Here is a 57671-nt window from a genome sequence, read left to right as displayed (position 1 = left end):
GAGAACCTCCAGATAATGGAGAACGGTTGTCTCTCCTTCATAGGGAGCTTCCAACTGCATATAATTGTTGGCTCTGGTCCGGATATCTTCCACATTTTTCATATCATCATTGACACGCTTGATCACATGATGACAGGCTGAACAGATCGTCACCAGATCCTGGCCTTTTTCTTTTGCCTGGTTTAACGCACGGACGGAAGAAAGCTTTGTGGCGATCTCGTCTGTGCCAAGCGGATAAACACCACCACAACACTGCCAGTCCTCGATCTCCTCAAGCTCAAACCCAAGGGCTGTGGCACTGGCTCTGGCATACTCATCCAGATCTTTGGCCTTTGTTCTCAGGGTGCAACCCGGATAATAACTGTACTTCATACCTTTCATTATCCTTTCTTAGTCTAAAATCTGACGTTTATAGTAGATATTCTTGTTCATATATTGTCTTTTTTTTAACGATACATGAATAAAAAAATGAAATCTCAACTAACACTTATTTGAGTTTTTTTATCAATTTGCACCCAAATAAAAGAGAAAAACACTCTTCCTCCGCAATTAAGAAGTGTATTAGCTCGATTTCCGAAATCATCATATCACGTTATTTCTGTTTCGACAAGACTTTTTCAATATTTTTTGTGTTTTTTTTAACGTACTTTTGAAAAACCTTATCATTTACTATCCTGCTTCCATAATAATTTTCATTTTCAGACATAAAAAAAGCTCCGGATCTCTCCGAGGCTTTTTTGCTCATATCAGTAAATAATAATCGGATAACCTGCATCAATAGTGTTATAAATCAGTGCTGCCTGATCCTTAGGCAGATTGATGCAGCCGTGGCTTCCGTTAGTTTTATAACGGTTCCCGCCAAAGGATGACTGCCAGGACGCATCATGAAGTCCCTGTCCGTAGACAAAAGGCATCCAGTAATTAACCTTTACATCGTAACCATATTCATTGCTGGTAAGGTTAAAGGGACTCGCCTTGTAGGCGATCGGCCATGCACCACGATATGTTTCACGCCCCTTCACCGGCTTACCGCTGACAATATCTGTTTCCGTCACAAGGCATCCGTCCTTATACAGCCACAAATGCTGTGCATCCAGACTGACCTCTATGTAACTGCCTGCCAGATCGTCTGTTCCGTTTCTCTGGTATCCTTTTTTGCTGTAAACAGGCTCTCTTGTTACAGCAGTACCACTTTTCAGGTCTTCCAGAAGCTGAGCATACTCTCCGTCCTGATCGATCCGGTATCCGTACTCATTTCCCTCAATAGTCACATCCGTTCCCGCAGATGTATGAAAGATGCGGGGAACATAAATGGTATTGTATTTGTTGGCGAGCTCACTGATGTAGGCTTTAATGGCTTCTTCATCTAAAGTCAGCGTCTCCCCCTCAGCCTTCAGCCAGGATGTGATCGTATCGGAATCCAGAACAGCCATTTCACTTCCGAATGTATAAGTTACTGTACTGCTGCGGTATTTCTTCAGCTGGCTGTTCAGATCTGTAATCTTATTTTTCATATCCTCTGTTACAGTGACCGTCGGGCTTACATACACATGCTTGTTGATCGGTACTGTGATGGTATCCCCAAGCATAGCCGTATCAAATGCTGCGTTCAGATTTGTGTCCACGGTAGTCTCCAGCTTATCCGGATCGATCTCCGTCCCCTGTACCTGTTTCACAAGGGTGAATTCTTTTTTCTCCTTATCGTACTGAATGGCTGCATCAACAGAAGCTTTTCTTTCTTCCGTACCGAAATTTGAAAGATCAAGAGCCTGCTTTTCCTGCTCCTCATCTTCCTCGATCTGACATTCCGGTTCTATATTTTCTTCCTTTGGAAAAAGCTTCCGGCTCTCTTCCCGCTGTTTCTGAATTTCTGTAAGCTTACTCAGAAGGGCTTCTTCATTGAGACTGTAGCCCAGCTCTTTCAAAGTTGTACTGTAAACTTCCTGATCATTTTCCTGAAAGGATACCGGACGATCTGCAAATTCCGCAGTGATCTTTTCTTCTGCCTGCTTTGCATCCAGTCCGGAAACATCCACTCCCCATATGGAAATCTTCCGTCCCAGCGTATTGTGATCTGCCAAGTATGTATAGACAAATAACCCTGCCACTGCCAGGATCGTTACGCCAATGCAGATTCCAAGTATGATCTTCAGTGTCTTTTTACTGATGGTTGATCTTTTCTCCATACCCTTATCCCTCGAGTCTTATGTAATATATGTTATGTTGTCACACTGGCTGTTATTATAATACAATAAATCCCATTTTCTGTAAAAATGACTTATCCCGGATCCTTCTGATCCGGTAAAAAAAGACAGACTGACGCCTCTGCGAAAATCTGTCTTTCTCATACGTTTCTTTATCTGTTTCTGGCAACAGTATTTCTCTCAGGATCTTCTGCTTCTTATTCCGGCATTACGATCTTGCCTGCAACGGCACAGGCTGCTGCTGTTTTCGGAGATGCCAGATAGATCTGAACCTTGGAAGTTCCCATACGTCCCAGGAAATTACGATTGTTGGTTGCCACGACCTTTTCACCGTCTGTCAGGATTCCGCCGGTCCTTCCGCAGCAAAGTCCGCAGCCCGGATGTGTAATGATAGCCCCTGCTTCCGCAAGAGTATCCAGAATGCCAAGCTCAATAGCCTGACGGTAAATTTTGCGGCTGGCAGGAGTCACGACCAGCTTTACAAAGTCTGCAACCTTTTTGCCCTTCAGCACCTCTGCTGCCGCCATAAGATCCTCCAGACGTCCGTTGGTACAGGAACCGATGAATACCTGGTCGATGGTCTCACCCTGAAGCTCACTGACATCACGGATCTTGTCCACCTGAGACGGACATGCCATTACCGGCACAAAATCCTCTGCTTTATAACTTATGGTCTTCATGTAGACAGCATCCTCATCTCCCACAAGACTCTTCTGATAATCATCAAGCTCTACGTTGCAGTAAGCAGCTGTCTTCTCATCCGGTGTGAAAAGTGCACATTTCGCACCGGCCTCAATTGCCATATTCGCCATAGTCATACGGCTTGCCACAGACATATTTTCAATGGTGCTTCCGCAAAATTCCAGAGCACGGTAAGTAGCTCCATCTGCACGAAGGTCACCGATCAGGCGGAGGATGATATCCTTGGACATGACATTCTCCGGAAGTTCTCCATCGATCACAACCTTTATGGTTTCCGGAACCTTGATCCACATGGTTCCTGTTCCCAGGATGCTGGCCATCTCTGTGTAACCGATGCCGGAAGAAAACGCACCGACACATCCATAAGTCGTGGTATGGCTGTCTGTGCCAAATACAATATTACCGGGTTTAACATAACCTGCCTCAGTCATAAGCTGATGACAGATACCGTCACTTCTGTGTACGTTTTTCATGCCATATTTAGCTGCAAAAGCATCTCCCACATGGAAATGTCTGGTATCATCCTGCTGACTTGCCGGTACAAGATGGTCATAGATCAGAACAACCTTGTCCGGATCCCACAGCTTCTGAAAGCCCATCTCCTCAAATTTTTCCGCTACAAACGGAATAAAGATATCATGGATCATCACTCTGTCCACATTGACCGTCACGATATCGCCAGGCTTTACTGCTTTGCCTGTGTTATGTCTGATAATTTTCTCAATGATCGTCTCACCCATTATTTCTCTCCTTTCCGTCTTAGTCCAGACCGTTCAGTTTGCGCATGGCTTTTACAAGTCCGCCAGCCTGAATAATATCCATCAGATTCTCCGGAAGAGAAGCAATCGGGTACTGTTTTCCGTTATGGTCTACATGCTCGTTCATCACAACTGTAACTTCATCTCCCTCTTTCACATTGTCGTGAAGATCCGGCTGTTCGATAAGAAGAAGGCCGTTGTTGATGGAGTTGCGGAAAAAGATCCGTGCAAAAGATTTCGCAATAACACACTGTACGCCCAGTGCTTTAATGATCTCCGGTGCCTGCTCTCTGGAGGAACCGCAGCCGAAGTTCTTTCCTGCTACAATAATGTCACCTTTCTGGATCTGTCCTGCCAGCTCCGGGCGAAGGGGACTGAATCCGTACTGTTTCATATCGTCAATGGTTTTCAGCGCCAGATACTCGGTCGGAATGATGATATCGGTGTCAATATCATCGCCCAGTACCCACACTTTTCCTGTAAATGCTTCCATATGTATATTCTCCTGTTTATTCCTGAATATCTTTTCTGAGGTTTTTATACTCTGTCTGCAGTTGCGATCTCACCTGCAATGGCAGATGCGGTAACCGTTGCCGCAGATCCCAGATAAACCTTGGAGCTCGGATGTCCGGCACGTCCCTTGAAGTTACGTGTTCCGGTGCTGATAAGAACCTCGTTCTCACCGATCACACCCTGGCAGCTTCCCCAGCATACACTGCAGTTCGGGTTCATCACAATAGCGCCTGCTTCCATGAAGATATCAATCAGGCCTTCTTTTAATGCCTGGCGGTAGATGGTCTGGCTTGCAGGAACGACCAGGAAACGAACGCCTTCTGCAACTTTTTTGCCTTTGATCACCTCTGCGCCTACACGGAGGTCTTCAATACGGCCGTTATTGCAGGAGCCAAGGAACGCTTCGTTGATCTTGATGCCGCAGGTTTCCTCAGCCGGAACCACATTGTCAACAAAGTCTGGCTTCGCTACAACCGGACGGACTTTTGAAAGATCAAAGGTATACTCTCTTGCGTAAACGGCATCCGGATCGCTGTGATATACCGCTTTTGGCTCACGTCCATGCTCTTTCAGATATTCCAAAGCTTTATCATCAGCCTCAAAGATACCTGTCTTCGCACCAGCCTCAACAGCCATGTTGCAAAGTGCCATACGGTCGCTGATGCTTAATGTTCTGGCGCCCTCACCGGTAAACTCCATTGCCTGATAGTTGCAGCCGTTTGCCCCGATCTCGCCGATAATGGTAAGGATCAGATCTCTTGCGTAAACGCCCTCAGGAAGCTTCCCTGTCAGGTTAAATTTTACGGTTTCCGGAACCATGACCCAGGAAGTTCCGGTTACCATTCCGTAAAGGAAATCTGTACATCCTACACCGGTACCGAAAGCACCAAGTGCTCCGTAGGAACAGGTATGGCTGTCAGCACCGAAGATCAACTGTCCCGGACGGACATAATTTTCGATCATGATCTGGTGGCAGACACCCTTTCCTTCCCAGAAATCAATATTATTTTCTCTTGCAAAATCTCTCATCTTTTTCTGGGATGCCGCTGTTTTCGGGCTGTCAGACGGTACGTTATGGTCTACGATAAATACCAGCTTCTTTGTATCTGCAATATGAGGATTTTTTAATTTATTGTTGTACATATCAACAGTCAGATGTGTGGTTCCGTCATTACTCATCAGATGATCCAGTGAAACTGTATAGATATCTCCGGGTTTTACACTGTCCACTCCAGCCGCTGCCGCGATGATTTTTTCTGCGATCGTCATTCCCATCTCTTATTCCTCCTCACGGTTCAGAGAAGCGATAAGGCCGCCCTGATTCAGTATATTCTGCATGTATTCCGGCAGTTTTGTGCAGGAATAAGTCTTACCATTGGCAACAGCAGTTCCCTCGGACATATGAAGCTCCAGGGTATCTCCTGTCTTCACAGCATCCGGAAGATCCTTACAGACAATTGCCGGAAGTCCGATATTAATGGCATTGCGGAAAAAAATACGGGCAAAAGATTTCGCAATAACTGCCTTTACTCCAAGTGCCTTAAGAACACCCGGTGCCTGCTCTCTGGAGGATCCGCATCCGAAGTTCTCTCCTCCAACTACAAAATCTCCCGGTTTAACCTTTTTGGAAAAATCCGGATCCAGTGATTCAAATGTGTGGCCCTTCATTTCATCCAGATTCGGCAGAAGCAGATACTGGGATGCAATGATCTGATCGGTATCAAGGTCATTATGAAATTTAAAAATTGTTCCCTTATCCATAAAACAAGTTCCTTTCTGATTGTTATCCATTTCCGGGTTAACATTCCTCTGTTACCCTTTTCGTCCTATATTCTAACACAAAACGTCATATAATTAAAATGTATATTTTTAATACTTAATATAACTTCAAGTTATAAAGTCATTTTCCTGTGATCAGCGCAAAATATCCCCACTCCCACAGAAGTTCTTCAAAACTGTTCTCAAGATATTCCCGGATATCTTCTTCCTCATATCCGGTCATTCTGGAGATCACCACCATATAATCCCGGAGTGTTTCGTAGGGAAGTGCTCCCCGTCCCTCTTTCTGCCACCGGAGAAAAACAGCCTGGCGAATGGTGGCATATTCCATACCGATCCACTGCATATGAACCAGGGCATCTTCCAGATCTCCTTCTGATGTCAGAAGATCCGAATATACTTCGTTGGTAAGAAAGCTTCGGAGAAGATTTTCATATGCACGAAGTTCCCGGTAAAAATCCTCCCAGGCTTCCGTCATTTCCTCTTCCTCATACTCTTCCGATAATTCCTCCGCCAACTCCGTCACCGGCTCCAGATACTTCCGGTAAAGTCCTTCTTTCCAGTAATTTACAGCCAGATCCTGCAAAAGTTCATTGCATTCGTCCATAGTATCCAGAACAGGCAGGTCTATCTCGCTGATAGCTCTTTCTAGCTGGTGAATTGTCTTCTCTGAAAAATAATCTTCCACAAGCTCTGTGGTAAGCGGCATGTTCCGGTGAAGTTCCTTCAGAACATAAAAACTTTCAAGAAGGATTTCCTCCGGTGTTTTTTCAGGATCCATTATAAGATCCATAACCTTCCGGCGCACAAGAAAAAGCGGCTGTTCCTTTTCTTTTGGAGTTTCCGGAAAAGCGATTCTTTTCTTCTCCTTCCAGATGTCCAGGACAGCCGGGCAACAGGGCATCATGGTCGCTTCCTTATGATCCTGAAATTCATGGATCTCCCTTGGAAAAATCTGGCAGGTCTCTGAAAGCATCGAATCCCCATAAGCACTTACCAGATAGCACAGTCTGTTCTTTGCAAGAAAAGGACAGTCGTGCTCTTCCGTCATCTTCATGATCCGGCTGCCGTCCTTTTTCATGGTATAGGCCTGCAGGCAGCTTCTGTGTCCGGGCACCTCTGACGGCGGCTGGATGGTTTTCCAGTTTCTGTAGGTTTCATCATCTATGTTGATCTTCCATTCCCTGCAGCAGCTGATGGTACATTTGTCTGCAATACAGGTAAATTCGTCGTAATAATCAGGTTTTAATAATTCCATGTTTCCTCCATATTCTTTATTTTCCAGCTCCAATGTCTCCTGTTTGCAAAATGGACATGAGTTGACCTGTTTTATTTTCCCCGTAAACACAGAAAAGCGGAATTCTATCCGCTTTTTCTGATATTCTGTGTATTCGTTTTTATTCTGCAGTCTCTCCCAGAAGCTGCCTGTGAACTTTCCGCCTTACAAACCAGAAACAGGTCACCTGCATGATGATCGTAAGGATCCAGGATGCCGGATAAGAAATAAACAGTACTTTCAGTGATCTGTGAGCCGGGAAAATTCCGAAAATCCACACAATTCGAAGGCCGACCGTTCCGATAATAGACAGGATCATGGGGACACCGGAGCGTCCCATTCCGCGCAGTGCTCCCGGAAACAGATCCATCTGTCCGCAGAGGAAATAGGTAACTGTGGTATAGGCAAGAATCTCCATTCCGCATTGGATAACCTTAGGGTCTTCCGTATAGATCTTCAGAAGCTGCGGACCGAAAAAGTATGCACCACAGCCCATGGCAAAGGATACGACAAAGGACAGGATCATACAGTCAACAAGCACCCGGTCCATACGTTTCGGTTTTCGCACACCATAATTCTGACTGGTAAAGCTCATGCAGGCCTGGGTAACCGAATTCACGGACACATACAGAAATCCAAAAATATTATTGGCTGCTGTATATCCTGCCATAGCAATGGAACCAAAGGAGTTTACAGAAGACTGAAGAAGTACATTGGAAAAATTGATCACTGTACTCTGGATCCCGGCAGGCAGTCCCACCTGGAAGATCTGCTTCAGGTACTCTCCCTTTATGGACAGTTTTGAAAAACGCAGCTGATAGCTTCCCTCTGTCTGATACAGACACCGAAGGACAAGAATGCAGGAGATCAGCTGAGAGATCACCGTTCCGATTCCCACACCGGCCACGCTTAAATGACACACGATCACGAAAAACAGATTCAAAAGCGCATTGGCACAGCCGGAAATGATCAGAAAGACCAGCGGCCGCTTGGTATCTCCCACAGCACGCAGGATCGCCGCACCATAGTTATACAGCATAAAAAACGGCATTCCCAGGAAATAAATACGCATATAAAGAGTAGAAAGATCGATCACATCGTCCGGTGTATCCATCAGTTCCAGGCAGATTCTGGCAAAGATCACTCCCAGAACTGCCATGATGATCCCGCTGATCAGAGCCAGCAGGATCGATGTATGTACTGTTTCTGACATTTCTTCATCCTTACCGGCAGCATAAAATCTGGCTGCCAGCACATTGGCACCAAGAGAAATCCCGATAAAAAGGTTGGTAAACACATTGATCAGTGCGGTAGTGGAGCCTACTGCCGCCAGCGCCTCACTTCCGCTGAAACGTCCCACTACCACGATATCCACTGCATTGAACATCAGCTGCAGGATACCGGACAGCATCAGCGGCAGTGAAAACGAAATCAGCTTGTCCATGATCGACCCATTACACATATCGATCTCATACTTGTTTTTTTTCACGATTTCATCCCCCATGTTCATACTTACATAAGAATATTATAGCACCTTTCATCGGAAAGCTACAATGAAATATTTTTATGGAGAATATGCAGCGGCTGCATAAAATACGCAGCCGCACAGTAACGTGTGTTTATCATTTCACTATCTTTCCAGGAGTCCTGCATCACGAAGGTTTGCAAGAAGTGCATTAAAATCCTCCACAATATCATCTACCGTTGTTGCATTTCCAACAGCAGCTGCCGGGGTTACTGTTCCGGCAGGGCCGGTGGCTCCTGTTGCTCCTGTTGGACCTGCTGGACCCGTGGCTCCGATCGCACCAGCCGGACCTGTTACCCCCGTCGTTCCCGCTGGACCCGTGGCTCCTGTTGCTCCTGTCGCTCCCGTTGCTCCCGTCGGACCTGTTACTCCTGCAGGACCGGTGGCTCCTGTTGCTCCCGTCGGACCGATGACTCCCGCTGGACCCGTTGCTCCAGCCGGGCCCGTGGCTCCCGTATATCCCTGTATTCCCGGTTCCCCCTGCGGTCCCTGAGGACCCATAGGACCCGGAACTCCCGGACAGCCTCTGGGACCGGTTGGTCCTGTAGGTCCCACAGGGCCTGGGCAGCCTCTTGCTCCACATCTGTCACATCCACAGGAACTATGATTTCCATAACAGGACATACAGGACAAATCCTCATGACTGTCCTGCTGCATTTCCATTTCCTTACGTTTTCGATGCCTGAACAGCATTCTTCGATCACCTCATAGGAAAATAACTTTCCCTACAGTATATGACAACAGCTTTTACCTGTGCATAGGATCCCCGCAAGCTTGTACCCTGCCAGGAAAAATATAATAAAGATATCTTTTCTTTTATACCAGACCATATTTTTCCCAGAAATATTTCTGGTCATACAATACTCCCGGATCTTCCGGCTTCAGTCCCTTCGCTTTCTTATGAAAAAAGAATGCCTGCTCCGGACATCCCATCTTATCATAACAAACGCAAAGCTGCATATATGGCACAAATCCATGACACTCAGCCATAAAAAATCCACATTTTTTCTTATCTGACGGCACAGTAAGCGCCTGCCCATACCAATAGCCAGCCTGTCTGGGAAGCTCTCTTTCCAGAAAAATCTTTCCGACCTCACAACAGATTTCCGCCCTCGGCACATCCATAGTCAGACTGTACAGAAAAGCTTCCAGTGCGTACTTTTTTTCTCCCATTTTCCGGTAGCACTGTCCAAGTACAAAACAGGCATCGATCTTATTTTCCAGCCATCCGGATGGATTTTTCAGGAACTCCACCAACACAGCCTCTGTCTCCGGATAACGCTGATGATAATACAGTTCTCTCCCATAATAAAGCTGATGTCTGGGTTCCAGCGTTTCTCCTCCTGCCAGCATTTTTTCATAAATGCGAAGATTACGGTCCGGATCACCTTTTCCACATTTCCGGTGCCGGATCACCACATCTGAATAAATGATATTTCCCTCCGGAATCACAGTTTCATGAACTGCCCCATTCCATCTGAAATTTCTGGATGTTTTCATTATCCGCTCCCGAAAATATGAAAATGTTGTTCTCCCGCTCTGGTCAAACCCTGCCGCATATTCCATCATTACAACATCTGTTCCGGGATCCAGAGTTTCTTTAAGACTCTTCAGTTTTTCCAGATTTTCTTCATCCAGGACATCATCCGCATCCAGCCACATCCAGTAATCGGTGCGGACTTTTTCCAGAAGAAAATTACGCGGAGCAGAAAAATCATCACACCAAGGAAAATCAAACACCTGCGACGTATACTGCTCCGCGATCTCTTTTGTTCTGTCTGAAGAACCGGTATCTGCGATCAGGATCGCATCCATCACCTGAGAAACCGGCTTCAAGATCCTATCAAGAACTGCTTCTTCATTTTTTACGATCATACATAGACTGAGGGAAATCATATTTCAGGATCCTTCGGATTTTTATAATATTTATGCCGTTCCCGTCAGTCCTATGCCTTCTGTCAGTGTACAGCTTCTACTTTCGGATAAAGCTGAACTCATCCTCATATCACCAACTGTGGTATATCCTCTATATGTTCTGCAAGACGATCTGCTCCGTTCAGCTCCCCGCTCTCACCATATCCATACAGGCATCCTATAAATGGGCTTTTGCAGGCTCTGGCACATTCCAGATCCTGCCTCCTGTCTCCGACCACCAGATAAGGGCCTGTATATTCCCGGATGATTTCCTGCACAATTTCTGTCTTTGGACGGAATCCATACGATTCGCAGTCATAAAAATGATCGAACCATCGTTCCATCCCAAATTCCTTCCAGTGCGCCTCACGATAGGAAGCTTTACAGTTACTTAAGATCACAAGATGATATCCCCGGTTCTTCAAGGCTGTAAGCATCTCCTCTGCTCCCGGATACCACACTGCCTTATGCTTCCTGATCTGTCTGACCATCAGTTCTCCTACCATCCTGCTCGCCTGCTCTTTATAGCTCTGATCCAGCTCCGGCAAAAATGTATTCCACATCTCCTTACTGTTAAATCCCAGCCAGCCGGCAATTTCCGCCGAGCCTATCTCCCGTTCTTCTGCAGCCTTCTGTTCTGTCAGCCACTGATAGGTTTCACGAAATGCCGGTTCATAGATTCCAATGGTATGATGGATCGTTCCATCATAATCGAATATGATTGTTTTTGTCATCATTTATTTCCCTATCTATTAGAGCTGCTTCATCAGATTGACCATCTCGATCGCAGATAACGCACAGTCATAGCCTTTATTTCCCGCTTTGCTTCCTGCCCGCGCAATAGCCTGCTCGATATTCTCAGTCGTGATCACTCCGAATAAGACCGGGATCCCTGTTGCAAGTTCAACCTGTGCGATCCCCTTGGCAGATTCATTGCACACCAGATCATAATGTGAAGTATCTCCACGAATGACAGCTCCCACGCAGATAACTGCATCATATTTTCCTGACTGTGCCATTTTCTGTGCTGTAAGCGGAATCTCAAATGCTCCCGGCACCCATGCTGCAGTAATATTCTCTTCTTCTACTCCATGTCTTACCAGTCCGTCGACTGCCCCTCCCAATAATTTATTCACAATGATCTCATTGAATCTCGCTGCCACGATACCAACCTTCATTCCCTCCGGTGCTACTACTTTTCCTTCTACTAAATTGATCTGTCTCATTTTTTCTTCCTCCTGCTATTTGCTGTTTTTTATAAATTTATTTCCTTAAAAATATGACCCATCTTTTCCTGCTTCGTTTTCATATACTTCCGGTCATATTTTTGTACCGGAATCTCCAATGGTACTCTCTCATTGATCTTCAGCCCGAATTCGCCAAGCCCATAGACTTTATCCGGGTTATTGGTCAGTAATCTTAATGATTTCACACCAAGGTCTGACAGTATCTGTGCCCCAACCCAGTACTCTCTGAGATCCGGTGCAAACCCTAACTTCACATTAGCCTCCACGGTATCATATCCCTGTTCCTGAAGCGCATAGGCTTTGATCTTATTGATCAGTCCGATTCCTCTGCCTTCCTGTCTCATATACAGAATGATCCCTCTGCCTTCCGCCTCTACCTGGCGCATCGCTGTCTGCAGCTGCAGGCCGCAGTCACATCTGAGCGATCCGAATGCATCTCCTGTCAGGCACTCCGAATGTACACGGCAAAGCACATCCTCACCATCTCCTAGATCACCTTTTACCAGTGCCAGATGATGCTCTCCTGTAATGTCATTGATATAGCCATACATTTTAAAATCACCGTACTGCGTTGGGAGGTTTGCAGCTGCTTCCTCCTTTACATGCTTTTCATGTATTCTTATATAATCCTGCAGATCACGAATCGTAATAAATGTAAGGTTATGCTCTTTTGCCATTTCCCATAGCTGTGATGTACGCATCATAGTGCCATCTTCTTTCATAACTTCACAGCACACGCCGCATTCTTTCAGTCCGGCAAGTCTCATAAGATCTGTTGTTGCCTCCGTATGGCCATTTCGTACCAGAACCCCGCCTTTTCTGGAAATAAGCGGAAATACATGTCCCGGTCTTCTGAAATCCTCCGGTTTTGACTGATCATCCACACACTTCATAATGGTATAGGAGCGTTCTGCCGCAGAGATACCGGTGGTTGTATCTGCGTGATCCACTGCCACGGTAAATGCTGTGCTGTGATTGTCCGTGTTCTCAGCAACCATCGGCGGAAAATTCAATCTCGCCGCAATTTCTGCACTCATCGGTGTACAGATAAGACCCTTTGCATAAGTCGCCATGAAATTAATATTTTCCCGGGTCGCAAACTCTGCCGCACATATCAGATCTCCCTCATTTTCTCTGTCCGGATCATCTGTGACCAGAATTATTTTTCCTTCCTTAAGATCCCTAAGTGCCTCTTCAATTGTGTTGTACTGATAATTTTGTGACATACTGTATATCCTCCTGTTCTAAAACCCGAATTCTTCAAGAAACTCCATCGTAATTCCGGATTCTTTTTTCTCTTCTTCGTTTTTTCTGATGCCAAGCAATTTTTCTACATATTTTCCGATCACATCATTTTCCAGATTAACCAGATCCCCCGGCACCTTTTCCAAAAGGGTGGTTTCTTCTCCTGTATGTGGAATGACCGACACCTGAAAACCAGTTTCATCAACCCTTGCAACTGTCAGGCTGATCCCATCAATACAAACGGATCCTTTTTCCACGATCAGATGCAAGATCTGTGGCGATGTCTCAATTGATACCCAGATGGCATTTTCTTCCCGGAGCATGGAACGTATCACTCCAGTCCCATCAATATGACCGCTTACTATGTGTCCCCCGAACCTGCCATCTGCAGCCATTGCACGTTCCAGGTTTACCTGGCTTCCAGCTTTACAACTGCCAAGACTGCTTCTTCTGATCGTCTCTGCCATCACATCGGCAGTAAATCCGTCCGGCTGGATCGACGTAACTGTCAGACACACACCATTCACAGCAATACTGTCACCGATCCTTGTCCCTTCCAGGACTTTCCGGGCTTTCACTGCCAGGATCCCTGATTCTCCTGTCAGCTGTATATAACGGACTTTTCCTTTCTCTTCTACGATTCCTGTAAACATGATTCCTCCTGTTTTTTCTCACACACCTGACATCTTATCCGGATGTCCTCACCGATCTGGCAGATATCTGTATATTTCAGTTCTACTGCTTCAGACGGGAATTCAACTCCGATACCTTCTACCGGTGTCTTCCCGGCCACACCACCAAACAGCTTTGGTGCCACAAAAGCCTGTACTTCCTTTACAATTCCGGCTCGCAGGGCACTGTCATTTAACGTACCGCCTCCCTCCAGGAGGATGCTGTCAATACCCCTGTTTCCAAGATCTGTCATCAACTTTTTAAGGTCTATCTGATCCTTTTCATCCGGACAGTAAATGGTCTCAACTCCCATGGTATGTAATATTTTTATTTTTTCTTCTGTATTTTTCTGATCTGCATAAGCCACGATCGTCCGGTACTTTTCCGCACTTTTTACGATCTGACTGTCCGGCGGGATCCTGAGCTTACTGTCGCACACAATCCTGACAGGACTTTTCCAGCCTTCTACCCGGACGTTCAACATCGGATCATCTGCAAGCACAGTTCCAATACCTGCCATGATCCCCATGTACTGATGCCGCATATGCTGTACTTCTTTTCTTGCCGCTTCTCCGGTGATCCATTTTGATGCTCCTGTCTTCGTTGCGATCTTCCCATCCAGTGTCATGGCATACTTCATCACCACGTATGGGGTTTTCGTAGTAATATAATGGAAAAAAACCGGATTCAGCTGATCACATTCTTCTCTCATAAAATCTTCAACTACTGTTACACCGGCTTCCCTTAACATCTGTACACCTTTTCCTGCCACTTTCGGATTCGGATCTCGGGAACCGATCACCACTTTTCTGATCTTCTGTTCAATGATCGCTTCCGTACATGGAGGTGTTTTTCCATGATGACAGCAAGGCTCCAGCGTAACATAAATCACCGCACCTTCTGCTGATTCTGTGAGGGAAGCAATTGCATTACGTTCCGCATGAAGTTCTCCATACTTTTTATGATAGCCTTCCCCGATGATCCTTCCGTCTTTTACGATCACTGCCCCTACCATCGGATTGGGATTCGTCCAGCCTTCTCCTTTTTTGGCCAGCTGAATCGCCCGAAGCATATATTCCTGATCCGTCATTTTTATTCCTTCTTTCTTATTCCTGTTCTTTGCCTGGTGCGCCGAGGCTTTTAGACCTGTGCAATCGGATTCACAGGCAAGTGAGTGGTATATTTATTTCGAAAACGATGTGCCAAATACAAAAAAAGCCTGCAGAAATATCTGCAGGGTGGAATTGATCTGTTACATATGATCAATAAATGAATGTCTGATTATTTCCTACATAAAAAGCTCTGAAATGGATCACCATCTCAGAGCTCTGATACTACATTCATTCATACAAAAATCAACTGTACTATCATCTTCTTCCATCCAGACTATACTGTCGGCCCCGGAATCTCACCGGATCATACCTTTCGGCTCGCGGGCTCTACCGCCGGTAGGGAATCACACCCTGCCCTGAAGATATCTTTTTGTTTATTTTAATACTTTATCTGTCATTTGTAAAGCGGAATTTTTATTTTACTCATTCCATGCGGAATATTATCATTGAACGGTAACGAAACTAATCACTAATCCGCATACTATACTCATCTTTTTTTGTATATAACCAATTCAGGATTTTCACCGTCTTTCTCATATGTACATATCATAATAAAATCCATATTTGCCAGAATACCGAAGTATCTGTCCCCTCCGAATTCAGATTCCATTTGATTTCCCAGATAAGTTTTCTGGTCATCCAGAAATTTCACTTTTTGTCCATTTGGCAGTGCATATTCCAGATTTACATATTTACCTACAAGTGCATTCAGTCTGTCTACCCTTGGAAGTCCATCTATATGTAAATCATTTATTTCATTTATCAATTGCATTTTAAACTCTTCAAACTGCCCATTGTCACTAAGTTCATCATACCTTTTCCAGTAATCTAACTTTGGAAGCATTTCTTTCAGATAAGTGCGTGCCTGTTCTTCGGTAAAGCTTTCATTTACCATATTCTTTACACAAACATCAATCAATTCATCCATATCATTATATGTGTATGTTCCATCTGCATAGCACCACTTACAATACTCCTCATTTAATGTGCCATCCTTATCACGTCCCAATATGGAATCATCATCAATTGGCATCCCGCAGCACTGACAGATCAGCTTTCTGGGTTCTCCCAAAAGCGTATTGATCGATACATCAAATTCTTTCGATAAGAGCTTAAGTGTATCAGTATTCGGAACGGTATCTCCATTTTCCCAGCGTGATACAGCCTGTCTCGTTACCATGATTTTATCTGCCAGCTCGTCCTGTGACATTCCTCTTTCCGTTCTAAGTTTTAAGATTACATTTTTTGTTTCCATAGCCGTCACCTCCATTATCCTATTATAAAGATAGATCCATGTTCTGAAAAGCAACTTCCTGTTACTATAGTCTATCCATATTTTATAATGTAGTATATGAAGTGGATAATATAAGAAAAACCCTTGAAAATACTGGATTTTCAAGGGTTTTATGGATCTTATTAAAGATCTGCAGATATCAGATTATTTACCCATCTGCTTTGCAACTTCCTCAGCGAAGTTCTCTTCTTTTTTCTCAAGACCATCGCCTGTCTCGTAGCGAACGAAGCCTTTGATCTGGATCTTAGCGCCGTTCTCTTTTGCTACCTGCTCTACGTATTTAGCAACGGACTGTTTTCCGTCCTCTGCTTTTACGTATGTCTGGTCAAGAAGACAGATCTCTTTGAGCTCTTTCTTAATACGTCCTGTGATCATTCCCTCGATAACCTTAGCCGGTTTCTGGGACTCCTTCGGGTCGTTCTGAATCTGAGCCATAAGGATCTCTTTCTCATGCTCGATATAGTCAGCGCTTACTTCCTTGTCGCTTGTGTACTGCGGTTTCAGAGCTGCGATCTGCATAGCTACGTTCTTAGCCATCTCTTTAACAGCATCGTTAACAACATCTGTCTCAACGTCTACAAGAACGCCGATCTTTCCACCCATATGAGTGTAGGAAGCGATGAATCCGTTCTGCTCCTCAACCTGAGCAAATCTACGGATGTTCATGTTCTCGCCGATTACTGCGATCTGAGCTGCAAGAGCCTCTTTTACAGTCTTAGTTGTATCAAGTGCCCATGCCTCAGCAAGGAAAGCATCGATATCAGCTGCTGTTGTGTTAAGTGCCTGTGCTGCAACATCTGCAACATAGCTCTGGAATTTTTCGTTCTTTGCAACGAAGTCTGTCTCAGCATTAACCTCAACAACGACTGCTTTCTTTCCATCCTCTGTTACTAGAGTTTTGCAAAGACCCTCTGCTGCAATACGGCTTGCTTTCTTCTGTGCTGTAGCAAGACCCTTCTCACGCAGGAACTCAACTGCTTTATCCATATCACCATCTGTAGATGTAAGAGCTTTCTTACAATCCATCATTCCGGCGCCGGTCATCTCTCTTAACTCTTTTACCTGTGCTGCTGTAATAGCCATTGTTCGTTTCCTCCTGAAATATTCTGTTTATACGAATTATTCCTCTGTAGCTGCAAACTCCTCAGACTCAGCCTCGATCTCGCCATCTGCCTCAGCAGTTCCCTGCTTAGCCTCGATAACAGCGTCAGCCATCTTGGAAACGATGAGTTTTACTGCACGGATAGCATCGTCATTTCCCGGGATCACATAGTCAAGCTCTTCCGGATCACAGTTAGTATCGCAGATACCGATAAGCGGGATTCCAAGTGTATGAGCCTCCTGTACGCAGATTCTCTCTTTCTTAGGATCTACGATAAAGATAGCATCCGGGATTCTCTTCATCTCTTTGATTCCGCCAAGGTTCTTCTGAAGCTTAACAAGCTCTTTGCGAAGCTCGATAACTTCTTTCTTAGGAAGTACGTCGAATGTTCCGTCAGCTTCCATTGTCTCGATCTCTTTCAGTCTTGCGATACGGCTCTGGATTGTCTTGAAGTTTGTAAGCATACCACCAAGCCATCTCTCATTTACGAAGAACTCTCCACAACGCTCTGCCTCTGTACGGATAGCATCCTGAGCCTGTTTCTTAGTTCCTACGAAAAGGATGTGTCCACCGTTGGCAACGATATCTGCTACTGCATTGTAAGCATCGTCAACCATTCCTACAGACTGCTGAAGATCGATGATATAGATACCATTTCTCTCTGTGTAGATGTACGGAGCCATTTTAGGGTTCCATCTTCTTGTCTGATGTCCGAAATGAACACCTGCCTCTAAAAGCTGCTTCATTGAAATAACGCTCATGTCTTTTCTCCTTTTTGGTTAAATTCTTCCGCACAGGTCGCCTTCTCTCTGGACCCATCCTCACACCGTAGGGCACCATCCTTATAGAATCGCCGTGCGTGCTTATTTTTGCAACTTCTGAATTATAGCATAGAAAATCCCCTTATGTAAAGGGGATTTTTCCAATTTTTTTCTGTTTTTCAGCGGTTTCCGGCAGACTTCAGAAGCTCCAGCTCTTTTTCGGTGAGCGAACGATATTTTCCTGTCGGAAGATCTGAAGGAAGCGCCAGCGGCCCCATGGATAGTCTTTTCAAATAAGTTACTTTTTTTCCCAGTGCCTCCATCATCCGTTTTACCTGATGGAATTTTCCCTCGTGGATGGTAAGTCGGATCTCAGATTCCCAGTTCTTACCGGCTTCTGCAGATTCTGTGCCGGACTCCCAGGTAGAAAGGATCTCCAGCCTTGCCGGTCGTGTGAGATCTTTTTCCCCGATATCCACGCCTTCTGCCAGCTTCACGACATCTTCTTCTGTCACTTTCCCGGATACTTTTGCATAGTAGGTCTTATCCACATGCTTTTTCGGAGAAAGAAGCTCGTGTGCCAGAGGACCGTCATCTGTGATCAGAAGAAAGCCTTCTGTATCTTTATCCAAGCGTCCCACCGGAAAAAGACCCTTTCTTCTGTCTTTCTCTTCAATGTAGTCGAGAACCGTTTTATCTCTGAAGTCCTCCGTTGCGCTGACACAGCCTGCCGGCTTGTTAAAAAGATAGTATACATATTCCGGTGCAGCATGGAGCTCCTGCCCGTTCATAACCACCTGATCTTCTTCTGTTACCTTCAGCTCCGGTTTCTTCACAGATTTCCCGTTAACCTGCACCTGACCCTTCTGTATGTATTTTTTTACCTCGCTTCTTGTACCTGCGCCGGCATCTGCCAGAAATTTATCCAGCCGGACTGGTTTTTCCATTAATCATTTACCTCCCATTCTGTTACATGGGCTGCCTTTGCATCTGCTCTGATAAAATCCGGGATCTCACCGACAAATGTCATATAAAGTCCGGAATCCCCGCCGGTGCTCTCTTGTCCTTCCAGAACCACTTCCATTGTGGCATCTGCATTCCAGATAGTCCATCCGTTTACCAGCTGTGATGGACGGATACATTTTTTCAGGGCTTCCAGCTGTTCCTTTTTATCGTAACGGACTTTATAACCGTTCTCTGTTTCTTCAAGATCCGAAATGGGCTCAGTGTCGGAAAAAGCTTCATCATCTTCGCCGGCAGCTTCGGAGCTGAAGTAATAAACATCAATATACTCAACAGACAGCTCATCCATAGAAAGAGGATATCCTGTTTCTTCCAAAATTGCAAGTGTTCTCTTATATGACGGATACACCAGAACGGAGGTGGACACATTCTCTCCTTCCTGCACAGCCGGTACATTCATTCCCCATTCATCCATGTAGCCTTCTGACGGAATTCCCGTATAATCGAACATCAGCATTGCACATGGCTGGTCTTTTACTGTCTGACCGCCGTTTTCCAGAATGTCCTTTCTCAGTGCCTCTGCCAGTGCCTGACGCTTCTCTGCATTTTTTTCAAATAAAGAATGAATATCTCCGTCACAGAAAATACCGGTAACCTCTTTCAGATACTGTTTGTCCAGCTGGAAAAATGAATATCTGTCTTCTTTCCATGTCTGCTCATCATACAGGGCTTCCATAAGATTCTGTGCCTGTGCAGAGGATACAATATAGCCTCTGCATACACTGAATCCCTGTTTATTTATGTAGCGCACATACATGCGCCTTCCTGATTTTTTTCCTTTTTCATTCTGAAGCCTGATATCCTTCAGACTGTTATATAATGCTTTACTTTTCATCACCGGCTGATCCAGCAGACCGGAACTATTGTCTGAGGTGGCAGTATACCGGATCTTATAGATTCCGTTTTCTTTTTTTTCCACATTGCAAAGCTGCTCTGTATATGAAAGATTGCTTACATTTATCACAACTCCCTGAAGATTGTCATAAGCCGGAAAATAACTGTCATATCCCAGAAGATCCATTTTCATGGTCAGCGCACAGATTGCCACAACACCTCCAAGGATCATAAGCTGCACTTTTCTGCGGAAAAATCTGCGAAAATCCATTTCATAGATCACTTCCAGAATTCCATGGACCAGGATCGTTCCCAGTATCATTCCGAAGATCCACCATGCTGTTTTGGATGAATCTTCCGGAATCATATAAAAGATCAGACCGATCCCCAGTCCGGATGGTATTGTGAGCAGGGCACTTAAGACCGGCTCCATCCAGGTATATACCAGAGCTTTTCCGGTATTCTCTGACCTTCGTCTGCAAAATGCCATCCAGGAAAGTGCTGCCATGATAAACAGCGTGAGGATCAGTATCAGCAACTGCTTTCCAAAGCTTCCGCTGCTGTATCTATCTATAAAGCTTACGATCACCATAAGAGGAGATCCCAGATTCCGCACTGCTGCCAGAATTCCGTAACTGCCCTCGTACCAGGTATCAAAAAATAAATGTCCGCTTAACTGCAGCATCACTGCCAGAACGATACTGTAGGTAAACAGCCCTACCCATGCAAGTGCTCCCATCAACATGGTACCGGTGCAGGCGATCACCAGCACTGTGGAAAAATACACCAGAAGATACATCAGGAGATGGAGCACCAGCAGGATCAGTGCCTTTTTCATAATGGAAAGGCTGTAATATCCTCTGGCTGCCCCGATGCATACCGCAGCAAATTCCATGATCACATATGGCACCAGATAATAAAGAACAGCCAACAATACTCTGTGCAGAAACAGTGCACTTCGCTTTACCGGAAGGCTGTGATAGAAATCCACTTTTCTCGGGGAATACAGATACCAGAAGCCGCTTACTGCTGCCAAAAATGCGGTTACCGCAGCCACAGCTGCTCCCATTGTGAGAAAGTCACTGCTCCACAGGCTGGAATACAGATAGGAAAGCTGACTCTGAGTATAACTGCGCTCATTCCATTTTCCCATCAGAATAAGTTCCGCTACCGGAAATGCAAGGAGAAATGCGATCATGGCAAATGCCGGGATCCATCTTTGTCCTTTAGAAGAGGATTTCATATACTCACTGGAATAAATTTTTGACTTCATAGCCTGCCACCTCCGTTTCGCTGATAAATATTTCTTCCAGAGTCAGTGGGAGCACTTCGCAGAAAAGAGGATTTTTTGCCTGTATCTTCTCCATGATCTCTCTTCTTGTTCCCCTTGCAGTAATAAGCAACAGGGAGCCCTGATGCTCTGTTTTCAAAACCTCCAGCTCTTTCTTTAATTCTTCTTCTTTCTTTTTGTCAGTAAGTACACACTGGATCTTATGGATGTGGAATTTCATATCCTCCAGATCTCTGGAAAGGAGAATTCCTCCCTGATGAAGAAGCCCGATGTGATCGCAGATATCTTCCAGCTCACGGAGATTATGGGAAGCGATCACCGGCGTAAATTCACGACTCATGATCTCCGATGCAAAAATACTTTTTACTGCCTGGCGCATTACCGGGTCCAGGCCATCAAAGGTTTCATCACAAAACAGATATTTCGTTCCTGTACTGATTCCCAGGATCACCAGAAGCTGTTTCTTCATTCCCTTGGAAAAAGTGCTGATTTTTCGTTTTCCATCCAGATGAAACTGCTTCATCATTGTCTCAAAACGCGCCTGCTGAAATCCCGGATAAATACAACGGTAAAATTCTGCCATGTCCAGAGCATTGTAATTTGCCGGAATATATGCATCGTCCGGGATGTAGAAAAAATGCTCTTTGATCCTTTCATTTTCAAAAACCGGTTCTTCATCCATCAGCACCTCTCCTCTGTCCTGACGGATGATCCCGGCCATGATACGGAGCAGAGTACTTTTTCCCGCACCGTTGGAGCCAATCAGTCCAAAAACCTCCCGTTCCCCGATATCCATGGTGACCTTATTTACTGCCTGTATCTTACCAAAAGCTTTGCTGCAGTTTTTTATCTCAATCATTGTTTCCCTCCTTATAGCATAAGCGGATCACACCGATCATTTCTTCCTCCCCTACTCCCAGAGCCATTCCCTTTTCTGTGATCTTTTTCAGCTCACTTAAGGTTTCTTCCATACCGATCTGCCTGATCCTGCCGCTGTCTGTGACAAAACTGCCTTTTCCCTTCACCGGACAGATCAGCCCCTGCTGCTCCAGTTCCATATATGCCCGCTGGATGGTATTGGGATTGATGGATAATTCCACGGCCAGCTGCCGCACAGACGGCATCTTGGAAGATGGCTCCACAGCTCCTGACAGGATCAGCATCCGGAATTTCTCTACGATCTGCTCGTAAATGGGACGTCTGTCCTGATAGTCCAAGAATAACATACGACGCTCCTTTCTCTGTAATCTGTGTATTAAGTGTATTAATTCTTTTAATACACTTATGATAGCACACGATACAAAGGTACGCAAGAAATGGTCTCTTAAATAAATATAAAATCTATATAAATTTACCGGCAGCAAAAGATTCCGGCATATTTTTATAAAAAAAATCTGTAATGGCATCCTTATACTATGATTCCACTACAGATTCTCTGTAAAGCAAATATTCATCTATCACTCTGCCTGATCCAGTAGCAGGCAGATATTCGTGATCCACATTGGATCAAACAGCCCGGTAGCCACGTTTTTCTCCCCGGCGCGCAAAATACTGATATCCTCCGATCATCGCTGCCGCAAAAACACCATAGATCATCAGAAGGCTTCCTGCTCCGGCTTTTTCCACCAGAGTCTGGGCGTATTCACTGAAAATAAGTATCCAGGTATTGGCTCCGATGTGCATCAGCACACTGGTCCACTTATTACCGCCCATCTCCAGAAACCACGCAGAAATCCCTCCCAGAACAAACGCATACACAGCCTGCAGGACATTTCCGTGATAAATTCCGAAAAACGCCGCAGAGATCACAGCGGAAACCAGCACTGAAAAGTGATCCCGAAGTCGCAGATAGATCAGCCAGCGAAAGATCATTTCTTCTGCAACGGGCGCTATGATCCCCATCCAAAAGATCATCATAAACAAACTCTTTCCTGAGGTGATCTTCGTCATCGTCTCTCCATAGCTGGATGAGATCCAGTTCTGCAGAATCGCCACCAGCACATTGGCATACTGGGCAAATCCGGCTCCAGCAGCAAGAAGAAGCAGCATTTCAGGAATAGATAGCCTTTGTTCCTCAACGGAAGTCAAACCGCCGATCAGCCTTCCTATACGATCCTTCCGGTAAAAATATACTGCCGGAAACATAACCAGCACTCCGGTAAGTCCGGTGATCACCAGCGTATAACTATAGTACCTTTCCTGTGCGTTGCCGACATGCCCTGCCAGCCAGAGAAGCACGGCGCTTCCGAGGATCTGTCCGATAAGATAATGGATTCCTGCCGGATAAAGCTCCCTCCACACTATTTGAAAAATATTCTGTTTGTGCAGAGGGGTCAGACGAAAAAATTCAGAAGTTCATCTGCGGAAGCTACGATCTGAAGAGGCTGTGCCTTTTCCAGTTCTTCTATGCTTCCATATCCGTAAGATACAGCCACACACTGGATCCCGCATCGTCTGGCTCCAAGAATGTCATGTTCTCTGTCACCCACCATGATCACCTGGTCACGGTGGTCAGAAAGGCTCATTCTTTCCAGAGCTTCCTCGATCACCTGAGATTTGGTTACTTTCGGTCCATTGAGGTCCGTCCCGGCGATCACCTCAAAATACCGGCTCAGATTAAAATGGTCCATGATCTGTGTTACGTAAAAGGTCGGTTTCGCAGACGCCACAGCCATTCTGTAGCCACGACGTTTCAGTTCTGCCAGAGTGTTTTCCACGCCCGGATAAACGGTATTCTCATACATTCCTTTTTCTGAATACCGCTCTCTGTAATATTCGATTCCCTTCTGCGCTGTCTCTTTATCAAATCCCGCATATTTCATAAACTGTTCCAGAAGCGGCGGACCCACAAAAACCTTCAATGGCTCCAGCTCCGGTGCCGAAACTCCAAGCTTCTCCAGTGCATACTGTACAGATTTCGTAATCCCCTCTCCGGATTCTGTCAGTGTTCCGTCCAGATCAAAAAAGATTGCCTTATACATAAATTCCTCCTGTTGTATAAAATAATCAGTAAGTATGCCTATTGTATCACTGTTTTTCTGGTAAGTCCATGGTTTCATAGTACAGCTTCCCGGATTTCACAAAACCCATGAGTTCTGCTTTCCAGGGATTTCTGCTTTTTTTCGGTAATTCCGCCAGAAGCTTTTTTCCCTGCCAGTAAAAATCACATTCTTTTCCATTGATCCGAAATGAAAGGATCTGGAACGGAATATCCGGACTGATCTCTATCCGGATCCTGTTACCGTCTGTTTTCATTCGGATCACCGGTTTTTGCTCTTTTTCTTTTTTCCTATCCGACGTTCCTGTTGGTTCTGTCCGATAGTAAGATAATGCCGGATTTTGCTTCTTCTCCCTCTTTGATGCATCTGTCACTGACTTTCGAACTGGTTTTTGAGTCAACGTTACAGATGGACTTGCTGTCACTGTCTGTATGGGGATTGGTTGTTCAGTCAGTATTGGCAGTTTTGTTGGTATCGGCGTTTCCGTCAGTTTTTCCGCAAGCGTATCAGCTATCTCTGCTTCTTTCGGAATAGTTATCCCCGGATTTTCATCTTGTCTGATATCCGGTTCCTGAACTTCATAGCCTTCTCCCCCGACCCCCGGATCTTCTCCATTTTCCATAAAGCTTTCTTCCTGAGAACGTACCTCATCTGTCTGAAAATCTAAATTCCATTGTGCAGACTCCTCCTGATCATTCTCTGATTCTGCCCAGGCAGCGGAATACTCCTCAGTATTTCCTTCTTCTCTGTTCCAATTACTATCATCACTTCCTTCTCCTGCATAGCTTTCTTCCCAGTCTTCCGGTAGCTGTCCGGTTCCTTCTCCCACATTCATATCAAATCCGCCGGTATCAAAACTATCCATTCCTGACACATCAAATCCATAGACAGCAATGGAAGGGATCATCCATCTGCATAAGACCAGCAGAAACAAAACAATAAAACAGGTTTTCCTACTAGTAATTTTCATTTCTTTTGGTTTTTTCTGATCACTTTCTCTTCTTTTTCTCATTAATCTCCTCCCAAAGCTGCAGATTTCTGCTTTCACTGTCATCCAGTAATTCCGCTTTTTCTTTCTTTTTATAATCTTCCCACAGCTTTCTGCTGGCCTCTTTCTGCCCGGTCCGAATAAGAAACATCCCATATTCTCCGTAAGCCACAGGATATTCTGCATCATACAGAAGAAGATTTTCATAATATAAAGCCGCTTTTTCCGGTTCACACAAAAGCTCCGCATTCCATGCCAGCAATAGCTCAATACGACGCTGCTGTTCTTTTTCCCCATAATTTCTACTTAACCTCTGGAGTCTCTTTTCCGCTGCCATACAGCACTTTTCCCGATCTTTTGAGTCTTCCGGATACTGTCTGGCTTCGTAATACAAATCTGTTACTTCTGAGATCGCCACAGAAAATTCTTCCGTTTTCAGCAATCCTGCTATCAAGATCAGTGTTCCTATCAGAATCCCTGCAGCTGCCGCTTCCAGAAATCGTTTTCTCCAAGTGATCATCCGATATCTGTTTTCCAGCTTTTGGATTTTCTTCTGAACCACTGACATATCCGAATATCTGTATTTTTCCTGTTTTCTGGTACATCGGAACAGAAGCCAGAAAAAATCCGGATATAAAATCCACTGCCATTTCTTTTTTCCGCAAAGCTTTTCCAGGGTCTTCCCCAGAGCATAAATATCACTTCCCGGTCTTAAGTAGCCCTGATACTGCTCCGGCGCCGCATAGCCTTTCGTTCCTTCACAGATCTGTTTTCTTTTTCCATGATCGAACATGGCACTTCCAAGATCTATCAGATACAGATGCCCGGTTTCAGAAAACATAAGATTATCCGGTTTCAGGTCCCCGTAACAGACCGGTGGCTTCCGACTGTGAAGATATTCCAATACTCTGGCAATCTCCTTTCCCAGAGCAAGGATTTCCCGTAAAGAAAACCGTTTTCCTGAACGGAGAAGTTCTCCCAGCGACTGACCCTTGATATATTCCATGATCAGATAACAGTACTCCCCTGTTTCCACATAATCGATAATCTTCGGTATTGCAGGATATTCCAGATGCTGCATGAGTCTGGCTTCTTTTTTCTTTGCGATCGGTATCTCTTTCACTGCACGGCAGATACCAAGTTCCATATCTTTTGCCAGATAAAGGCTTCCACCTCCGCCATGTCCAATTTGTTCTACAATACAATAACGTTCTTTCAGAACATTTCCGATCAGACAGATCACCTTCCTCTCATTTCTGTCAGACAATATTTATGCTTACATTTCTTATTGATTTGGGATAATCCGGTGAATTCCGGTTTGAAAAAACAGATAACTTATAGTCAGGCAGATATTCGTGATCTGCCCTCGTTTAGGATAAGTCCTATTATAGCACGTCCTGTTCTTTTTGCAAAGAACTTTCTATATAAAAAAGTCCGCCGGATATAGCAGACAAAAATATCTCTTTATCCGGCGGTCTGTCATTATTCATAGTGTTTGTATCTGCAAAGCTATACCTTACATACGATCCGGTGCAGAGAATCCAAGAAGATCGATGCTTGTCTCAAGCACTCTTCTTGTAAGCTGGAGCAGCTGAAGGAAGGATTCCTTCTGTGCCTGATCCTCTTCGCTTAAGATCTTGGTCTCATGGTAAAAGCTGTTAAATGCATTGGATACCTCATAGATATATGCACAGATCTTATGTGGTGCTTTTTCTTCAAAAGCGTTCTCAACCATTGCCGCAAAGCCGGAAAGCTGAAGCATCAGGTTCTTCTCACTGACATTGACTGCCGGAAGGATCTTACCTGTACTTAAATCTCCTCCCTCCTGTACATAACGGTTCAGGATTGACTTAATACGAACGATAGTATAAAGGATATACGGACCTGTATTTCCCTCAAAGGATGTAAAGCGGTCAACATCAAAGATGTAATCCTTGGTCGCCTGGTTGGAAAGATCTCCGTATTTGATTGCGGAAAGTCCTACGATCTTGGCAGTATCCTTTGCATCTTTATCTTTTACACTGCGATTCTCCACGATCTTACGATACATTTCCTCATCAATATCTGCGATCAGGTTCTCCAGACGCATAACACCGCCTTCTCTTGTCTTAAACGGTTTACCGTCTTTTCCATTCATGGTACCGAAACCAAGGAAGGAAAGCTTGGTCTCCGGATTTACAAGACCGGTTTTTCTTGCGCAGCGGAATACCTGGATAAAATGCAGCTCCTGACGCTTGTCAACAACATAAAGGATCTCATCCGGCTGAAAGAGTTTCATACGCTCTACGATAGTAGCAAGGTCTGTGGTCGTATAGAGAGAAGCTCCGTCTGATTTCAGAAGCATACATGGAGGGATCTCCTTGGTATCACTCTCTTCTTTTACATCTACAACAAGAGCACCCTGGTCCTCATAGGCAAATCCTCGCTTCTTCATATCCTCTACCATATCCGGAATATATGGCTGTGCATCGGATTCTTTTTTCCAGAGGTCAAAATCTACGTTCAGATTCGCGTAGTTTCTCTTAAGGTCTGTTACAGATACATTCATGATGTGGTTCCAGAGAGCCATGTATCCGGGTTTACCCTGCTGAAGAAGGTGGGTTGCCTCCAGTGCCTCATTACGGTAAGCCTCATCCTCTTTGGACTTCCCACTGGCACATGGATAGATCTCTTCCAGCTCGCTGATGGTAAACGGTGCTTCTGCCGGATATTCACCGGTAAAGCTGTCATCAAAATATACCAGCTCCGGTTTCCGGTGTTTCAGCTCGGTGATGATCAGTCCCATCTGAAGGCCCCAGTCTCCAAGATGTACATCACCGATCACCTTATGTCCTACAAAACGTCCGATACGCTTGATGCTCTCACCGATGATCGCAGAACGGAGATGTCCTACGTGAAGCGGCTTGGCAACGTTTGGTCCGCCATAGTCGATAATGATCGTCTTCGGATTCTTGGCAGTCTCAACAGAAAGCTTCTCGTCCTCTGCCATCTTATTCATGTATTCTGCAACAAATTCCGGTTTCACATCCAGGTTGATAAATCCAGGCTTTACAACTTCTGCTCTGGAAAAGATCCGGCTGTCTGACAGCTGTGCTACCACATCATCAGCGATCATAAACGGTGCCTTGTGATATGCTTTGGCTCCTGCCATAGCACCGTTACACTGATACTCACATAAGTCCGGTCTGTTGGAAACAGTAACTTTTCCGTAAGACGGATCATAACCTGCTTTTTCAAATGCTGCGGAAAGTTCTTCCGCCATCTGTTCCATAATCTTCTTCATGTTTCAAACTCCTCATATCTTTGTTTCTGTATTTTATGCTTATAATGTCACTTTTCTTGAACATGCGACTGCAAGGGCACCATAACCGATATGGCAGGCAACACTTAAAGAAAGGGGATCCATATGTATCTCCATTCCCGGAAATACCTCCTGGATCTCTTTTTTAAATTCTTCTGCTTCTTCCAGATTTCCTGTATAAGCAGCCTGAAGACACATCTCACCGTCAGATGCGTATTCCTTAAAACGTGTTTCCCAATCATTCTTCATTGCCTTCAGCATGGCACGTTTGGCCTGCTTCTTGCCACGGACCTTGGCGTAGGCATCCAGCTTCTCTCCCTGGATCTGAAGTACAGGCTTCAGGTTCAGAACCGTTCCGATGGCTGCTGCTGCCGGTGTGATCCTGCCACCTTTTTTCAGATATTTCAGGGTGTCAAGTGTGATATAAATACTGGAATCGAGTTTCTGATCTGTAAGGATCTTCTTGATCTCTGCAGCACTTTTTCCTGCCTCGGCAAGCATCTTAGCATCCATTACAGACTGTCTCTGTGTTACGGAAATCCGCTGATTGTCCACTACCTGAACACGACCATTATAATCAATAGCAAGTCCCATTGCAGTAGAACAGGATGCACTCAGTCCGCTTGACATCGGAATATGAACGATTTCCTCATAATCTCTCAGAAGCTTGTCCCACAGATCACAGAGATCAGCCGGACTTGGCTGAGATGTGGAGATCGGTTCATCCTTCTTAAGCTTCTCATAAAACTCTTCCTGTGTGAGAGTTACACCTTCAAGATACATTTTTTCATTAATATAAAACGGCATCGGTATCACATAAACGCCAAGCTCTTCGGCCTGGGCCTGTGTGATACCGCTGTTGCTGTCTGTTACAATGGCAATTTTGCCCATTCTTTTCTCTCCTCCTGGTCTGTTATCTCACAGTTCAAAGAATTAATGCATCAGCCCCTGATGGACTAATTCTTTGAACTGCTGTAGAAATCCATGATGTTAGTGTATCATATTTTTTTCTATACCACAATTGGAAATTTTCTGTGACCTTCGCTCATAAAAAACACCTCGCGGAATATTACCAGTGAACAGTAACTAAAAAAAACAGCTGCCATACAAATATTTATGCACAACAGCTGTCACACTATTTATCAAAAATATCCTTATCTATTTATGATCTGTGTCTTATTTCATTTCTCTTACGATCTTTCGAACCGGAAGAACAAATGTCGGAGATACGGACAACTCATCCAGTCCCATCTCTACAAATCTCTCAGTAAGTGTAGTGTCCGCACCAAGCTCACCACAGATTCCGGCCCAGATACCTTCTTTGTGTGCATTATCCACAACCATCTGGATCATACGGAGAACTGCCTCATGATGGGAATCATAAATGTTGTCAAGCTTTGCATTCTGACGGTCAATAGCCAGTGTATACTGGGTCAGATCATTGGTTCCGATACTGAAGAAATCAACCTCTTTTGCAAGAAGATCACTGATCATAACAGCTGCCGGAGTCTCGATCATGATACCCTGCTCCACGTCATCACGGAACGGGATCCCCTGTTCCTTAAGCTCTGCTTTTACTTCTGCTACAATAGCCTTGATCTGCTTCACCTCTGTTACAGAGATGATCATCGGATACATGATGGAAATATTTCCGAACATGCTTGCACGGAAAAGCGCTCTCAACTGTGTCTTAAATACTTCCGGACGGTCCAGACAGATACGGATCGCACGATATCCCATTGCAGGGTTCTCCTCATGCGCCATATTAAAATAATCGATCTGCTTGTCCGCTCCGATATCCAGAGTACGAATGATAACTTTTTTGCCGGCCATATTCTGAGCTACGGTCTTGTAAACCTGGAACTGCTCTTCCTCTGTAGGATAGTCTTCTTTTTCCAGGTATACGAACTCACTTCGGAAAAGTCCGATGCCTTCCGCATCATTGGCAAGTACATTCGCAACATCACCTGTACTTCCGATGTTGGCATAAAGGTGGAGCTTACGACCGCTCTTGGTAACAGTTTCTTTACCTTTCAGCTCTTTGAGCATTGCACGCTGTGCAAGTTCATCGGCACGCATATCCTCATATTTTTTAAGGGTCTCTGCATCCGGCTCAACGATCAGATTTCCGCTCTTTCCGTCTACGACTGCCATCTTACCGTCCATGGACTCATCGTATTCAATATTGATCAGCGCCGGAATATTCATGGTTCTCGCAAGAATCGCAGTATGTGAGTTAGAAGAACCTTTTCTTGTGACAAAAGCAAGAACCTTGCTCTTATCCATCTGTACAGTCTCACTTGGTGCAAGATCCTCTGCAACTACGATCACCGGCTCGGATGCTTCAAGCTCTCCATCTCCATGGCCGGAAAGCACACGTACCAGACGGTCTGAGATATCCTTTACATCAGCTGCTCTCGCTTTCATATAATCGTCGTCCATCTGTGCGAACATTGATGAGAAGTTATCACCAGTTGTTGCAACCGCATATTCTGCATTTACAGACTCTGTACGGATAATGTTGTGGATGGAATCCAGATAGTCATCATCATCCAGCATCATCTGATGAACCTCAAAGATTGCCGCTCCGGACTCTCCAACTTCCTGAAGAGCCTTGTCATAAAGCTTCTGAAGCTGTGCCACAGCCTGCTCTCTGGCTGCCTCCACACGCTTTACCTCTTCTTCCGGATCCTCCACGTGAACACGTTTAACACTGGCGTCAACTTTCTGGAGGATCGAGATCTTACCGATCGCAATACCGGAAAATACAGATTTACCTTCCAAAACCTTCATGAAATTATCTCCTTCTGTTTTTATATTTGCCCACTTATGATGTATTATATCATACTATCCAAAGATTCTGCCACGATTTTTTTATGATCTCTAAAAAACCTGTAAAAACTCTATTTATACTTTCTTTTTTTGTCATATATACAGCAAAAGTGACAAAATAAAGACCGCAGAGCTTCATAAAACCTGAACAATACTTTCAGATATAAAAATAAGCATCTGCCGCCGGAATCCTTCCGGCAATTGCAGATGCTATATGTATGTATATCTTTTTATTCACTGCGAAGGGCATCGATCGGATTAAGATTAGCTGCCTTTACAGATGGGAGAAGTCCGAAGATCAGACCGATCAGCATGGAAAATACCACAGAGCCGATGATAGCCGGAACGCTGATGGCTGTTGGTGCTCCTGACACCTGAGACACCATTTTTGACAGGATGATTCCAAGGACCACACCAATGATTCCTCCGATACTGGTCAGCACCGAAGCTTCCGTCAGAAACTGTCCCAGGATCACTTTTTTTCTTGCTCCGATAGCTTTTTTCAGTCCGATCTCGCTGGTACGTTCTGTGACAGATACAAGCATGATATTCATAACACCGATACCACCAACAAGCAGGGAGATACTTGCGATCCAGATCAGCTGCTGATTGGTACTTTCGCTGAGCTTCTGGAGATTCTTAACCTTCTCCATAATGTCTTCCGCTTTATATTTAAAGTTCGATTTGTTTTTTTCATTCTGGATCCCTGTATTCAGAATATCCTCTGCTGCTTTTCCTACAGAACTCATATTATCTGTGCTGTCTGCACGGACTGTCACATTTTGCGGCTGATCAAATTTAAATGCAACAGGCCAGGTAGTATCCGGGATCATCACGCTTCCCATGATCGTCTGCGAATATTCCTCGTATTCAGAAATCGTATTGATCTTCGGCATGCTGTCCTCACTCTGAGTGATCACACCTACAATGATATACGGTTCTGATCCCACCTCAATGGTTTTCCCTACAGGGCTCTCACTTCCGAAAATATTCTGTGCAGCATTGGAATCCACAAGAGCAACCTTTCGGTAGCTGTCATAATCTTTTTGTACAAATCCCCGCCCGGACTGGACCAGGTATCCCATCGTTTTCAGATAATTGCTGTCGATCCCGTACACGGTTCCGCCCTGAAAGCTTGTGTTTTTATAATAAACACTGGCAGACTGGCTACTGTAATAAAATGTAGAACTGATCACATGATCCAAATCTCCGATCGCCGTTTTCTGGGAATCAGAAATAACCGGCGGTGTGGCCGAGCTTCCGTAAGAACCATAATCCATATCGTATGTACTGTCTCCGTCATAGAGCATAACCTGTACGGTATTGTTTCCGGACCCGATCAGATCTTCCTTGATCTGCTCACTGGTACCTTTGATCGTAGATACAATTGCAATAATAGATGCAATACCAATAATAATACCCAGCATGGTCAGAAAGGATCTCATCTTATGTGACCATATTCCCTGAAAAGCCAGGCGTATATTTTCAAACATGAAATTTCTCCTTCCTGTTATTTATTCATTGTACATATCATCCAAAGTCACTTCTTTTGTCTTGGCTCCCTCCTTCACGGCATCACCATATGGGAAAGCAAGAAGATCATCGGATTTCAGACCTGAAGTTACAACTGCATAATATCCGCTGTTTACAATGCTTCCCACTGTGATCTGCTGCTTTTTCAGTGTTCCCTTCACGTCTTTGTATACATAGCTGGTTCCATTTTCCGTACGGATAAATGCCTTCATCACAACCATACTGCCTTCGGCAAGTTTATTTGACTTCAGAGATACCGTCACATAATCCTGGTCGGTAAACTGCAATGAACGATCTGTGATCTCTGCATTAAAGGTGTAATACGATACATTGGGATTAGAATCTCCACCATAATAAGCATTTGAAGAATCCACCGGGTAATCGGATACATTCAGTACCTTCGCCTCAAAGCTGCCGGAATTATAACTGGTACACTGAAGAAGTGTTCCCTCCTTCATCTGATCCAGCATCAGTTCGCTGACCGTTCCGGTAACATAAAAACCATCCTTACTTTTTACTTTCAGAAAAGCATCTCCATTATAAGAACCTGTGACTTCATCTCCGATGTAAGCAACCGTTCCATCCAGTTTGCTTGTTATCAGCTTGTTTTTTATTTTGTTCTCCAGCTTAGTGATTTTCAGATTATTTTCCTCAATATCCAGTTTCAAACTTGCGATCTTGTTTTTCTGGATCTTGATCGCATCCTCTCTTGACATGGTTGTGCCATCAGTACCGTCATCTCCATCACCGCTGTCATCCGGTATCTCATCATCATTTTTGTCATATTTGGAAGCCTCGTCCAGTGTAAATTCTGTTTCCGCATACATATATACCGGATTTTCAAGAAGACTTCCATCGATCAGATAATATCCTGTACAGGAAAGTGTTCTGTCCTGAAAATCAGCAATGGTATCATTCTCATGAAACTCCAGCTGGAACCAGCTGCCGCCTTTCTGGACCACTTTGGTTCCATCCTCACTGTATCCCGCCATTCTGTTAAAGAAGGATCCCATCACCGTAACTTTGCCTTTGGCACTGCTTACAAGAAAAACATAGGGATCTTCTTCCGTACCGGTTCCTGTAAACGGCTGAGAAGTATAATCCAGCTTCTGATAAAATTCCGGTTCACCATCTGTGATCCCCGGAATTTCCGGTTCTGTTATATTGGGATCAGGAAGCTCATTGGGTCCCAGTGTGGGAGTCGGTGTCGGAGATACCGTTGGGGTGTCATCTTCTCCGGAACCCCAGTCCGTAGTCTCTCCGTCTGTAATATCATTGGCAGTAGGATCCTGGTAGGTCGGATCCATGATCAGATCCTCATCGGATGCAGTTGTATCCTCTTCCATATCCGCTGTGTCATCTCCGGTCATCTGCTCTGTTTCACTGTCCGTCGTTTCTCCGGACGGCATTTCTTCGGTAACTTCCTCTGCAGAATCTTCAAGATCTCCTTCTGTATCTGTAAAGGCACTGAGAAGTAATGGCCTGGAGGAAGCCGCTGCAAGATAGCTACCATCTGTAGTAGCCGCGGAACCGGTAGTTGACTGCATATCCTCGTCTCCGTCACTTCCGGAAGGTGTATCGGTATTTGTCATTTCTCCGTCACCTCCTGTATCACCACCTGTAAGATTCAGGTCCGTATCATCAGTACTGTCTGTACTGTCTTCGATGGGACCTCCATTCTGAAGACTTGTCAGACGGTTCTGTGCTTTGGTCAGATCCTGCTCCTGCTTCTGCTGTTTCAGCTTTGCAATATTCAGTTCCATCTCTACAAGTGTCATATCAAAGGAGATCAGATTATCGCCTTTTTTTACATCATCACCCTGGGATACATATATTTTCTCGATGATCATATCTTTATCCATATTTACATTCTGAGAAACATTCGTGGTGATGGTTCCATCCAGTGTTGTCTCTGAATACCAGTCCGTCTGAAGATTGCTGACGCTGGTTACCGGCACCTCTGTTACCTTGGATTCTTTCACATGCATAAGCCCTGTGTAGATTCCTCCGGCTGCCAATGCCGCAACCAGTACACCAACGATCACTCTCTTCACCACTTTCATTCTATCACCTCTTTTCCTGCAGCTCACCGTCACGGATCATAACAACCCGTTTGGCATGTGCCGCGATCTCCGGGTCATGTGTGATCATCAGCACAGAAACTCCCTCATCGTTCAGCTTCTGAAACAGTTCCATAACCTGTGCTCCCGATTTCGTATCCAGTGCCCCGGTAGGCTCATCTGCAAGCAAAAGCTTGGGATTGTTTACGATCGCTCTTGCAATAGCCACTCTCTGCATCTGTCCTCCGGAAAGCTGGTTGGGCTTAAAATCCACCCTGTCGGCAAGGCCTACACGCTCCAGAGCTTTTCGTGCACGTTCCCGGCGCTCCTTTTTGGGAACCCTTGCATAATTCAGCGGCAGTTCCACATTTGTCAGCGCACTCTGCCTTGGAAGGAGATGAAAGCTCTGAAATACAAATCCGATCGTTTTCAGACGGATATCTGACATCTCATTCTCTGTACATTTGGCAATATCTTCTCCATTCAGGAGAAAAGTTCCCTTGGTAGGTTTGTCCAGGCATCCGATAATATTCATCAGTGTAGTCTTTCCGGAACCAGAAGGTCCCATGATCGCCACATATTCTCCCTCCTCCATGGAAAAATCTACATCTTTCAATACAGGTACCGTCATTTTCCCCTGTTGATAATCCTTATATATTCCTTTTAAATCCAAAATCATTCTGTCGGCGCTCCTTCCATCGGAACAAGGTCATCTCCCGAAGAAATATCGTCTGTCGCATCCATCATATCACTGTCTACAGCTCCATCTTCGATCATTTCAGGCTCTGAGCCATCACTTTCCGTGTACGCAGAATCATCAATACTTTCATCATCCTCGGAATCATCCCACATCGCCGCTGTAGTCTGATCTGCAGTACCTTCTGTGACAGACATACCTTCTTTCAGCTCATCTGTCGGAAATGCGATCTTATCTTTTTCAGAAAGTCCGTCTGCGATCTCATATTCCCCAAGATCTTCATCATACTGTCCTAATATGACATCTCTCTTCTCCAGCTTGTTCTGACCGTTTGCGATCCAGACATATGGGCTGTCTGTATCCGCATCCACGATAAAATAATCGTTCAGCCAGATACCGGACTTCTTCTCATCCTGTCCTTCGTCCGGTTCAATATACACATGCTGCCCCAGCATCAGACCCTCAGATGAATCCAGATTCACATAAAACGGATAGGTACTGGATGATGTCTGATCATCACTGGCACTGGACATTCCGAACATTGCCATATCCGAACTGCTGTTGCTGGTAGAATTATCCAGGTCAACAGAGCCCATGGTGCCCTTCCAGGTTTTTGAAGAATCCACCCTGGAACGAATGATCACAGGAGTTCCCTCTATGATCGAATCACGGTTTATTTCGTTTACCGTTCCCTTTACACGATAAGCACCTGTACTCAGGAGCGTGATAAATGCATTGCCGGAGCTGTTTCCGGAACTGGAATCTGTGGAATCCGTCGTGCCTTCTGTCAGCGTATCCTCCACGCCCTCAGAATCATCACCGCCCATCTTGGAGGTATCGATCTTCTGGATCACTCCATCGATCTCACTACGCACCTCGGTATTCTGCGTTGCCTGGGAAAGCTTATCGATCTCTGCCTGTTTGCTTTTCTGATCATATTCATTCTTCTTAAGATTCATTTTCTGTGTTTCGATCTCTATTGTATAGGAAAGCTGATTATCTGCTGTAGCTTTCTTTTTCTCAGCTTCCAGTGTAGTAATCTGATCAGATATACTTAACTGTTCGTTTTTCAGGCGGTCCAAGGCCAGCTGTGCTTCCTGAAGACTTTGCTGGATACTTCCAAGATCATACTGAAAAAGAAGCTGCCCTTTCTTGACTTCCTGACCGGTCTTTACCTGAACTTCTTTTACCTTTCGGCCGCTTTCGATCTTTACCTGAACCGTTTCCTGCGGTTCCACAACACCTGCATATCGGTTTTCCACTCCGGAATCCATTTCCGAAAGCTTGCTTATCTTTGTTACATATACAATATCGCTGCCTCCTGCGGACCCTGCATGATGTGTATAATAATACCATCCACCGGCTCCGATACCGGCTGCAAGTACAAGGACTCCAAGTGCGATCAAAATACGTTTTTTCATATCTGTCCCCTTTTCTCAGCATCGTACTAAAACTATCTGTTGCTTCAAACATCATAGCAGATTCACTCTAAAAAGAAAAGTCCCTGAAGAAAACGATGCAGATTTCACAGATTTTTCATAAAAAAGTCTCCTTTTTCTCCATTTTTGCGATATTTTGACTTTCGGTACTTTATCTGCTAAAATGTTGTAATATAACTTTTTTGAAAGGAAAGAACAATATGAAGACAGTGAAACATCTGCTGGCTTTCTTGATGATCATTCTTCTCTCAGTTTTTTTATGTAGCTGCTCCCAGTCGGCCAAAGCTCATGCGGAGAAGGCGATCAAAAAAGATCTGGATCTTCTTAAAAATCTGGACTCTGAAACAACCATGCAGTACATATCCTATCAGGAACTGTTTCCGGATTCTGATGACAGCACAAAGCTTTCTGCTGACATAAAAGAAGTATTTTCTCTCTTCTTTCAGAATTTCGATTACAAAATCCTAGGTATATCCGTTGATAGCGACGAAAAAAATGCTTCTGCGCAGCTTAAGCTTACTACTCTGGATGCTGAGGCTCTTGCCAGTGATTTTGTTTCTGCAAGCCTTCAGGAAGAAATACTGGAAACCGCCTCCGGTAAAGAAAATGATAACGGAAATTCCCTGGAGCAGCGTTATCTGCTCCTGTACAAGCTTCTCAAGAATAACACGTACAGTTCTGTAGAACGCAATACTTCCATCCAACTAAACAATCTTGGATCTTCTTCAGAACCTGACTGGGAGATTACGCACAGTTCCTCTCTCGAAAATGATCTGGTCGGTGGCCTTATCACCTATCTGTCCGATCCTGATCTTGTGCCGCCTGCCGAAACGCTTACCGTCTATCTGAAAACGCTTCAGGAAATGGATGTAAAGCAGATGGCTAATTATTTGGGGCTGGATTCCATTCTGAACACTTCAGATTCGGCAAAAAACGCCATTGCCTCTGCCCTTATGGAACAGTTTCACTCCTGTTTTAACTACAAAATATCAAGCACCTCTGTTTCCGGATATCTTGCTGAAGTGGACGCAGAGCTTACCACATTTGACAGTAATTCCATTCTTACACAGTACGAAAAAGAATTGAATACTTATCTGGCTTCTGCTGATGCAGTGATCGACGGTTCCCAGAAGCGTTACAACAAATCACATGAACTGCTTCTGGACAGTATCAGGAATAATCAGGCAACCATAACTGCCACTGCTACCTTCCATCTCACAAACGATGGTGCATCCTGGAAGCTTGAAAATGCAGGTACCGAACTGGGCAATGCCATCTTCGGAACTCTTACCGCTTCACCGGTTCCTGAAGATTCTACCGAAGATAACGAATAAAGAATAAAAGCTAGAAAACCCGTGAATATCTGCTTTCTCTGACAGGAAAGCGTGATCTTCACGGGTTTTTTATATTCTTCTTTTTTATATTCCGGATATGATCTTTATAAAAAGCAATGCAAGGACTATAAGAATAATAGGCCGTATGATCCGGCTTCCGTTTTTCATAACCATACCTGCACCGGTATAATGTCCTGCGATCGAGAACACTGACGCTGCAATTCCAAGCATGATCACAATCTTTCCGCTGAGCAGAAATACAACAAGAGCCGCTACATTAGAAGAGAGGTTGGTAACCTTCATGGTACCGGATGCTTTTGCCACACTCATTTTTCCCAATCCTGTAAACAAAAGCAGGAGAAAAGTTCCTGTTCCTGGTCCATAAAATCCATCGTAGCATCCTACAGCAAGAGAGCATACGGCACAGAGCAGGATCTGTTTTTTTCTGGCGATCTCGCCACCCTTCTCATCCATATTTTTCTTGCGCAGCACATAAAAAGCAACCACCGGAAGAACAGGGATCAGCATATAACGCAGGAGCTTATCACTGGCTATAAGAGCAAGGTGAGCTCCTATGGAAGATCCCAGGAGTGCCATTGGAATACATGGAAGCACCAGGATCCAGTCCACAAATTTATTTTTGCACAGACGGACAGTTGAGATCAATGTTCCTGTTGCTGATGACAGCTTGTTGGTGGCAACAGCATTATGTACAGGAACTCCGGCCAAAAGATAAGCAGGCAGGGAGATCAGTCCTCCCCCGCCTGCTACAGCATCTACAAATCCGGCAAGAAATACAAGTGGGCAAACGATCAGAAATGTATAGATTGTCGGCTGCATGATTTTTTATTCTTCCTCTTCTTTCTGCGGCTCAAGGTCAAGTCCCAGCTCATGAAGCTGTGCCTCACTTACCTGGCTAGGAGACTGAGTCATCAGACAGGAGGCATCCTTAACCTTCGGGAATGCAATAACATCACGGATCGTATCTGCCTTTGCCATAAGCATAACAAGTCTGTCAAGGCCATATGCAAGTCCTGCGTGTGGCGGAACTCCATATTTGAAGGCATCCAGAAGGAATCCGAACTGCTCATGTGCAGCTTCTTTTGTGAAGCCAAGTGCCTCAAACATTCTTTCCTGAATATCATCCTGATGGATACGCACGCTGCCACCGCCAATCTCATTTCCGTTAAGAACGATGTCGTATGCTTTTGCACGAACCTTTCCCGGATCTGTGTCAAGAAGCGGAAGATCCTCCTCCATAAGCATGGTGAACGGATGGTGCATTGCTGTAAAACGGTTCTCCTCCTCGCTCCACTCAAGAAGCGGGAACTCTGTTACCCATACGAAACGATACTCATTTTTATCTAAAAGATCCATCTGTTTTGCAAGCTCAAGACGGAGTGCTCCCAGTACATCGTATACCAATTTTGTCTTATCTGCTGCAAAAAGAAGAAGATCTCCCGGCTTGCCGTCCATAGCTTTTACAAGAGTATCCATCTCTTCATCTGTCATAAACTTGGCGAAAGAAGATTTTCTGGTTCCGTCCTCTGCAATGGAAATGTATGCAAGACCTTTTGCACCATAACCTTTTACGAACTCAACAAGCTTATCGATCTTCTTTCTCGGCATTGCGCCCTGACCTTCTGCATTGATACCACGAACACTTCCGCCGTTCTCAAGCGCACCTGTGAACACACCAAATCCGCAGTCTTTTACGATATCACTGACATCATGAAGTTCCATACCGAAACGCATATCCGGCTTGTCGGAACCAAAACGATCCATAGCTTCCTGCCAGGTAATTCTCTGGATTGGGAGTTTTACATCGATATCCAGAACTTCTTTGAACAGGAATGCAAGATATCTCTCGTTAACATCGATAACATCGTCTACATCAACAAAGGAAAGCTCCATATCGATCTGTGTGAACTCCGGCTGACGGTCAGCACGAAGATCCTCATCACGGAAGCATCTTGCTATCTGGATATAACGATCAAATCCGGAGCACATCAGAAGCTGTTTGTACAGCTGCGGAGACTGTGGAAGGCCATAGAAGCTTCCCGGATGAACACGTGATGGTACCAGATAGTCTCTGGCTCCCTCAGGAGTACTCTTTCCAAGCATCGGTGTCTCAATCTCAAGGAATCCCTCTTCTGTAAAGAACTGTCTTGTAAGCTGGGCAACCTTGCTCTTCATCATGATATTTCTCTGAAGATCTGGTCTTCTTAAATCAAGATAACGATATTTAAGTCGGATCTCATCTTTTGTCTTGCTATTCTCCTCGATCGGGAATGGAGGAACATCTGCCTCAGCAAGAACACGGAGGGATTTTACACGAAGCTCGATCTCGCCAGTTGCAAGATTCTCGTTTACTGCTCCTCCACGTTTCTCTACGGTACCGGTTACAGCAATAACAAACTCACTACGCAGTTTACCTGCTTTTGTAAAGCCTTCCTCGTCAATGCTGCCATTCTCAAAAATCAGCTGCATGATCCCGGAACGGTCACGAAGATCCACAAATACAAGACCTCCTTTATTTCTGGCTTTTGCCACCCATCCCATTAATGTTACTTCTTTTCCGACCATCTCTGTGGTCACTTCTGCACATCGGCAAGTTCTGTGCAGTCCCTGCATGCTTTCAGCCATCTCTTTATCCTCCTCTGACTATTTTTTTCATAGTCATTTTAATTTACTCTGCTATCTCCGTTTTCAGACGGGCAGTTTCAGTCTCTGTTGAAAAATTCTACATACTCTGTATAACCATCTGCTGCCAGCTGGTCTTTCTGGAATTTTTTGTTCTTTTTCATGATAGAGATATTGATCTGTGTACCTGCACTTCTTTCCTCAGTTGCCTGTTTCAGGATATTCAGAAGCTTGTCTGCCGGCATGTTCTTCTCGATCAGATATGCTTTCTTGCCATTCTTGGTTGGAATCTCATAGCCTCTCTCAAGAAGCAGCATAACAATTCTCTCAAATCCAATGGAGAAACCACAAGCACAGATATTATTTCCTGTAAATTTACCGATCATCTCATCGTAACGTCCGCCTCCACCGACGCTTCCGCCGAACTCATCCATGGAAATCTCAAAGATCGGACCTGTGTAATAGGACATTCCACGTACCAGTGTAGGGTCAAAGGACATTTTGAAGTCTGCTGTTTTTACAGATTCTACAGTATTGATGATCGTTTCAAGATCCTCTGCAATACCTGCTTCCAGAACATCAGAAAGTTTTTCTTTAATATAACGGACACCCTCAACATCGTTGGTGATCTCACGGAAAAGTCCAAGATAAGTGTCAATGCTCTCTTTCGCAAAGCCCTCTTTCTCAAGCTCCTCTGCAACTCCCTCGATGCCGATCTTATCCATCTTGTCAAGAATAATAAAGACAGTATCAAAGCTCTCTGCCGGGAATCCACTGTACTGAGCCATTGCCTTCAGGATCCTTCTGTCATTGATACGGATCGTAAAGTTATGGAAATCCAGTTTTCCAAGAAGTGTTGTAGTTGCAAGTACAAGCTCGATCTCAGCAAGATAGGTCGGCTCACCCAGGATATCGATATCACACTGCATAAACTGACGGAAACGACCTCTCTGCGGACGGTCAGCTCTCCATACATTTCCCATCTGAAGTGCCTTAAACGGAGCCGGAAGCTCGTTTGCATTATTGGAATAATATCTGGAAAGCGGTACGGTCAGGTCATAGCGAAGTCCGGAATCTGTCAGATCATTCTCTGTTTTTGCAGTATCCAGTTTCAGTTTCTCGCCTCTCTTCATGATCTTGAAGATCAGCTTTTCATTTTCACCGCCCTGCTTGCTGCAGAGATTCTCAATATGTTCTACACAGGGAGTCTCAATTGCGGAAAAACCAAAGGTTCCGTACGTCTCTCTGATCATATTCATCACATAGTTACGGATTGCCATTTCCTTCGGTAAAATGTCCTTCATTCCTGTAACCGGTTTCTTTTTTAATGCCATAGTTTCCTCCTTTATGAATCACCCTCTGAAATGCAAGAAACACCTGCATGTCAAAGTTTTTAATCTCATCGATCATCAGTCTTAAAACTTCATCATTTTCCAGAGCCTTCCGATATGGTCTGTCCATACTCAAAGCCGCATATACATCACATACTCTCAGGATCCTTGCACCCATAGGGATATCCTTTCCGCTTCTGTTGCTGGGATAACCGCTGCCGTCAAAATTCTCATGATGATAAAGAATACTTTCCAGAACATAATCGGAATATCCCTGGTCTTTCAGGATCTCATAACCTAATGTGGAGTGCATGCGAACATATTTCAGTTCTTCAATGACCATCGGATTCTGCTCTTGGCCATTAATGTATCCTTCCAGTTTCAGCTTGCCTATATCATGGAGCATTCCGGCAATAGCCAGCTGATAACATTCTTTCTCACCAAGACCAAGCTCCTTTGCCACATCATAGGCAAGGTTACTGACAACAACCCCATGCTTCAGCTCTGCGGAAAGATCCATTTCCAGGATCCGGTCCTGCGTAGTTTCACTTATCTTCTGTACGCTTTTCAAGGATCCGTCTCTCCTTTCCGTCTACAGCCATTTTGCAATGCCCTCGCGTTTCCTCTCGATCATTTCATCGATACGTGTGATATAATTGACAACATCCTTCACATTCTCCACACGCTCAATGCGCTGTCCGTGATCAAACACAAGCTTGGAAGAACCACCTGCACCCAGTGCGATGATCGGCTGCTTTTCCTCCATAATCAGTATATTGTAAATCCCTGCTTTGTCAACCTCTGAATACCCGACGTTCTCAAAATTCCCCTTCATATTCTTCTGTCTGTACAGATAATAAGGACCCATTCCCATCTCGTAGGCCGTTTTCATAGTCAGATCCATGATCTCCTGATTGTTTTCAAAGGTCATCTCCTGGTATTTAGCACGGAAAATATTCAGTCTTGCCGCACGCTTCACAGCAAGAGAATGTACGGTCAGGCTGTCCGGCCCGAGAGCTTTTACCTCGTCCAGTGTATGCTGCACTTTTGTGATATCTTCGCCGGGAAGACCCACGATCAGATCCATATTGATATTGTCGAATCCGGCTTTTCTTGCCAGATGAAACGCATTCTTTGTCTGTTCTACTGTATGACGTCTGCCAATGATATCCAGGGTTTCCTGATTCATGGTCTGTGGATTTACAGAAATCCTGGTAACCGGAAACTCCCGGATCGCCTGAAGCTTTTCCAAGGTTATACTGTCCGGTCTTCCTGCCTCAACCGTAAATTCTTCCAGCTCCTCACAGGGAAAATATTCCGTGATCGCGCCAAGAAGTCTCCGAAGCTGATCCGGCTCCAGTGTGGTAGGTGTTCCCCCACCGATATAGACCGTATCCAGCTTCCGGTTTTTCATCATCCCGGAAACAGCCCGGATTTCCTTTACCAGCGCATCCAGATACGCCTCCACATATTTACGCCATCTCTCCAGCGGATAGGAACTGAATGAACAGTACAGACAGATACTCGGACAGAAAGGAATGCCAACATAAAGGCTGTAACCGTTTTCATAATCAATGTTTTTCAGGATATCCCGCTCACGGTTGGCAATGGTAACTGCAAGCGCTGTTTTCTCCGGGCTTACCAGATACTGTTCTCTCATATATCTGGCGATCTCTGTATTCTTCATTCCGGACTCCAGCATTCCCATAGCCATTTTCACAGGACGGATGCCTGTAAGATTTCCCCAGGGAAGTGTCTTTCCTGTAGCTTTGGAAAGCATCTGATACAGAGCGTATTTGATCGCGTCTTTATTTTTTCTGCGGATATCATGGGCATCATTGCAAGAAATAAGGGCATCCGAAGCTTCTCCACTGGATTGCCCTTCTATCACAGCCCCATGAGCTGTTTCTTTCTCTATTCCGTTGTTGTAACTGATGGTATAACCTTCTTCATCACGTGAGACCCGGAAACGGATATCATAATCCGCATCATCCTCTTCATAAAGAGAAACGATCTCATTTCCGGGATAAAACGCTTTGATCAGTTCATACACATCATGCTCAAAATCTCTGTTCTGAAACAAAATGCCAATCTTATACAAATGGATTATACCTCTTTTCATAACCAATGGTTGTGGATGCGTCATGCCCCGGAAATACTTCTGTATCCTCTGGCAAAGTATCCACAAGCTTGTGAAGGCTTCTTACGATCTCAGCAGAACTTCCGCCAGGAAAATCGGTTCTTCCCACAGAGCCGCAAAACAATGTATCTCCGCTGAAAAGCACACCTTCGTCTTTGATATAATAGCAGCAGCTTCCTTTGGTATGTCCCGGTGTGTGGAACATCTGGATGGAAAATCCTGCCGCTTCGAAAATCTGCCCGTCATCCAGAAGAACCTCCGGCTTAATTGAACAGGCACTTCCATAAACAGCAGTCATATTTATCGTGGGCTCTGCCAGCATCACTTCTTCCTGCCTGCATGCATAAACCGGGATCTGATATTTTTCCTTCACTTCCTTTACAGCCATGATGTGATCAAAATGACCATGTGTCAGAAGGATCCCCACCGGTTTTCCCTGAATAAGAGATACTTTCTGAAAAACTTTTTCTGCATAGTCTCCCGGGTCTACGATCAGCAGTTCTCCGGTCTCTTTATTTTTCAGAAAATAGCAGTTGGTAAACACCTGACCCAGCACACACTGCTGCATTTCAAGTTTACTCATAAAAATTCCTCCGTTTATCGGGTCAGCCCGTTGTTCGCTCTACATCAAGAACACTTTCAACCTGACGGATCTTTTCGATCAGGGAATTCAGTTCCTGTTTGCTGCATACATTAAAGGACATGGAAATCGTGGCGCGTTCCTGCTTGTTGGTACGGCTGTTAATGGAACGAAGATCGATCTTCCTCTCTGTAAAGATCTTGGAAATATCCACCAGAAGTCCGGTACGGTTATTTGCATAAACCTGGATCTCCGCTTCGTATTTCTCGGAATCCGCTCTGTCCGGCATCTGCCACTCTGCTTCAATGAGACGTTTCCGGTCAATCTCAGGCATGTTGAGCACATTCACACAGTCTGTACGATGAATGGTGATCCCTCTTCCTCTTGTTACAAAGCCTACGATCTCATCTCCCGGGATCGGACTACAGCATTTGGAAAAACGAACTGCCACATCATGAATGCCTTTTACTACAATGCCACTCTTACTCTTGGCAATGTGAAGCTTCTCCTGTGATTCGGAAGCTGCCTCCAGGACCTGTTCATCTGTAAGATTCTTCTTATGCTCCCTCTCATAGGCTTCTACCAGCTTGTTAAACACCTGACCTTCTTTCAGGCCGCCATGTCCGATCGCTGCCAATACAGAATCCCAGTCTCGGAAACCATATTTATGCATTACCGATTCCATATACTGTGGCTTGGTATATATGCCTGGTTTAAAGCCCTTGGTCTTGGCATACTGATTCAGCATGTCCTTACCCTTCAGGATATTATCTTCCTTCAGTTCTTTCTTAAACCACTGGTTGATCTTATTCTTAGCCTGTGTGCTCTTTACGATCTTCAGCCAGTCACGGCTGGGGCCCTGAGAATTCTGGGATGTTATGATCTCAATACGATCACCGTTTTTGATCTTATATTCAATAGGAACAAGTTTGCCATTGACCCTGGCACCTACCATCTTGTTTCCTACTGCACTGTGCACGCTGTATGCAAAATCAATAGGTGTAGAACCATTTGGGAGTGTTTTTACATCTCCCTGGGGAGTGAAACAGTAAACACTGTCTGCAAAAAGATCCAAATCATTTTTCAGAAGGCTCATGAACTCCCGGTTATCGGACATGTCACGCTGCCACTCCAGGATCTGGCGCAGCCAGTTCAGCTTCTCTTCCTCACTCTTTCCAGGTTTCTTACCATCGGAAGTTTCCTTATATTTCCAATGAGCCGCAATACCGTATTCTGCGGTTTTATGCATTTCAAATGTACGGATCTGGATTTCGAAAGGCTGTCCGTTAGGGCCGATCAGTGTTGTATGCAGAGACTGATACATATTGGCCTTCGGCATTGCGATATAATCTTTAAATCTACCGGGGATCGGCTTATACATCTCATGGATAACACCAAGAGCTGCATAACAGTCCTTCACAGTATCTACAATGATACGTACGGCAAACAGATCATAAATCTGATCAATGGTTTTATCCTGATTGACCATCTTCTTATAGATGCTGAAGAAATGCTTCACACGGCCATCCACCTGCGCCCTGATATTGGCATCCTCCATATGCTGCTTTACCTGTTTCACGATAGAATTAACAAATTCCTCACGGGCACTTTTGCGAAGAGCAACCTTTTCTACCAGATCATAGTAAACATCCGGCTTCAGATACTTAAGAGAAAGATCATCCAGTTCCACCTTGATCTTGGAAATACCAAGCCGCATCGCGATGGGAGCATAGATATCCATGGTTTCTCTTGCTTTCTCCTGCTGTTTCTCTGGTCTCATATATTGCAGGGTACGCATATTATGAAGACGGTCCGCAAGCTTGATCAGGATAACGCGGATATCCTTAGCCATTGCAAGGAACATCTTTCTTAAATTCTCAGCCTGAACCTCTACCTTGTCCTTGGAATAGGACAGCTGTCCCAGCTTGGTAACACCATCTACCAGAAGTGCTACCTCAGAACCAAATTCCTTTTCTACTTCTTCATACGTCATCCAGGTATCCTCTACCGCATCATGAAGAAGGCCTGCCACTATGGTTTCCTTATCCAGCTCAAGATCCGCAAGGATGATCGCAACACAGAGAGGATGAATGATATAAGGTTCACCGGATTTACGTTTCTGATCCTTATGTGCCTCACTGGCCACTTTATAGGCCTTTTCAATCATGGAAATATCTGTAGACGGATGATATTTCTTCACACTTTTTATCAGCTCCTGATAAAGAACCTCAGGGCTTGTAAAATCATGCATGGATTTCACCGCCGCATCTGCCTTCCGGACAGACTCTCTTTTTTCTTCTTCCTTCTGTATCTCAATGTTTTGTTTTTCCGTATTTTTTGTCTCTGCCATTAAATCCCACCTGCCTGTGCACAATTTCATACTGCCGTATGACTACAACAGTTCACATCCCCTTCCACCGACAAAAAATCATTTTCCGTCGTAACAGATCACAGATGCCACATCATAACCTTTGAGACGCTCACGTCCCTTCAGACCTGCAAGCTCCATAAGGAAAACCACCTTGACAACCTCGCCGCCAAGCTCCTCCACAAGCTTGATGGCTGCTTCCACGCTTCCGCCCGTAGCGATCAGGTCATCCACAATAACAACCTTCTGTCCCGGCTTGATGGAATCCTTATGCATCTCGATAGTTGCACTTCCATACTCCAGATCATAGGTTCTGGAAACGGTCTCACATGGAAGTTTTCCTGCTTTGCGGACCAGAACAAAGGGTTTGTGAAGATTATATGCGATCGGCATACCAAAGATAAAGCCTCTGGATTCAAGACCTGTGATCACATCGAACTCCTCACCCTCCAGACAATCCTGCATAGAATCAATGGCAAGCTGTAATCCATCCGCATCCTGAAGGACGCTGGTAACGTCACGGAAAATAATCCCTGGCTCTGGAAAGTCCGGGATACTTCTTACATATTCTTCTATTTTTTTCATAATAACCTCCAATGGTTTAATTTGTCAATCAGATGTTAGATAGTATAGCACTTTTTCTGTAGGGAATCAATGTGCAACCCGACAGAACTCGCGGAATTACGACAGGCCCTGGACTGCATATTGCCCAGTACAGAGCCTTCTTTCCTGTTTTACAGTCAATTACTTGCTGTCAGGATCTGCATTTTAGAGATACTTTCTCCTGTTATTCTGTAATATAATTTCGGATTACGATCTGTAAGGTCTCTCTTCCCTGATAACGGTTGATCTCAGGATAATATGTGACCGCAATACTTCCACAGTTTTTTATTCTATCAACAAATTCATCTGCTTCTCCAAAATATACTGCTTCCACTACACAGCCGGTACTGTCTGACAGCTGAAGCTTTGCCACATTCCTATTTTTGCCAAGAATACGGCTGCTTAAAACCCGAAGTCCCTTCTGTGCAAAAATCGGTTTGGTATTTCCCTTTCCAAAAGGCTCCAGCAGGGATATCTCTTCCACAAGTTCCTTATTTATATAGGAAACCGGCATTGGCACATCGATCAGGATCTTTGGAGCCAGATCTTTTTCTGTCAGAGTACAGTTTTCGTTTAACCGTCTGCGGAACTCTTCCACATTTTCTTCTTTAATGGATAATCCTGCCGCCATAGGATGACCGCCATACTGTTCCATCAGATCTCCGCATTTTACCAGTTCCTCAAACATGGAATAGCTTTCTATGGAACGTCCGCTACCTTTCACCATTGTTTCACCTTTTGTCAGGACAAAGACCGGTTTATTGTACTTTTCCCGGATGCGTCCCGCAATAATTCCGGCCAGGCTTTCGTGACAGTCCGGTAAATAGATCACAAGAACCCTGTCCTGTCCGATTTCTGTCTCTTCCACAATACGGATCGCTGCTTCCTTTCCCTCTTCTGTGAGAGCTTTTCTGCTTTGATTCAACGCAGTCAGATCACCGGCAAGTTTTGCTGCTTCATCTTCCGTCTCCGCACAGAGCAGTTTCAGGGAACGTGCAGCGGTATCCAGTCTTCCACTGGCATTGATACATGGTCCCAGCACAAACCCTACATGATAGGCAGTGATCGGCCCATCCTCCAGGCCATTGGCACGGATCAGTTCACGGAGACCTTTGTTAGAAGTGCGGGAAAGTCGTTTCAGGCCTTCCTTTACAAGGATGCGGTTTTCACCCTGAAGATCCATCACGTCTCCCACCGTGGCAATGGCTCCTAATTCCAGAAAATCTTCCAGCTCTTTTTCCGGAATCCCGCATGCCTCATAGAGAGCTGTCACCAGCTTCAACGCAACAACTGCTCCGCACAATCTTTTCTCCGGATAATTACAGTCCGGCTGTTTTGGATTTACAATGGCATCAGCCGGCGGAAGGATCAGTTCTCTTCCATCTTCCGTTTCTTTATAGGGAATTTCATGATGATCGGTTATTATCACCGTCATTCCCTTCTCTTTAGCCATAGTGATTTCATTGTACGCCGCAATTCCATTATCACAGGTAACAATTACGTCAATCCCATCATTCACTGCTCTTTCGATCAGGTGCTCATGGATTCCATATCCATCTGCCACACGGTCCGGAATATATGTATCTGCCAGAGCTCCTGCACGCTTCAGTCCTTTGATCAGAATGAAGGTCGATACTACCCCATCAATGTCATAATCGCCTATAATACGGATGCGTTTTTTTCCCTTTATTTTATTCCGCAGGATCTCCACTGCCTTATCCACATCTTTCATCAAATGCGGAGAAGCCAGTTCGTCCACCTTTCCATAAAGATATCTGCGAATTTCATCCCTGTCCTGTACATCCCGGTTTCGGATCAGTCTGGCGATCACCGGATCAATTCCGAACTCTTTTCCAATTGCCGCAAAGTCCGCCCGTTTTGCAGCAACAACCCATCGTTCCATGTTGTTTCCTCCTTGATGCTTTGCCGCTTTCTTTCTTCAAAGCAACACAATAACCGTATTGTAACTCATACTCCTGCATAGCTGCAAGTTTTTTATGCCACACAAAAAAAACGTTCCGCCAGGAAATATTCTTTCCCGGTACGGAACGTTTCTGTTATTCAGCAATTTTATTCAGATTTCTCCTCATCATTCTGCTGCGTTGCTGCCTCCTGCGCTGCAAGGCGCTCGGCAACTCTTTTACGGTTTTTCTTCTTCGGCTGCTGAGCTGTCTGCTGTCCGGATGGCTGTTTTACCTTTTTCTCAGATTTCTCGGAAGAAATCTTTGCGGAAGCTGCTACAGCTGCCGGTGCTGCAACACGATTTTTTCTGAATGTTTTCATGGTGTACCACAGAGCACCAGTGATGCATACAGAAGAATATGCTCCACCGATGATACCTACCATCAGCGGTGCTGCAAATTCTTTAATTGAGGAAACACCCATTACATAAAGAATTGCAACCATTACAAATGTTGTCAGGGATGTGTAAATGCTTCGTGTCAGAGTTTCTGTAACACTGGTATTTACGATCTCTTTCAGTTTCTCATCCTCAACTTTCTTTCTGCCTCTCATATTCTCACGGATACGGTCGAAGATGACAATAGTAGCATTGATGGAATAACCTACGATCGTCAGCATACACGCAATAAATGTATTTCCCACAGATGTTCTGGAAATAACATAAAACGCAAGTACGACCAGGACATCATGAAGAAGTGCAAGTACTGCACTGCTTGCAAAGCGGATATCCTTGAAACGGAACCAGATGTAAAGAAGCATGAAGATCGCAGCTACGATAACCGCTACGATAGCGTCTCTTCTCATCTCATTGCTGACAGTAGCGGAAATATTCTCCGATGTGATCAGACTTGTATCTACATCAAAATTTTCCTCCAATGCCTTATTCAGTGCTTCTCGTTCCTTAAGATCCAGAGAACGTGTTTTGATCACTACCTGATTGGTTCCCTGCACCTTGGTCGGCTGTACATTCTTATCACCTGTCACTGCCTCAACAACCGGTGTTACCTCGGAATCGATCTCCTTGATATCCATCTCTTTATTGAAGGTTACATTGGTAGAAGTACCGCCGGAAAACTCCAGACTGTAATTCATGGCTTTGTCACCGATCACATTACTGTGGACCAGCATTCCTACAGGTCCGCAAAGGATCAGGATAATGGAAACAGCAAAGAAGATTTTTCTCTTTCCAACAAAATCCACAACCTTACGTTCCTTGGCAATGCCATAAAATTTCGGGTCACGAACACCAATTGCGTATACCGCATTAATAACAAGCCTGGATATAACCAGTGCTGTAAACATGGAGATCACGATACCCATTGCCAGCGTGTAGGCAAACCCCTTAACAGAACCGGAGCCAAGCCACATCAGCACACAAGCCGCGATCAGTGTTGTGATGTTTCCATCAAAAATAGCGGAAAACGCTTTGCCGAATCCACTTTTGATCGCTGCATGGACAGAAAGGCCTGCCGCGATCTCCTCACGGATTCTGGCGTAGATGATAACATTGGCATCCACTGCCATACCAATGCCCAAGATGATACCTGCAATACCCGGAAGCGTAAGGGTGATATCAAAGGCATTCAGTGTGATCAGCATTAAGGTTGTATAAAGAACCAGTGCAACAGATGCAACCAGACCTGGGATACGGTATGCGATGATCATGATCAGCATAACGATCACAAGACCGATTGCTCCGGCTTTTACACTTGTTGCAATGGCTTCTTCACCAAGCTGTGCAGCAACTACGCTGGAACGAAGCTCGGTAAGCTCAAGACTTAAGGAACCGATTCTTATGTAAGAAGCAAGATTCTGTGCCTCTTCTGTACTTGCCATTCCGGTGATCTGAGCTTTTCCGCCGGAAATCTCCTCATTTACATTCGGAGCGCTTAAAACCTGATCGTCATATACGATTGCGATCTGCTTTCCAACATTTGCCTTGGTAGCTTCCGCAAATTTGGTTTTTCCATTCTTTGTAAGAGTCAGACTGACTGCATATTTCTGGGAGCTTGTGGATGAATCCTGATAAGCACCTCCCTCAGCGTCTGCAACGTCTGTACCTTCCAGTACAACAGATCCGGCTTTCTGGATATCCTCAATACTTCTTGCAAGAACATATCCACTCTCACTGTTTCCTGTTGTAAAATTCTGGTTTCCGTCTGCATCTGTCTGATCGATAAAATACAGAGAACCTGGCTTTCCAAGTTCTTCCAAGATCGCATTTGCATCTGATACTCCTGGAATCTCAATGGTGATACGGTTGGAACCTTCCTGATATGCCTGTGCCTCAGTACTGTACTGAGAAACACGCTGCTGCATCTTGTAAACAGTATCGGACATGTCTTCCTTGCTCGGATTGCTGTCCTTAGCCTGGTATGTGATGCTGACACCGCCGGCAAGATCAAGTCCGGTGTTGATATTCTTAGCCGAACCTGTTCCTGTAGGACCAATGCCTACCGCAGCCACATAGCAGAAGAATACTGTGACAATTGCTGTCAGAAGCAGCACTGCAATTCCTCTACTTTTCTTCATTTTCTTTTTCCTCTCTTATTCCGCCAAAGCGGCTTTTATCATGATAGCGCACTCCACACGCTTCCTCTGGAGTTCGCATCCGATCTTATAATTCCCCCGGATATCCCCGCCGAAATGGTAACCATTTGCCGCACAGCCGCCGCTGCAGTAGAATCTGGCAAAACAGTCTTTACAGTCCGGTTTCGTATAGACGTTACATCTTCCAAAGTCTTTTACGATTTCAGGCTTTGTGATTCCCTCGTCTACATTACCCATAAGGTACTGTTCCTCACCCACAAACTGGTGACATGGATAAAAATCTCCCCACGGAGTAACAGCCAGGTACTCGGTTCCTGAACCGCATCCGGAAAGTCGTTTGTATACACACGGACCACCGGTAAGGTCTATCATAAAGTGGAAGAAGTTGAATCCTTTTCCCTCTTTTTCTCTTTTGATCATTTCTTTTGCAAGAATATCATACTGTTCCAGGATCTGTGGGATATCCTCCTCACGGATCGCATACTCTTCTGTATCTGCTGCCACGACCGGCTCAACAGAAATCTGCTTGAAGCCAAGATCTGCCAGATGCAGAACATCCTGAGAGAAATCAAGATTATGATGAGTAAAGGTTCCTCTTACATAATACTTGTCCTGATTTCTGGATTCCGCAAATTTCTCAAATTTCGGCATGATCAGATCATAGCTTCCTGCACCCTTACGGAACGGGCGCATGTAGTCATGAACTTCTTTTCTACCGTCCACGCTTAAGACAACATTTCCCATTTCCTTATTGCAGAATTCCATCACCTCATCATTTAAAAGAACGCCGTTGGTTGTCAGTGTGAAGCGGAATTTTTTGTTATGAAGTTTCTCCTGTTCTCTTCCATATTTCACAAGATCCTTTACAACCTGCCAGTTCATAAGAGGCTCGCCGCCAAAGAAATCCACTTCCAGATTCTTTCTGGAGCCGGAATTAGCGATCAGGAAATCCAACGCTTTTTTTCCTACCTCAAAAGACATCAGCGCACGTCTTCCGTGATACTCTCCTTCTTCTGCAAAACAATATCTACATGCCAGATTACAGTCATGAGCAATATGAAGGCAAAGAGCCTTTACAACGGTCTGGCGGTTTTTGGTAAATTCATCAATGATATTCTCATAAATATCTTTTGTAAAAAGCATTCCCTGTTCCTGAAGCTTCTTACATTCAGTTACAGAGGTTTCCACATCCTCTTTCTTAAAACGGTCGCCAAGCTTCTCAGCAATGGCAGCCGCTTCCATGCCTTCTTCAAGATACGGCAGCACCTCATAGGTTACTTCATCTACTAGGTGGATACAGCCGCTGTTGATATCCAGCACAATATTATATCCATTACTTTGATAACGGTGAATCAGACTCATCTTCCCGCAATCCTTTCTAAAATTCTTTTATAACCCGACAAAACGCGCCCTCCGGCGCGTTTTGCTGGATACCTGTTACTTTCAGATAAAACAAGTGAAGCAGCGGATCTCCCGCTGCTTTCCACTCATTCAACGGCTGCTTCTTATTTGTGCTCGCAGCTCTGGTTTCCTACTGTACAGGAAGTCTTGCAAGCAGACTGACAGGATGTCTGACATTCGCCACATCCACCCTTCTTAACCGTGTTCTGAAGGTTCTTTGTATTTAATGTCTTGATATGTTCCATGATATATCCTCCTTTATGTATTCTATTCTTCGCCTAGTATAGCATAAAATCATCGATTTTCAAAGCATTTTTTTGTAAGCTTTTACGACAGCATCCCACCAATGGCTCCGCCACCAAGACACATGAAAAAAGTAGTCAACGCATGGGCAAAGGTCATATCCCATTTCCCCTGTGCCAGAAAAGATACCAGAAGCAGCAGAACATAATAGGAAAGCCCGGTAACGATCCCCCATATATATCGGTCTTTCCGTATGATCTTTCCCGCCATAAAACCTCCGACCAGGCAGGATACTACATAAATAATAATGATCCCCACCGCCGCCGTCCCTCCTCCAAATTCAAACTGAAAGAGCAGAAACGCCAGTATCAGAAGAAAAAGTCCTGTCACTCCATAGGCTAGCAGCAATGATCGTAATATTGCTTTTCCCTTCATAAAAAAGCCCTCCCACAGTCATTATATGGGAGAGCTTTTTCTCTTATTCATTACTTCTTTCTTTTCTTAAAAAACACTGCTACACCAGCTACAACTGCCGCTGCCACAAACAAGATCACAAACGGAAGGATCTGAGTGTTATCTCCGGTATTTACCTGTTTCTTGGATGTTGTTGCAGAAGACTGTTCTTCAGCCTCATTCTCCGCCGTATCACTGTTCTGAGAAGAAGACTGTTCCTGATCTGTGCTATCTGAAGTCAGATTCTGAGATGTCTCTGCCGTATTGGTGTCTGTACTGTCTGTTTCTGCAGAATCTGCAGTACCTGAAGATGCAGTATCTGAAGATGAAGCATCAGCTGCAGGTGTAACCGTTGCACCGGTATTGCTTTCAGCATCTGGCCCTACCAGAGATTTACTTCCAGCGATGCCAAATGGGCTGAATGAATGTGTACTGAAAGTCATTGTGGCACCATCCATGCTTGGAATGATAGTCTCCATTGCGCCATTATCAAGAAGGTGTTCAATAGAATATGTATAGCCGGCCTTTACAGGTACAGTCACACTGATATACTCCCCATCCGGAATTTTATACTCTGTATTATTCTGTGTATCCCAGAGTTCAAACTCATAGGATTTAAAGATTGTTGCATCTTCTTCATTGGTAAACTGATAGTCCTCACCACCAGAAACACGAAACTGTACATACCACGGAAGATCGATTCCTGATACAGTTATTCCATCACAGGTATGATTTTGAGACGCAATTTCCTCTTTTTCTGTTTCTGTCAGATCGGTAGCTGCATTCTGAGGGCGTTTATCCTCTGTATCATCTTTCCTGTCAAAAATATTATCCTTGTTTTCTTCAGTATCAGGAGTCTCCGTAATTTCTGGAATCGCAGTAATTTCAGCATCGTTATTTTTTTCATGCTTCTCATCGTCTCTATTCTCAGATGCTGCATCAGGATCCATACCATCTTCTGCCGCCGGAGTTATCGTTACAGCAGGAGTTTCCACAGCTTCTGCTTCTTCCCCATCCTGAGTTTTATTATCCTCAGATGGTGCAGCTGTTACCTCCGGAGCTTCTGTTATCTCCGGATCCCTTTTTTCCTCTCCACTGGCATCTGCTGCATCTGAAGAATCTGAAGAAGACTGCTCCGTTTTTCCTGTTGTCTCCGGATCTTCTTTATTTTTCTGGGCACTGTCATCCTGCAGACCTTCGTTCTTCTTCTCATTCTCTGCAGTGCTGTCCTCTGTTTCTTTTACAGAAGTATCTGCATCACTCTCATTGACGTCGGTTCCATTTTCCTCTTTATCATCGGTTCCATAGGATTCTCCTGAATCTGAATCAGAAGAATCGGAACTTTCCTCACTTCCGGAATTTTCCTCTGTACTGTCAATGCTGCTGACCACAACTGTCACGGAACCTGTAAGTGTTCCTGAATTACTATCCCACCCCGGAAGGCCTGAAAGGTCAGCACCTGCAGCAGGTTTGAACACTACCCCACAGGATTGCACACGTTTGTCCGGAACATAAGAACTATCTGCCCAGGAAAGAGTTCCATACGCATTAGATGGGAGCGCAATGTTAGCAAGAGCTGTAGGGCTGTCAATAGTTATATTATCCGGGATCACAGCACCGGATTCTATACCTGAAGAGTTCTCCGCATATGCCGGAAAGGTCTGTCCTCCGATCAGTGTCATGGACAATGCCGCTGCTGCCAGTATTGAAAAGCTTCTGCTAAATGTAATCTTTGTGTTCTTTTTCATAATAATCTGCACCTCTATATTCAAAATCTAAGATTCATATTTGCCTTTTGTCAAAAAATTCAGTTATATAAAATATCGAACGCATGTAACATGCGCTCGAACCAATATTTCTCCAAAAATTAATATCTTGTTAATCTTTCGTAACAGATATTTCTTTTTTTCGTCAAATGCATTATAACACAATTCTTTTTTTTACGACACCCCTAAATTAATTTTTTTTGAGCATCAATGAAAATTGTTTAATTATTCTAGTTATTTCCCTCATTACCTCATCAATTCCATCATTTGTCATAATCCACGTATTTTTATCTATAGAATCCACACAACACGAACTCACAAAGAATTCCGTATCCGGATAAAGCAACTTGTAATACATCAACGCACGTCTTGCATGACAGGTTTTACAGCAGAGAATCGCCTTTTTGATATCCAGGTATTCTCTGTCTGTTACCTGCCGGGAATAAATTGCGTTCTCATAAGTGTAGGTTGCCTGATCTTCTTTCAGAATCGCTTCTTCCGGTACACCATTCTGCATCAGAACATCTTTCAAAAAATCCCATTCCGTTTTGTATGTCCCACAATAACATTCTTTCTTGTCAAGAACTCCTGTAAATCTCCCTGCTGTGATACTGTATCTTCCACTGGGCAGGATCTTTGGTGCAAACCCATTCCTGTAAAGCTCCGCTGCTTTTTCCGCCATTTGAGGATATCCGTTTCCCGGAACAAAGATCACATCCGCTTTTTCCGGCTTATCTTCTATAAACATGAAATCTTCTATCTGTTTCAGAAACTCTTCGTACATTATTTTCTATGTCCTTTCTTTACCATCTGCAACTAAATCCCGGATCAAAAGATATTTATCTGACAGGTATCCCTTATCCAGCTTTCTGTATTGCCTAATCATATCACTCTTTCGTGGCAGATGCACTAACAGATCATCTGTTTTCTATTTTGTAACGATCACTGTGCTATATCCACTGTCCCTCAGCCTTTGTTCCATATTGACCGCATTTCCAAGCTGCATATATGCTCCTACCTGAACTTTGTAAAGATCATTCTCTCTCAGGATAAACGCCGGAAATCCCTGATCTGTCAGCTGATACAACATCCTGTCTGCATTTTCCCGATTTCGAAATGCTCCTGTCTGTACCCGATAATACAATGGCTCTTCCACCGTTTCCTCATTCAATGTTCCCAGAATGGCATCTGCGATG

General features: G+C 44.7%; 50 protein-coding genes and 1 riboswitch (2 of these 51 running past the window's edge). Of the genes, 1 reads left to right on the top strand and 49 read right to left on the bottom strand.

The window, feature by feature from the left end:
- The 33 genes from LKD46_RS03250 to LKD46_RS03090 form a co-directional block, all read right to left on the bottom strand.
- Positions 1 to 372 carry the start of a CoB--CoM heterodisulfide reductase iron-sulfur subunit B family protein gene (locus tag LKD46_RS03250; protein ID WP_022426047.1) on the bottom strand. Its footprint begins 423 nt before the window's first position, so 372 of the gene's 795 nt are visible here — the first part of the coding sequence; it begins with the start codon at positions 370 to 372; its stop codon lies off the left edge, out of view.
- A gap of 374 nt (positions 373 to 746) precedes the next feature.
- A complete protein-coding gene (locus LKD46_RS03245; RefSeq protein WP_110102136.1) occupies positions 747 to 2186 on the bottom strand; it encodes a L,D-transpeptidase family protein in 1440 nt (479 codons plus the stop codon).
- 215 nt (positions 2187 to 2401) lie between these two features.
- Positions 2402 to 3646, bottom strand: coding sequence for a 3-isopropylmalate dehydratase large subunit (locus LKD46_RS03240; protein ID WP_110102134.1), 1245 nt, complete (start codon positions 3644 to 3646; stop codon positions 2402 to 2404).
- Between the two features lie 19 nt (positions 3647 to 3665).
- Positions 3666 to 4157, bottom strand: coding sequence for a LeuD/DmdB family oxidoreductase small subunit (locus LKD46_RS03235; protein WP_021653000.1), 492 nt, complete (start codon positions 4155 to 4157; stop codon positions 3666 to 3668).
- A gap of 44 nt (positions 4158 to 4201) precedes the next feature.
- Complete coding sequence (locus LKD46_RS03230) at positions 4202 to 5452, bottom strand: 3-isopropylmalate dehydratase large subunit (protein WP_110102132.1); 1251 nt, start codon at positions 5450 to 5452, stop codon at positions 4202 to 4204.
- Between the two features lie 3 nt (positions 5453 to 5455).
- Positions 5456 to 5938, bottom strand: a complete 483-nt coding sequence (locus LKD46_RS03225; protein ID WP_022426042.1) for a LeuD/DmdB family oxidoreductase small subunit — start codon at positions 5936 to 5938, stop codon at positions 5456 to 5458.
- A gap of 139 nt (positions 5939 to 6077) precedes the next feature.
- Complete coding sequence (gene fliB, locus LKD46_RS03220) at positions 6078 to 7214, bottom strand: flagellin lysine-N-methylase (RefSeq protein ID WP_110102324.1); 1137 nt, start codon at positions 7212 to 7214, stop codon at positions 6078 to 6080.
- Positions 7215 to 7353: 139 nt separating this feature from the next.
- A complete protein-coding gene (locus LKD46_RS03215; protein ID WP_326928966.1) occupies positions 7354 to 8736 on the bottom strand; it encodes an MATE family efflux transporter in 1383 nt (460 codons plus the stop codon).
- Positions 8737 to 8862: 126 nt separating this feature from the next.
- Complete coding sequence (locus LKD46_RS16845; protein WP_118368380.1) at positions 8863 to 9450, bottom strand: collagen-like domain-containing protein; 588 nt, start codon at positions 9448 to 9450, stop codon at positions 8863 to 8865.
- Between the two features lie 123 nt (positions 9451 to 9573).
- On the bottom strand, positions 9574 to 10653 hold the full coding sequence (locus tag LKD46_RS03205; protein WP_129974984.1) for a tetratricopeptide repeat-containing glycosyltransferase family 2 protein: 1080 nt from the start codon (positions 10651 to 10653) through the stop codon (positions 9574 to 9576).
- A 104-nt stretch (positions 10654 to 10757) separates the two neighbouring features.
- Positions 10758 to 11405: an HAD family hydrolase gene (locus LKD46_RS03200; RefSeq protein WP_174087829.1), complete on the bottom strand. Its 648-nt coding sequence runs from the start codon at positions 11403 to 11405 to the stop codon at positions 10758 to 10760.
- 18 nt (positions 11406 to 11423) lie between these two features.
- Positions 11424 to 11897, bottom strand: a complete 474-nt coding sequence (gene ribH, locus LKD46_RS03195; protein WP_006427673.1) for a 6,7-dimethyl-8-ribityllumazine synthase — start codon at positions 11895 to 11897, stop codon at positions 11424 to 11426.
- A 29-nt stretch (positions 11898 to 11926) separates the two neighbouring features.
- A complete protein-coding gene (locus LKD46_RS03190; protein ID WP_015524672.1) occupies positions 11927 to 13144 on the bottom strand; it encodes a bifunctional 3,4-dihydroxy-2-butanone-4-phosphate synthase/GTP cyclohydrolase II in 1218 nt (405 codons plus the stop codon).
- Positions 13145 to 13162: 18 nt separating this feature from the next.
- Positions 13163 to 13816: a riboflavin synthase gene (gene ribE / locus LKD46_RS03185; protein WP_021650402.1), complete on the bottom strand. Its 654-nt coding sequence runs from the start codon at positions 13814 to 13816 to the stop codon at positions 13163 to 13165.
- Positions 13798 to 14925: a bifunctional diaminohydroxyphosphoribosylaminopyrimidine deaminase/5-amino-6-(5-phosphoribosylamino)uracil reductase RibD gene (ribD, locus tag LKD46_RS03180; protein ID WP_110102469.1), complete on the bottom strand. Its 1128-nt coding sequence runs from the start codon at positions 14923 to 14925 to the stop codon at positions 13798 to 13800. Before ribD ends, ribE begins: the two co-directional genes overlap by 19 nt.
- Before the next feature lie 275 nt (positions 14926 to 15200).
- Positions 15201 to 15315: riboswitch (FMN riboswitch) on the bottom strand.
- Between the two features lie 119 nt (positions 15316 to 15434).
- The gene (locus LKD46_RS03175; protein WP_110102468.1) at positions 15435 to 16202 is read right to left on the bottom strand and encodes a zinc ribbon domain-containing protein; all 768 of its coding nucleotides are present in this window, start codon (positions 16200 to 16202) and stop codon (positions 15435 to 15437) included.
- 183 nt (positions 16203 to 16385) lie between these two features.
- The gene (tsf, locus tag LKD46_RS03170; protein WP_110102467.1) at positions 16386 to 17324 is read right to left on the bottom strand and encodes a translation elongation factor Ts; all 939 of its coding nucleotides are present in this window, start codon (positions 17322 to 17324) and stop codon (positions 16386 to 16388) included.
- Positions 17325 to 17360: 36 nt separating this feature from the next.
- Positions 17361 to 18104, bottom strand: coding sequence for a 30S ribosomal protein S2 (rpsB, locus tag LKD46_RS03165; RefSeq protein ID WP_044960678.1), 744 nt, complete (start codon positions 18102 to 18104; stop codon positions 17361 to 17363).
- Between the two features lie 179 nt (positions 18105 to 18283).
- Positions 18284 to 19051: a pseudouridine synthase gene (locus LKD46_RS03160; protein ID WP_110102466.1), complete on the bottom strand. Its 768-nt coding sequence runs from the start codon at positions 19049 to 19051 to the stop codon at positions 18284 to 18286.
- On the bottom strand, positions 19051 to 21234 hold the full coding sequence (locus tag LKD46_RS03155) for a DUF6449 domain-containing protein (protein ID WP_110102465.1): 2184 nt from the start codon (positions 21232 to 21234) through the stop codon (positions 19051 to 19053). Before LKD46_RS03155 ends, LKD46_RS03160 begins: the two co-directional genes overlap by 1 nt.
- A complete protein-coding gene (locus LKD46_RS03150) occupies positions 21209 to 22111 on the bottom strand; it encodes an ABC transporter ATP-binding protein (protein ID WP_059085567.1) in 903 nt (300 codons plus the stop codon). The genes LKD46_RS03155 and LKD46_RS03150 overlap by 26 nt, the downstream gene beginning before the upstream one ends.
- On the bottom strand, positions 22104 to 22478 hold the full coding sequence (locus tag LKD46_RS03145) for a GntR family transcriptional regulator (RefSeq protein ID WP_092068887.1): 375 nt from the start codon (positions 22476 to 22478) through the stop codon (positions 22104 to 22106). Before LKD46_RS03145 ends, LKD46_RS03150 begins: the two co-directional genes overlap by 8 nt.
- Positions 22479 to 22758: 280 nt before the next feature.
- Positions 22759 to 23553: a CPBP family intramembrane glutamic endopeptidase gene (locus LKD46_RS03140; RefSeq protein WP_022427116.1), complete on the bottom strand. Its 795-nt coding sequence runs from the start codon at positions 23551 to 23553 to the stop codon at positions 22759 to 22761.
- Between the two features lie 32 nt (positions 23554 to 23585).
- Entirely contained in the window at positions 23586 to 24233 is a 648-nt protein-coding gene (locus LKD46_RS03135; RefSeq protein WP_110102464.1) for an HAD family hydrolase, read from the bottom strand.
- Positions 24234 to 24279: 46 nt separating this feature from the next.
- Positions 24280 to 25263, bottom strand: coding sequence for a hypothetical protein (locus tag LKD46_RS03130; RefSeq protein ID WP_021650393.1), 984 nt, complete (start codon positions 25261 to 25263; stop codon positions 24280 to 24282).
- Positions 25241 to 26506 (bottom strand): serine/threonine protein kinase, encoded by a 1266-nt coding sequence (locus LKD46_RS03125; protein WP_021650392.1) that lies wholly within the window; start codon positions 26504 to 26506, stop codon positions 25241 to 25243. The genes LKD46_RS03130 and LKD46_RS03125 overlap by 23 nt, the downstream gene beginning before the upstream one ends.
- A 249-nt stretch (positions 26507 to 26755) precedes the next feature.
- Positions 26756 to 28522, bottom strand: coding sequence for an arginine--tRNA ligase (gene argS, locus LKD46_RS03120; RefSeq protein ID WP_110102463.1), 1767 nt, complete (start codon positions 28520 to 28522; stop codon positions 26756 to 26758).
- Between the two features lie 39 nt (positions 28523 to 28561).
- Positions 28562 to 29431, bottom strand: a complete 870-nt coding sequence (locus LKD46_RS03115; protein WP_015524658.1) for a DegV family protein — start codon at positions 29429 to 29431, stop codon at positions 28562 to 28564.
- Positions 29432 to 29716: 285 nt separating this feature from the next.
- Positions 29717 to 31333 (bottom strand): phosphoenolpyruvate--protein phosphotransferase, encoded by a 1617-nt coding sequence (ptsP, locus tag LKD46_RS03110; RefSeq protein ID WP_015524657.1) that lies wholly within the window; start codon positions 31331 to 31333, stop codon positions 29717 to 29719.
- A gap of 269 nt (positions 31334 to 31602) precedes the next feature.
- Positions 31603 to 32865: an ABC transporter permease gene (locus LKD46_RS03105; RefSeq protein WP_021650388.1), complete on the bottom strand. Its 1263-nt coding sequence runs from the start codon at positions 32863 to 32865 to the stop codon at positions 31603 to 31605.
- 21 nt (positions 32866 to 32886) lie between these two features.
- Positions 32887 to 34968 (bottom strand): hypothetical protein, encoded by a 2082-nt coding sequence (locus LKD46_RS03100; RefSeq protein WP_110102462.1) that lies wholly within the window; start codon positions 34966 to 34968, stop codon positions 32887 to 32889.
- Between the two features lie 4 nt (positions 34969 to 34972).
- Positions 34973 to 35644, bottom strand: coding sequence for an ABC transporter ATP-binding protein (locus tag LKD46_RS03095; RefSeq protein WP_015524653.1), 672 nt, complete (start codon positions 35642 to 35644; stop codon positions 34973 to 34975).
- The gene (locus tag LKD46_RS03090; protein ID WP_110102461.1) at positions 35641 to 37083 is read right to left on the bottom strand and encodes an efflux RND transporter periplasmic adaptor subunit; all 1443 of its coding nucleotides are present in this window, start codon (positions 37081 to 37083) and stop codon (positions 35641 to 35643) included. The genes LKD46_RS03095 and LKD46_RS03090 overlap by 4 nt, the downstream gene beginning before the upstream one ends.
- A 218-nt stretch (positions 37084 to 37301) precedes the next feature.
- Here LKD46_RS03090 and LKD46_RS03085 point away from each other — a divergent pair, with 218 nt between their 5' ends.
- Positions 37302 to 38435: a hypothetical protein gene (locus LKD46_RS03085; protein ID WP_110102460.1), complete on the top strand. Its 1134-nt coding sequence runs from the start codon at positions 37302 to 37304 to the stop codon at positions 38433 to 38435.
- An 84-nt stretch (positions 38436 to 38519) separates the two neighbouring features.
- On the opposite strand, the gene LKD46_RS03080 is transcribed toward LKD46_RS03085, so the two are convergent.
- From LKD46_RS03080 to LKD46_RS03005, 16 genes are all read right to left on the bottom strand, one after another.
- A complete protein-coding gene (locus tag LKD46_RS03080; protein WP_021650384.1) occupies positions 38520 to 39275 on the bottom strand; it encodes a sulfite exporter TauE/SafE family protein in 756 nt (251 codons plus the stop codon).
- 6 nt (positions 39276 to 39281) lie between these two features.
- Positions 39282 to 41081: an aspartate--tRNA ligase gene (aspS, locus tag LKD46_RS03075; protein ID WP_110102459.1), complete on the bottom strand. Its 1800-nt coding sequence runs from the start codon at positions 41079 to 41081 to the stop codon at positions 39282 to 39284.
- A 77-nt stretch (positions 41082 to 41158) separates the two neighbouring features.
- Positions 41159 to 42412, bottom strand: a complete 1254-nt coding sequence (hisS, locus tag LKD46_RS03070) for a histidine--tRNA ligase (RefSeq protein ID WP_110102458.1) — start codon at positions 42410 to 42412, stop codon at positions 41159 to 41161.
- Positions 42345 to 42980, bottom strand: coding sequence for an HD-GYP domain-containing protein (locus LKD46_RS03065; RefSeq protein WP_021650382.1), 636 nt, complete (start codon positions 42978 to 42980; stop codon positions 42345 to 42347). Before LKD46_RS03065 ends, hisS begins: the two co-directional genes overlap by 68 nt.
- A 21-nt stretch (positions 42981 to 43001) precedes the next feature.
- Entirely contained in the window at positions 43002 to 44531 is a 1530-nt protein-coding gene (gene hemZ, locus LKD46_RS03060; RefSeq protein ID WP_110102457.1) for a coproporphyrinogen dehydrogenase HemZ, read from the bottom strand.
- Positions 44503 to 45132, bottom strand: coding sequence for an MBL fold metallo-hydrolase (locus LKD46_RS03055; protein WP_110102456.1), 630 nt, complete (start codon positions 45130 to 45132; stop codon positions 44503 to 44505). Before LKD46_RS03055 ends, hemZ begins: the two co-directional genes overlap by 29 nt.
- Before the next feature lie 22 nt (positions 45133 to 45154).
- Positions 45155 to 47479, bottom strand: a complete 2325-nt coding sequence (locus LKD46_RS03050) for a RelA/SpoT family protein (RefSeq protein ID WP_015524639.1) — start codon at positions 47477 to 47479, stop codon at positions 45155 to 45157.
- Between the two features lie 78 nt (positions 47480 to 47557).
- Entirely contained in the window at positions 47558 to 48082 is a 525-nt protein-coding gene (locus LKD46_RS03045; RefSeq protein WP_110102454.1) for an adenine phosphoribosyltransferase, read from the bottom strand.
- A gap of 202 nt (positions 48083 to 48284) precedes the next feature.
- Entirely contained in the window at positions 48285 to 50003 is a 1719-nt protein-coding gene (gene recJ, locus LKD46_RS03040) for a single-stranded-DNA-specific exonuclease RecJ (RefSeq protein ID WP_110102453.1), read from the bottom strand.
- Between the two features lie 167 nt (positions 50004 to 50170).
- The gene (secD, locus tag LKD46_RS03035; RefSeq protein WP_110102452.1) at positions 50171 to 52594 is read right to left on the bottom strand and encodes a protein translocase subunit SecD; all 2424 of its coding nucleotides are present in this window, start codon (positions 52592 to 52594) and stop codon (positions 50171 to 50173) included.
- A 15-nt stretch (positions 52595 to 52609) separates the two neighbouring features.
- On the bottom strand, positions 52610 to 53974 hold the full coding sequence (scfB, locus tag LKD46_RS03030) for a thioether cross-link-forming SCIFF peptide maturase (RefSeq protein WP_129975275.1): 1365 nt from the start codon (positions 53972 to 53974) through the stop codon (positions 52610 to 52612).
- A gap of 143 nt (positions 53975 to 54117) precedes the next feature.
- Complete coding sequence (scfA, locus tag LKD46_RS03025) at positions 54118 to 54258, bottom strand: six-cysteine ranthipeptide SCIFF (protein WP_015524633.1); 141 nt, start codon at positions 54256 to 54258, stop codon at positions 54118 to 54120.
- 82 nt (positions 54259 to 54340) lie between these two features.
- On the bottom strand, positions 54341 to 54691 hold the full coding sequence (locus tag LKD46_RS03020; protein WP_021650373.1) for a TIGR04086 family membrane protein: 351 nt from the start codon (positions 54689 to 54691) through the stop codon (positions 54341 to 54343).
- 50 nt (positions 54692 to 54741) lie between these two features.
- A complete protein-coding gene (locus LKD46_RS03015) occupies positions 54742 to 56457 on the bottom strand; it encodes a hypothetical protein (protein WP_110102451.1) in 1716 nt (571 codons plus the stop codon).
- A 208-nt stretch (positions 56458 to 56665) separates the two neighbouring features.
- The gene (locus LKD46_RS03010) at positions 56666 to 57259 is read right to left on the bottom strand and encodes a YdcF family protein (RefSeq protein ID WP_110102450.1); all 594 of its coding nucleotides are present in this window, start codon (positions 57257 to 57259) and stop codon (positions 56666 to 56668) included.
- Between the two features lie 144 nt (positions 57260 to 57403).
- Positions 57404 to 57671, bottom strand: partial view of an N-acetylmuramoyl-L-alanine amidase gene (locus LKD46_RS03005; RefSeq protein WP_110102449.1) — the 3' end only. 497 nt of this gene lie beyond the right edge of the window; only the last 268 of its 765 coding nucleotides appear in the window; the start codon falls outside the window, past its right edge — the gene reads right to left on this strand; its stop codon occupies positions 57404 to 57406.

Source organism: Blautia fusiformis, from assembly GCF_020686995.1.
GTDB classification, from domain to species: domain Bacteria; phylum Bacillota; class Clostridia; order Lachnospirales; family Lachnospiraceae; genus Blautia_A; species Blautia_A fusiformis.
The sequence above is the reverse complement of the archived record's forward strand: the minus strand, read 5'-3'. Positions and strand labels throughout refer to the sequence as shown.

Bases quoted from the DNA above. Each gene is read 5' to 3' on its own strand.
- LKD46_RS03245 (WP_110102136.1), bottom strand. From the start codon at position 2,186: ATGGAGAAAAGATCAACCATCAGTAAAAAGACACTGAAGATCATACTT.
- LKD46_RS03240 (WP_110102134.1), bottom strand. From the start codon at position 3,646: ATGGGTGAGACGATCATTGAGAAAATTATCAGACATAACACAGGCAAA.
- LKD46_RS03235 (WP_021653000.1), bottom strand. From the start codon at position 4,157: ATGGAAGCATTTACAGGAAAAGTGTGGGTACTGGGCGATGATATTGAC.
- LKD46_RS03230 (WP_110102132.1), bottom strand. From the start codon at position 5,452: ATGGGAATGACGATCGCAGAAAAAATCATCGCGGCAGCGGCTGGAGTG.
- LKD46_RS03225 (WP_022426042.1), bottom strand. From the start codon at position 5,938: ATGGATAAGGGAACAATTTTTAAATTTCATAATGACCTTGATACCGAT.
- fliB (WP_110102324.1), bottom strand. From the start codon at position 7,214: ATGGAATTATTAAAACCTGATTATTACGACGAATTTACCTGTATTGCA.
- LKD46_RS03215 (WP_326928966.1), bottom strand. From the start codon at position 8,736: ATGGGGGATGAAATCGTGAAAAAAAACAAGTATGAGATCGATATGTGT.
- LKD46_RS16845 (WP_118368380.1), bottom strand. From the start codon at position 9,450: ATGCTGTTCAGGCATCGAAAACGTAAGGAAATGGAAATGCAGCAGGAC.
- LKD46_RS03205 (WP_129974984.1), bottom strand. From the start codon at position 10,653: ATGATTTCCCTCAGTCTATGTATGATCGTAAAAAATGAAGAAGCAGTT.
- LKD46_RS03200 (WP_174087829.1), bottom strand. From the start codon at position 11,405: ATGACAAAAACAATCATATTCGATTATGATGGAACGATCCATCATACC.
- ribH (WP_006427673.1), bottom strand. From the start codon at position 11,897: ATGAGACAGATCAATTTAGTAGAAGGAAAAGTAGTAGCACCGGAGGGA.
- LKD46_RS03190 (WP_015524672.1), bottom strand. From the start codon at position 13,144: ATGTCACAAAATTATCAGTACAACACAATTGAAGAGGCACTTAGGGAT.
- ribE (WP_021650402.1), bottom strand. From the start codon at position 13,816: ATGTTTACAGGAATCGTAGAAGAGAAAGGAAAAGTCCGTTATATACAG.
- ribD (WP_110102469.1), bottom strand. From the start codon at position 14,925: ATGACGGATCAGGAATATATGCTTCGGGCGATTCAGCTGGCCAAAAAA.
- LKD46_RS03175 (WP_110102468.1), bottom strand. From the start codon at position 16,202: ATGGAAACAAAAAATGTAATCTTAAAACTTAGAACGGAAAGAGGAATG.
- tsf (WP_110102467.1), bottom strand. From the start codon at position 17,324: ATGGCTATTACAGCAGCACAGGTAAAAGAGTTAAGAGAGATGACCGGC.
- rpsB (WP_044960678.1), bottom strand. From the start codon at position 18,104: ATGAGCGTTATTTCAATGAAGCAGCTTTTAGAGGCAGGTGTTCATTTC.
- LKD46_RS03160 (WP_110102466.1), bottom strand. From the start codon at position 19,051: ATGGAAAAACCAGTCCGGCTGGATAAATTTCTGGCAGATGCCGGCGCA.
- LKD46_RS03155 (WP_110102465.1), bottom strand. From the start codon at position 21,234: ATGAAGTCAAAAATTTATTCCAGTGAGTATATGAAATCCTCTTCTAAA.
- LKD46_RS03150 (WP_059085567.1), bottom strand. From the start codon at position 22,111: ATGATTGAGATAAAAAACTGCAGCAAAGCTTTTGGTAAGATACAGGCA.
- LKD46_RS03145 (WP_092068887.1), bottom strand. From the start codon at position 22,478: ATGTTATTCTTGGACTATCAGGACAGACGTCCCATTTACGAGCAGATC.
- LKD46_RS03135 (WP_110102464.1), bottom strand. From the start codon at position 24,233: ATGTATAAGGCAATCTTTTTTGATCTGGACGGAACACTGACAGAATCC.
- LKD46_RS03130 (WP_021650393.1), bottom strand. From the start codon at position 25,263: ATGAGAAAAAGAAGAGAAAGTGATCAGAAAAAACCAAAAGAAATGAAA.
- argS (WP_110102463.1), bottom strand. From the start codon at position 28,522: ATGAAGAAGATTATGGAACAGATGGCGGAAGAACTTTCCGCAGCATTT.
- LKD46_RS03115 (WP_015524658.1), bottom strand. From the start codon at position 29,431: ATGGGCAAAATTGCCATTGTAACAGACAGCAACAGCGGTATCACACAG.
- ptsP (WP_015524657.1), bottom strand. From the start codon at position 31,333: ATGAAGGTTTTGGAAGGTAAATCTGTATTTTCCGGTATTGCGATCGGT.
- LKD46_RS03105 (WP_021650388.1), bottom strand. From the start codon at position 32,865: ATGTTTGAAAATATACGCCTGGCTTTTCAGGGAATATGGTCACATAAG.
- LKD46_RS03100 (WP_110102462.1), bottom strand. From the start codon at position 34,968: ATGAAAGTGGTGAAGAGAGTGATCGTTGGTGTACTGGTTGCGGCATTG.
- LKD46_RS03095 (WP_015524653.1), bottom strand. From the start codon at position 35,644: ATGATTTTGGATTTAAAAGGAATATATAAGGATTATCAACAGGGGAAA.
- LKD46_RS03090 (WP_110102461.1), bottom strand. From the start codon at position 37,083: ATGAAAAAACGTATTTTGATCGCACTTGGAGTCCTTGTACTTGCAGCC.
- LKD46_RS03085 (WP_110102460.1), top strand. From the start codon at position 37,302: ATGAAGACAGTGAAACATCTGCTGGCTTTCTTGATGATCATTCTTCTC.
- LKD46_RS03080 (WP_021650384.1), bottom strand. From the start codon at position 39,275: ATGCAGCCGACAATCTATACATTTCTGATCGTTTGCCCACTTGTATTT.
- aspS (WP_110102459.1), bottom strand. From the start codon at position 41,081: ATGGCTGAAAGCATGCAGGGACTGCACAGAACTTGCCGATGTGCAGAA.
- hisS (WP_110102458.1), bottom strand. From the start codon at position 42,412: ATGGCATTAAAAAAGAAACCGGTTACAGGAATGAAGGACATTTTACCG.
- hemZ (WP_110102457.1), bottom strand. From the start codon at position 44,531: ATGAAAAGAGGTATAATCCATTTGTATAAGATTGGCATTTTGTTTCAG.
- LKD46_RS03055 (WP_110102456.1), bottom strand. From the start codon at position 45,132: ATGAGTAAACTTGAAATGCAGCAGTGTGTGCTGGGTCAGGTGTTTACC.
- LKD46_RS03050 (WP_015524639.1), bottom strand. From the start codon at position 47,479: ATGGCAGAGACAAAAAATACGGAAAAACAAAACATTGAGATACAGAAG.
- LKD46_RS03045 (WP_110102454.1), bottom strand. From the start codon at position 48,082: ATGAAAAAAATAGAAGAATATGTAAGAAGTATCCCGGACTTTCCAGAG.
- recJ (WP_110102453.1), bottom strand. From the start codon at position 50,003: ATGGAACGATGGGTTGTTGCTGCAAAACGGGCGGACTTTGCGGCAATT.
- secD (WP_110102452.1), bottom strand. From the start codon at position 52,594: ATGAAGAAAAGTAGAGGAATTGCAGTGCTGCTTCTGACAGCAATTGTC.
- scfB (WP_129975275.1), bottom strand. From the start codon at position 53,974: ATGAGTCTGATTCACCGTTATCAAAGTAATGGATATAATATTGTGCTG.
- scfA (WP_015524633.1), bottom strand. From the start codon at position 54,258: ATGGAACATATCAAGACATTAAATACAAAGAACCTTCAGAACACGGTT.
- LKD46_RS03020 (WP_021650373.1), bottom strand. From the start codon at position 54,691: ATGAAGGGAAAAGCAATATTACGATCATTGCTGCTAGCCTATGGAGTG.
- LKD46_RS03015 (WP_110102451.1), bottom strand. From the start codon at position 56,457: ATGAAAAAGAACACAAAGATTACATTTAGCAGAAGCTTTTCAATACTG.
- LKD46_RS03010 (WP_110102450.1), bottom strand. From the start codon at position 57,259: ATGTACGAAGAGTTTCTGAAACAGATAGAAGATTTCATGTTTATAGAA.